Source organism: Microbacterium sp. 67-17 (genome assembly GCF_001898325.1).
GTDB classification, from domain to species: Bacteria; Actinomycetota; Actinomycetes; order Actinomycetales; family Microbacteriaceae; genus Microbacterium; species Microbacterium schleiferi.
On record NZ_MKTR01000006.1, the window covers coordinates 128646 to 184105 of the forward strand.

General features: G+C 67.0%; 58 protein-coding genes (2 of these 58 cut by a window edge). 34 read left to right on the forward strand and 24 right to left on the reverse strand.

All coding sequences use genetic code 11. The features are described 5' to 3' along the window. Both BGO47_RS02480 and BGO47_RS02485 read left to right on the forward strand, forming a co-directional pair. Nucleotides 1-515: the 3' portion of an acyl-CoA desaturase gene (locus tag BGO47_RS02480; protein WP_331791148.1), read on the forward strand. The gene continues 580 nt to the left of window position 1, outside the view; the window shows 515 of its 1095 coding nt (coding positions 581-1095); its start codon lies beyond the left edge, outside the window; it ends in the stop codon at nucleotides 513-515. A gap of 257 nt (nucleotides 516-772) precedes the next feature. Next, a complete protein-coding gene (locus BGO47_RS02485) occupies nucleotides 773-2251 on the forward strand; it encodes a DEAD/DEAH box helicase (RefSeq protein ID WP_292708218.1) in 1479 nt (492 codons plus the stop codon). A gap of 123 nt (nucleotides 2252-2374) precedes the next feature. On the opposite strand, the gene BGO47_RS02490 is transcribed toward BGO47_RS02485, so the two are convergent. Next, entirely contained in the window at nucleotides 2375-3322 is a 948-nt protein-coding gene (locus BGO47_RS02490; protein ID WP_292708220.1) for an aldo/keto reductase, read from the reverse strand. Between the two features lie 132 nt (nucleotides 3323-3454). Here BGO47_RS02490 and BGO47_RS02495 point away from each other — a divergent pair, with 132 nt between their 5' ends. Continuing rightward, a complete protein-coding gene (locus BGO47_RS02495) occupies nucleotides 3455-5098 on the forward strand; it encodes a carbohydrate-binding protein (protein WP_292708222.1) in 1644 nt (547 codons plus the stop codon). Between the two features lie 74 nt (nucleotides 5099-5172). Beyond that, on the forward strand, nucleotides 5173-6852 hold the full coding sequence (gene pgi / locus BGO47_RS02500) for a glucose-6-phosphate isomerase (RefSeq protein WP_292708223.1): 1680 nt from the start codon (nucleotides 5173-5175) through the stop codon (nucleotides 6850-6852). A 38-nt stretch (nucleotides 6853-6890) separates the two neighbouring features. Here the strand turns inward: pgi and BGO47_RS02505 are convergent, their stop codons facing one another. Further along, entirely contained in the window at nucleotides 6891-8141 is a 1251-nt protein-coding gene (locus BGO47_RS02505) for a serine hydrolase domain-containing protein (protein ID WP_292708224.1), read from the reverse strand. Between the two features lie 67 nt (nucleotides 8142-8208). On the opposite strand from BGO47_RS02505, the gene BGO47_RS02510 reads away from it, so the two are divergent. Then, nucleotides 8209-8775 carry a ribonuclease H gene (locus tag BGO47_RS02510; protein WP_292708225.1) on the forward strand — a complete coding sequence of 189 codons (567 nt, stop codon included), beginning with the start codon at nucleotides 8209-8211 and terminating at the stop codon, nucleotides 8773-8775. 19 nt (nucleotides 8776-8794) lie between these two features. Here the strand turns inward: BGO47_RS02510 and BGO47_RS02515 are convergent, their stop codons facing one another. From BGO47_RS02515 to BGO47_RS02530, 4 genes are all read right to left on the reverse strand, one after another. Beyond that, a complete protein-coding gene (locus BGO47_RS02515) occupies nucleotides 8795-10168 on the reverse strand; it encodes an ATP-binding protein (RefSeq protein ID WP_292708227.1) in 1374 nt (457 codons plus the stop codon). 735 nt (nucleotides 10169-10903) lie between these two features. Further along, entirely contained in the window at nucleotides 10904-11899 is a 996-nt protein-coding gene (locus BGO47_RS02520) for an NAD-dependent epimerase/dehydratase family protein (RefSeq protein WP_292708229.1), read from the reverse strand. A gap of 65 nt (nucleotides 11900-11964) precedes the next feature. Next, complete coding sequence (locus BGO47_RS02525; RefSeq protein WP_292708356.1) at nucleotides 11965-13005, reverse strand: LLM class flavin-dependent oxidoreductase; 1041 nt, start codon at nucleotides 13003-13005, stop codon at nucleotides 11965-11967. A gap of 66 nt (nucleotides 13006-13071) precedes the next feature. Then, a complete protein-coding gene (locus BGO47_RS02530; protein ID WP_292708231.1) occupies nucleotides 13072-13611 on the reverse strand; it encodes a GNAT family N-acetyltransferase in 540 nt (179 codons plus the stop codon). A 68-nt stretch (nucleotides 13612-13679) separates the two neighbouring features. Here BGO47_RS02530 and BGO47_RS02535 point away from each other — a divergent pair, with 68 nt between their 5' ends. After that, on the forward strand, nucleotides 13680-14141 hold the full coding sequence (locus BGO47_RS02535; protein WP_292708233.1) for a DUF6790 family protein: 462 nt from the start codon (nucleotides 13680-13682) through the stop codon (nucleotides 14139-14141). A gap of 54 nt (nucleotides 14142-14195) precedes the next feature. On the opposite strand, the gene BGO47_RS02540 is transcribed toward BGO47_RS02535, so the two are convergent. Further along, nucleotides 14196-14633 carry a YdeI/OmpD-associated family protein gene (locus BGO47_RS02540; protein WP_292708235.1) on the reverse strand — a complete coding sequence of 146 codons (438 nt, stop codon included), beginning with the start codon at nucleotides 14631-14633 and terminating at the stop codon, nucleotides 14196-14198. A 131-nt stretch (nucleotides 14634-14764) separates the two neighbouring features. Between BGO47_RS02540 and BGO47_RS02545 the strand changes: the two genes are divergently transcribed. Both BGO47_RS02545 and BGO47_RS02550 read left to right on the forward strand, forming a co-directional pair. Beyond that, nucleotides 14765-14947 carry a hypothetical protein gene (locus BGO47_RS02545; protein ID WP_292708237.1) on the forward strand — a complete coding sequence of 61 codons (183 nt, stop codon included), beginning with the start codon at nucleotides 14765-14767 and terminating at the stop codon, nucleotides 14945-14947. A gap of 64 nt (nucleotides 14948-15011) precedes the next feature. Next, nucleotides 15012-16097 (forward strand): PQQ-dependent sugar dehydrogenase, encoded by a 1086-nt coding sequence (locus BGO47_RS02550; RefSeq protein ID WP_292708239.1) that lies wholly within the window; start codon nucleotides 15012-15014, stop codon nucleotides 16095-16097. A 15-nt stretch (nucleotides 16098-16112) separates the two neighbouring features. Here the strand turns inward: BGO47_RS02550 and BGO47_RS02555 are convergent, their stop codons facing one another. Continuing rightward, a complete protein-coding gene (locus BGO47_RS02555) occupies nucleotides 16113-17018 on the reverse strand; it encodes a helix-turn-helix domain-containing GNAT family N-acetyltransferase (RefSeq protein WP_292708241.1) in 906 nt (301 codons plus the stop codon). A 134-nt stretch (nucleotides 17019-17152) separates the two neighbouring features. Here BGO47_RS02555 and BGO47_RS02560 point away from each other — a divergent pair, with 134 nt between their 5' ends. Further along, entirely contained in the window at nucleotides 17153-17917 is a 765-nt protein-coding gene (locus BGO47_RS02560) for an NAD(P)H-binding protein (protein WP_292708243.1), read from the forward strand. After that, complete coding sequence (sigJ, locus tag BGO47_RS02565; protein ID WP_292708245.1) at nucleotides 17907-18803, forward strand: RNA polymerase sigma factor SigJ; 897 nt, start codon at nucleotides 17907-17909, stop codon at nucleotides 18801-18803. Before BGO47_RS02560 ends, sigJ begins: the two co-directional genes overlap by 11 nt. Here the strand turns inward: sigJ and BGO47_RS02570 are convergent. From BGO47_RS02570 to BGO47_RS02580, 3 genes are all read right to left on the reverse strand, one after another. Then, nucleotides 18760-19455, reverse strand: coding sequence for a YoaK family protein (locus BGO47_RS02570; RefSeq protein WP_292708247.1), 696 nt, complete (start codon nucleotides 19453-19455; stop codon nucleotides 18760-18762). The two genes, sigJ and BGO47_RS02570, sit on opposite strands and share 44 nt — an antisense overlap. 83 nt (nucleotides 19456-19538) lie before the next feature. Next, nucleotides 19539-20537 carry a HEAT repeat domain-containing protein gene (locus BGO47_RS02575; RefSeq protein WP_292708249.1) on the reverse strand — a complete coding sequence of 333 codons (999 nt, stop codon included), beginning with the start codon at nucleotides 20535-20537 and terminating at the stop codon, nucleotides 19539-19541. Then, nucleotides 20534-21226 (reverse strand): HEAT repeat domain-containing protein, encoded by a 693-nt coding sequence (locus tag BGO47_RS02580; protein ID WP_292708251.1) that lies wholly within the window; start codon nucleotides 21224-21226, stop codon nucleotides 20534-20536. The genes BGO47_RS02575 and BGO47_RS02580 overlap by 4 nt, the downstream gene beginning before the upstream one ends. A 106-nt stretch (nucleotides 21227-21332) precedes the next feature. Here BGO47_RS02580 and BGO47_RS02585 point away from each other — a divergent pair, with 106 nt between their 5' ends. Continuing rightward, nucleotides 21333-21743, forward strand: coding sequence for a TIGR02611 family protein (locus BGO47_RS02585; RefSeq protein ID WP_292708253.1), 411 nt, complete (start codon nucleotides 21333-21335; stop codon nucleotides 21741-21743). Here BGO47_RS02585 and BGO47_RS02590 read toward each other — a convergent pair. Then, nucleotides 21661-22206: an HNH endonuclease signature motif containing protein gene (locus tag BGO47_RS02590; RefSeq protein WP_366246867.1), complete on the reverse strand. Its 546-nt coding sequence runs from the start codon at nucleotides 22204-22206 to the stop codon at nucleotides 21661-21663. The genes BGO47_RS02585 and BGO47_RS02590 overlap by 83 nt on opposite strands. Beyond that, nucleotides 22109-22561 carry a hypothetical protein gene (locus BGO47_RS02595; RefSeq protein WP_292708257.1) on the reverse strand — a complete coding sequence of 151 codons (453 nt, stop codon included), beginning with the start codon at nucleotides 22559-22561 and terminating at the stop codon, nucleotides 22109-22111. Before BGO47_RS02595 ends, BGO47_RS02590 begins: the two co-directional genes overlap by 98 nt. 224 nt (nucleotides 22562-22785) lie before the next feature. Between BGO47_RS02595 and BGO47_RS02600 the strand changes: the two genes are divergently transcribed. From BGO47_RS02600 to BGO47_RS02610, 3 genes are all read left to right on the forward strand, one after another. Then, entirely contained in the window at nucleotides 22786-24780 is a 1995-nt protein-coding gene (locus BGO47_RS02600; RefSeq protein WP_292708259.1) for an NHL repeat-containing protein, read from the forward strand. Nucleotides 24781-25065: 285 nt separating this feature from the next. Next, nucleotides 25066-26634, forward strand: coding sequence for an MFS transporter (locus tag BGO47_RS02605; RefSeq protein ID WP_292708358.1), 1569 nt, complete (start codon nucleotides 25066-25068; stop codon nucleotides 26632-26634). Next, nucleotides 26631-27248 (forward strand): GyrI-like domain-containing protein, encoded by a 618-nt coding sequence (locus tag BGO47_RS02610; protein WP_292708261.1) that lies wholly within the window; start codon nucleotides 26631-26633, stop codon nucleotides 27246-27248. The genes BGO47_RS02605 and BGO47_RS02610 overlap by 4 nt, the downstream gene beginning before the upstream one ends. Nucleotides 27249-27289: 41 nt before the next feature. On the opposite strand, the gene BGO47_RS02615 is transcribed toward BGO47_RS02610, so the two are convergent. Beyond that, nucleotides 27290-28165: an SDR family oxidoreductase gene (locus BGO47_RS02615; RefSeq protein WP_292708263.1), complete on the reverse strand. Its 876-nt coding sequence runs from the start codon at nucleotides 28163-28165 to the stop codon at nucleotides 27290-27292. A gap of 108 nt (nucleotides 28166-28273) precedes the next feature. Here BGO47_RS02615 and BGO47_RS02620 point away from each other — a divergent pair, with 108 nt between their 5' ends. Beyond that, complete coding sequence (locus BGO47_RS02620) at nucleotides 28274-28648, forward strand: helix-turn-helix domain-containing protein (RefSeq protein WP_292708265.1); 375 nt, start codon at nucleotides 28274-28276, stop codon at nucleotides 28646-28648. Here BGO47_RS02620 and BGO47_RS02625 read toward each other — a convergent pair. After that, on the reverse strand, nucleotides 28645-29322 hold the full coding sequence (locus BGO47_RS02625) for a DUF4386 domain-containing protein (RefSeq protein ID WP_292708267.1): 678 nt from the start codon (nucleotides 29320-29322) through the stop codon (nucleotides 28645-28647). The two genes, BGO47_RS02620 and BGO47_RS02625, sit on opposite strands and share 4 nt — an antisense overlap. A gap of 136 nt (nucleotides 29323-29458) precedes the next feature. Here BGO47_RS02625 and BGO47_RS02630 point away from each other — a divergent pair, with 136 nt between their 5' ends. The 9 genes from BGO47_RS02630 to BGO47_RS02670 all read left to right on the forward strand — a co-directional run bounded on the left by BGO47_RS02630 (nucleotide 29459) and on the right by BGO47_RS02670 (nucleotide 39986). Further along, nucleotides 29459-30205, forward strand: a complete 747-nt coding sequence (locus BGO47_RS02630; RefSeq protein ID WP_292708269.1) for a TetR/AcrR family transcriptional regulator C-terminal domain-containing protein — start codon at nucleotides 29459-29461, stop codon at nucleotides 30203-30205. Nucleotides 30206-30384: 179 nt separating this feature from the next. Then, nucleotides 30385-31593, forward strand: a complete 1209-nt coding sequence (locus BGO47_RS02635) for an ROK family transcriptional regulator (protein WP_292708271.1) — start codon at nucleotides 30385-30387, stop codon at nucleotides 31591-31593. Beyond that, nucleotides 31590-32555 (forward strand): sugar ABC transporter permease, encoded by a 966-nt coding sequence (locus tag BGO47_RS02640; protein ID WP_292708273.1) that lies wholly within the window; start codon nucleotides 31590-31592, stop codon nucleotides 32553-32555. Before BGO47_RS02635 ends, BGO47_RS02640 begins: the two co-directional genes overlap by 4 nt. After that, entirely contained in the window at nucleotides 32548-33363 is an 816-nt protein-coding gene (locus BGO47_RS02645) for a carbohydrate ABC transporter permease (RefSeq protein ID WP_292708274.1), read from the forward strand. Before BGO47_RS02640 ends, BGO47_RS02645 begins: the two co-directional genes overlap by 8 nt. 50 nt (nucleotides 33364-33413) lie before the next feature. Continuing rightward, on the forward strand, nucleotides 33414-34661 hold the full coding sequence (locus BGO47_RS02650; RefSeq protein WP_292708275.1) for a sugar ABC transporter substrate-binding protein: 1248 nt from the start codon (nucleotides 33414-33416) through the stop codon (nucleotides 34659-34661). 96 nt (nucleotides 34662-34757) lie between these two features. After that, nucleotides 34758-35927 carry a glycoside hydrolase family 15 protein gene (locus BGO47_RS02655; protein WP_292708277.1) on the forward strand — a complete coding sequence of 390 codons (1170 nt, stop codon included), beginning with the start codon at nucleotides 34758-34760 and terminating at the stop codon, nucleotides 35925-35927. Next, nucleotides 35924-38164 carry a TIM-barrel domain-containing protein gene (locus BGO47_RS02660; RefSeq protein ID WP_292708279.1) on the forward strand — a complete coding sequence of 747 codons (2241 nt, stop codon included), beginning with the start codon at nucleotides 35924-35926 and terminating at the stop codon, nucleotides 38162-38164. The genes BGO47_RS02655 and BGO47_RS02660 overlap by 4 nt, the downstream gene beginning before the upstream one ends. Further along, on the forward strand, nucleotides 38161-38973 hold the full coding sequence (locus tag BGO47_RS02665; protein ID WP_292708281.1) for a hypothetical protein: 813 nt from the start codon (nucleotides 38161-38163) through the stop codon (nucleotides 38971-38973). Before BGO47_RS02660 ends, BGO47_RS02665 begins: the two co-directional genes overlap by 4 nt. A 227-nt stretch (nucleotides 38974-39200) precedes the next feature. Next, complete coding sequence (locus tag BGO47_RS02670) at nucleotides 39201-39986, forward strand: CoA pyrophosphatase (RefSeq protein ID WP_292708283.1); 786 nt, start codon at nucleotides 39201-39203, stop codon at nucleotides 39984-39986. Nucleotides 39987-40011: 25 nt separating this feature from the next. Here the strand turns inward: BGO47_RS02670 and BGO47_RS02675 are convergent, their stop codons facing one another. After that, entirely contained in the window at nucleotides 40012-41166 is a 1155-nt protein-coding gene (locus tag BGO47_RS02675) for an SLC13 family permease (protein WP_292708285.1), read from the reverse strand. Between the two features lie 45 nt (nucleotides 41167-41211). Between BGO47_RS02675 and BGO47_RS02680 the strand changes: the two genes are divergently transcribed. Together BGO47_RS02680 and BGO47_RS02685 are read left to right on the forward strand one after the other, a co-directional pair. Further along, entirely contained in the window at nucleotides 41212-41352 is a 141-nt protein-coding gene (locus BGO47_RS02680; RefSeq protein ID WP_292708287.1) for a hypothetical protein, read from the forward strand. A 105-nt stretch (nucleotides 41353-41457) separates the two neighbouring features. After that, nucleotides 41458-41943 (forward strand): hypothetical protein, encoded by a 486-nt coding sequence (locus BGO47_RS02685; protein ID WP_292708289.1) that lies wholly within the window; start codon nucleotides 41458-41460, stop codon nucleotides 41941-41943. Between the two features lie 194 nt (nucleotides 41944-42137). Here the strand turns inward: BGO47_RS02685 and BGO47_RS02690 are convergent, their stop codons facing one another. Further along, complete coding sequence (locus tag BGO47_RS02690) at nucleotides 42138-43676, reverse strand: SGNH/GDSL hydrolase family protein (RefSeq protein WP_292708291.1); 1539 nt, start codon at nucleotides 43674-43676, stop codon at nucleotides 42138-42140. 77 nt (nucleotides 43677-43753) lie between these two features. Here BGO47_RS02690 and BGO47_RS02695 point away from each other — a divergent pair, with 77 nt between their 5' ends. Continuing rightward, complete coding sequence (locus BGO47_RS02695; protein WP_292708293.1) at nucleotides 43754-46426, forward strand: LuxR family transcriptional regulator; 2673 nt, start codon at nucleotides 43754-43756, stop codon at nucleotides 46424-46426. Between the two features lie 100 nt (nucleotides 46427-46526). Here the strand turns inward: BGO47_RS02695 and BGO47_RS02700 are convergent, their stop codons facing one another. Together BGO47_RS02700 and BGO47_RS02705 are read right to left on the reverse strand one after the other, a co-directional pair. Next, the gene (locus BGO47_RS02700; RefSeq protein ID WP_292708296.1) at nucleotides 46527-47060 is read right to left on the reverse strand and encodes a hypothetical protein; all 534 of its coding nucleotides are present in this window, start codon (nucleotides 47058-47060) and stop codon (nucleotides 46527-46529) included. Further along, nucleotides 47057-47524, reverse strand: coding sequence for a hypothetical protein (locus tag BGO47_RS02705; protein ID WP_292708298.1), 468 nt, complete (start codon nucleotides 47522-47524; stop codon nucleotides 47057-47059). The genes BGO47_RS02700 and BGO47_RS02705 overlap by 4 nt, the downstream gene beginning before the upstream one ends. A 181-nt stretch (nucleotides 47525-47705) precedes the next feature. Between BGO47_RS02705 and BGO47_RS02710 the strand changes: the two genes are divergently transcribed. The 5 genes from BGO47_RS02710 to BGO47_RS02730 are packed head-to-tail and all read left to right on the forward strand — an operon-like array spanning nucleotide 47706 to nucleotide 51151. After that, entirely contained in the window at nucleotides 47706-48644 is a 939-nt protein-coding gene (locus BGO47_RS02710) for a hypothetical protein (protein WP_292708300.1), read from the forward strand. A gap of 50 nt (nucleotides 48645-48694) precedes the next feature. Continuing rightward, the gene (locus BGO47_RS02715) at nucleotides 48695-49057 is read left to right on the forward strand and encodes a metalloregulator ArsR/SmtB family transcription factor (protein WP_292708302.1); all 363 of its coding nucleotides are present in this window, start codon (nucleotides 48695-48697) and stop codon (nucleotides 49055-49057) included. After that, a complete protein-coding gene (locus BGO47_RS02720; protein WP_292708304.1) occupies nucleotides 49050-49532 on the forward strand; it encodes an SRPBCC family protein in 483 nt (160 codons plus the stop codon). Before BGO47_RS02715 ends, BGO47_RS02720 begins: the two co-directional genes overlap by 8 nt. Nucleotides 49533-49568: 36 nt before the next feature. After that, on the forward strand, nucleotides 49569-50303 hold the full coding sequence (locus BGO47_RS02725; protein ID WP_292708306.1) for an aminoglycoside 3'-phosphotransferase: 735 nt from the start codon (nucleotides 49569-49571) through the stop codon (nucleotides 50301-50303). Nucleotides 50304-50359: 56 nt separating this feature from the next. Further along, on the forward strand, nucleotides 50360-51151 hold the full coding sequence (locus tag BGO47_RS02730) for a hypothetical protein (protein ID WP_292708308.1): 792 nt from the start codon (nucleotides 50360-50362) through the stop codon (nucleotides 51149-51151). A gap of 27 nt (nucleotides 51152-51178) precedes the next feature. Here BGO47_RS02730 and BGO47_RS02735 read toward each other — a convergent pair whose 3' ends face one another. Further along, nucleotides 51179-51850: a Type 1 glutamine amidotransferase-like domain-containing protein gene (locus BGO47_RS02735; RefSeq protein ID WP_292708310.1), complete on the reverse strand. Its 672-nt coding sequence runs from the start codon at nucleotides 51848-51850 to the stop codon at nucleotides 51179-51181. Between the two features lie 124 nt (nucleotides 51851-51974). Between BGO47_RS02735 and BGO47_RS02740 the strand changes: the two genes are divergently transcribed. Beyond that, nucleotides 51975-52625, forward strand: coding sequence for a DUF6226 family protein (locus BGO47_RS02740; protein WP_292708312.1), 651 nt, complete (start codon nucleotides 51975-51977; stop codon nucleotides 52623-52625). 49 nt (nucleotides 52626-52674) lie between these two features. Here BGO47_RS02740 and BGO47_RS02745 read toward each other — a convergent pair whose 3' ends face one another. The 3 genes from BGO47_RS02745 to BGO47_RS02755 form a co-directional block, all read right to left on the reverse strand. Beyond that, a complete protein-coding gene (locus BGO47_RS02745; RefSeq protein WP_292708314.1) occupies nucleotides 52675-53100 on the reverse strand; it encodes a type II toxin-antitoxin system VapC family toxin in 426 nt (141 codons plus the stop codon). Between the two features lie 13 nt (nucleotides 53101-53113). Further along, complete coding sequence (locus BGO47_RS02750) at nucleotides 53114-53377, reverse strand: type II toxin-antitoxin system prevent-host-death family antitoxin (RefSeq protein ID WP_292708316.1); 264 nt, start codon at nucleotides 53375-53377, stop codon at nucleotides 53114-53116. A gap of 76 nt (nucleotides 53378-53453) precedes the next feature. Next, complete coding sequence (locus BGO47_RS02755; protein ID WP_292708318.1) at nucleotides 53454-53663, reverse strand: BRCT domain-containing protein; 210 nt, start codon at nucleotides 53661-53663, stop codon at nucleotides 53454-53456. Nucleotides 53664-53680: 17 nt separating this feature from the next. Here BGO47_RS02755 and BGO47_RS02760 point away from each other — a divergent pair, with 17 nt between their 5' ends. Beyond that, on the forward strand, nucleotides 53681-54442 hold the full coding sequence (locus BGO47_RS02760) for a DUF2071 domain-containing protein (protein ID WP_292708319.1): 762 nt from the start codon (nucleotides 53681-53683) through the stop codon (nucleotides 54440-54442). A 717-nt stretch (nucleotides 54443-55159) separates the two neighbouring features. On the opposite strand, the gene BGO47_RS02765 is transcribed toward BGO47_RS02760, so the two are convergent. After that, nucleotides 55160-55460, reverse strand: partial view of an HNH endonuclease signature motif containing protein gene (locus tag BGO47_RS02765; RefSeq protein WP_292708321.1) — the end only. It continues 1286 nt past the right edge of the window; 301 of the gene's 1587 nt are visible here — the last part of the coding sequence; its start codon lies off the right edge, out of view — the gene reads right to left on this strand; it ends in the stop codon at nucleotides 55160-55162.

Here is a 55460-nt window from a genome sequence, read left to right on the forward strand (position 1 = left end):
TGCTCTCGCGAGGGCCCGTCAAGGGCCGATGGACGGAGCTCGGCATCCTGACCCTGCGTTTTGGCATCGTGCTGGTGCCGATCTTCCTGTTGCTGCCGCTGGGCATGGCCTTCGCGTTCTTCGGAGTCATGGTTGCCGTGTTCGGGGTGTACATGGGGGCGTCGTTCGCGCCGAACCACAAAGGGATGCCGATCATCGCGCCCGACGCGAAGCTCGACTTCTTCTCGAAGCAGGTCCGTACCTCGCGGAACGTCGCCGGCGGTTGGTGGGCGACCTGGCTCATGGGGGGCCTGAACTACCAGGTCGAGCACCACCTGTTCCCGAGCATGTCGCGCCTGCACCTGGCGCGGGCCCGTGAGATCGTGCGCGACTACTGCGCCACCCACGACGTTCCCTACACCGAGACCTCGCTCTGGCGCTCGTACGCGATCGTCATCGACTACCTCAACAGGGTCGGGCTGGCCGCCCGCGACCCGTTCGACTGCCCCATGGTTTCGGAGTACCGTCGGGCCTGAGCCTCCCCGACCCTCGGCGCGCGATCACCGTCCGGACGGAGCTCCCAGGTATCACTGGTAGTGTCTTTCACGGCGGACATCGTTCTCGATCTCTGCCGGCGTCGTCGATACGCATCCCGGCCTGACGGTCCGGCTCTCTTCTCGAACGGCGAACCGATGCGCGAACCCGCGCCGTCGCCAATCCTCCGCTCACCACAGCCCTTCGCCGCTTCACGCGGCTTGTGCAGCTGTGCGCGGACAATCACGAAAGCATCCCCATGACTACTTTCCTTGACCTTGGCGTGCCCGCAGTGCTCGCCGAGGTGCTCAGCTCCTCGGGCAAGACCGAGGCATTTCCGATCCAGCGCGACACGCTGCCCGACTCCCTTGCCGGGCGCGACGTGCTCGGCCGCGGCCGCACCGGCAGCGGCAAGACGATCGCGTTCGCGCTGCCGCTGGTCGCGCGTATCGCGGCATCCTCAACCCCGCTGACCTCCGGTCGCCCGCGCGGCCTGGTCTTGGCGCCCACCCGGGAGCTTGCGACGCAGATCGCCGCGACGATCGAGCCGCTCGCAAACGCCGTCGGCCTGCGGGTCACGACGATCTTCGGTGGCGTCAGCCAGCGTCCGCAGGAGCAGGCGTTGCGCGCCGGCGTCGACATTGTCGTGGCCTGCCCCGGTCGCCTCGAAGACCTCATGAAGCAGCAGGTCGTCCGTCTCGACCGCGTCGAGGTGAGCGTGCTCGACGAGGCCGACCACATGGCCGACCTTGGCTTCCTCCCGGGCGTCACACGCATCCTCGCTGCAACGCCGGCCGATGGTCAGCGCCTCCTGTTCAGTGCCACTCTCGACGGCGGCATCGATGTGCTCGCTCGCCGGTTCCTGTCATCGCCCGTCAGCCACGAGGTCGACGAGTCCAGTGTTCCCGCCGGGGAGATGACTCACCGCGTGTTCTTGATCCCGGGCACCGAGGAGAAGACCGCGCTCGTTCGCGAGCTCGCTTCGGGCCAGGGGCGCCGCATCCTCTTCACCCGCACCAAGCACCAGGCCAAGAAGCTTGCCAAGCAGCTCACTGCTGCAGGCATCCCCGCTGTCGACCTGCACGGAAACCTCTCTCAGAACGCCCGGGACCGGAACCTTGCCGCGTTCTCGGCCGCACCCGAGGACGGCGGCGTGCGGGTGCTGGTCGCGACGGATGTCGCAGCCCGTGGCGTACATGTCGACCAGGTCGAGCTCGTCGTGCACGTGGATCCTCCCGTCGAGCACAAGGCTTACCTGCACCGGTCGGGGCGTACCGCACGTGCCGGTGCCGAGGGAACAGTTGTCACGGTGGGCCTCGAGGCGCAGCGCCGCGAGATCGCCCAGCTTCTCAAGAAGGCAGGCATCCAGGTCGAGGCGGAGTCTGTGAAGTCATCGTCGGCAGCCGTCGATGAGCTGGTCGGACCGCGCGCCGCGCACCGGATGCTGCCCGTCACCGCGCCGGCGTCATCGCCCCGCACCGCCCGTTCAAGCGGGTCGGGTAGCGGAGGCCAGCGGTCCGGCAGTGGACAGCGCAGCGGCTCGGGTCGCGGTACCCAGCAGGGACGCGCAGCGAAGCCCGGGCACACGGCCAAGCCCGCCCACGCTCACAACCCGCGTCACGCCGCCGACCAGGGGTCCGCGCCGGAGCGCAACCCGCAGCGCGCCGAGGGTGCGCCCGCCCGACGTCGCCGCGGTTCACGCGGGCGCGGCGCGGGTCAGCGCCCCGCCGCCCAGTAAGGAACCAGGTCTCACACGAGGGGTCGCAACACGCCGCACGCGCACAGCGCGACACGGCGTGTTGCGACCCCTCGTGCTTGGTGCTCAGGCGCAGAGGCGACCTGAGACCGTTGAGAGCTCGGCTCAGATATCGGTGGGGGTCCACTCCGAGACGACGCTGAGCTCGTCGAGCTCGTCGTCGGTGAGCTGCAGCGTCGCGCTGGCGAGGAGGTCGGCTACCTGCTCGACGCGCGAGGCGCTCGCGATCGGGGCGACAACGTGCGGCTGTTCGCGCAGCCACGCCAGCGACACCGCCGCCATCGTGCTCGCGTGGGCCGCGGCGATCCGCTCCAAGACGTGCAGGACCTGCAGCCCCTGTGGCGTCGCGTACTTCGCGGCTCCCTTGGCGCGAGGTGACGCGCCGTCCTCGGCATCCGGTGACCGGTACTTGCCCGTGAGGAAACCGCTGGCGAGGGCGTAGTACGGCAGGATGCCGAGCTCGAACTCGTCGGCGATCGGAGCCAGCTCGCTCTCGACCTCGAAGCGGTGCACGAGGTTGTAGTGAGGCTGCAGAGCGACGGGCCGAGCAACGCCGAGGTCGGCTGCGGTCAGCATCCATTCGCGGATGCGTTCGGGCGTGAAGTTCGACAGCCCGATCGTGCGAACAAGGCCGTCATCGACGAGCTTGCCGAAGGCGGCTACAGCTTCGGCGAGTGGAACCTCGGGATCGTCGTAGTGCGCGTAGTACAGGTCGATGGTGTCGATGCCGAGGCGCTCCAGCGACGCCTCGGCGGCACCGCGGATGTTCTTCAGGCCCGGGAAGTCGGGGTGGCGGCTGACCTTGGTTGCGATGGTCAGCTGTGCGGATGGACGGGCGGCGAGCCAGGCGCCGATGATCCGTTCGCTGTCGCCGCCGGTGTTGCCCGGAACCCACGCGCTGTATCCATCGGCGGTATCGACGAAGTCGCCGCCTCCGTCGGTGAAGGCGTCGAGGATCGCGAAGCTCTCATCGCGGTCCGCTGTCCAGCCGAAAACGTTGCCACCGAGGCAGAGGGGGAAGACGTCGAGGTCGCTGGTTCCGATGCGGGTCATGGGTCCATCCTCGCACCGCTACAACGTGAGGAGATTCTCATCGTGTCGTCGATGTCTACCCCGATGCGCCGTCGATAGCGTGTGGCTCGCGACATTCATCTCTGCATCAGCGTCCGCACCCGAGAGGACCCCATGATCGTTCGATTCGCCCGCCCGGGACTTGCGATTCTCGCCGCCGCGGGGATGGTGCTGGGGGTCTGGCTGGCACTCGTCCCGGCGACACGATCGGATGCCGTCTCCTGCGCTCCCACGTGGTCGTCGAGGGCCACGTACGTCGGGGGTGACACGGCCAGCAAGAACGGCATCCAGTACCGCGCGAACTGGTGGACGCGAGGGGATGACCCGGTCACCCACAACGGCGTCACGGGAACAGGCCAGCCGTGGACCTCCCTGGGCGCGTGCGGTGCCGTGCCACCCGCACCGACGGTAACCCCCACACCGACGGTAACCCCCACACCGACGGTAACCCCCACACCGACGGTAACCCCCGCTCCGACGACCCCATCCCCGAGCCCGACGCCGACAGCTTCCTGCACAGTTGCAACCTGGAGCGCAGGGACGATCTACGTCGCAGGAAACACGGCAACGCGCAGCGGCATCCTTTATCGAGCGAATTGGTGGACGCGCGGTGATGACCCGACTACGCACAACGGCGTCACCGGGACGGGCCAGCCGTGGACGTCGCTCGGTTCGTGCGGTGCGACGCCCACCCCCACTCCGACCGCTACGCCAACGCTGACTCCGACACCCACGCCCACGCCGACGCGCACCGCTACGCCCTCACCAACGCCGACGCCGAGCCCTTCGGGAACCCCGGGACTCCCGCCGGAGTTCGTCTTCAGCCCGTACAAGGACGTCACCGTCGGCATGAACTGGAATACCTACGCGATGGGAACCGCCGTCGGCGGCTCATCCCGGCCGCTCGTGGGTGCCGGCGGGCTGCTCGGCAGCAGCACCACAGATCTGGATGCCGTCACCTTGGCTTTCGCGACCGGAACATGCGGGAGCGAGAACTGGGGTGGTGTCGCTGCCCAGGCTTTCGCCGACGCCAACATTCCCGCGCTTGAGGTGGCAGGCGTCGACTACATCGTTTCCACGGGAGGGGCGGCGGGAGCCTTCCACTGCTCCTCGGCTGCGGGAATGACCACGTTCATCGAGAGGTACGCGTCAGATCACTTGATCGGCATCGACTTCGATATCGAATCCGGGCAGTCTGCGGCCGACATCCGTGATCTTGTTGCGTCTGCTGTCGGCGTCCAGCAGGCCTACCCGGACCTGCGGTTCTCGTTCACCCTCGCAACTCTCGCCGCCAGCGACGGCAGTTACGGCGGCCTCAACGCGACCGGCGACACGACAGTGCGCGCGATTCTGGCATCGGGACTGCGCAACTACACCGTCAACCTCATGGTGATGGATTACGGCGCCGCGGGTTCGGGCGTGTGCGTTGTCCGCGGCGGACTATGTGACATGGGAGCCTCGGCGATCCAGGCGACAAAGAATCTCCAACACACCTATGCGATCCCGGCGAACAGGATCGAGCTGACCCCGATGATCGGGATGAACGACGTGCGCGATGAGATCTTCACCCTCGCGGATGTTCAGACCGTCGCCGCTTACGCGAAGACCTCAGGGCTCGCCGGCATCCACTTCTGGTCCCTCGATCGAGACGTGCCCTGTTCGCCGCCGACCCCGTGGGTCTCGATCACCTGCAACTCGGTGACCAGCGGCACCGCCTCGCTGTCGTACACGAACGGCTTCCTTGACGCGCTCGGGTAATGGATGCGCGGCGCGGGGCTAACTCACGGCTGCCGCTCCTGACGTGGGTGCTGCGGTTCGGTAGCGTGTGACGAGTGAACGCACCCGTCGATCCGACAACCACGCCTGCCTGGTCCGCCCTCACCGACGCCGCATCCGGGTTCGCCCCGGATCTGCGTGCCTGGTTCGCCGCCGACCCCGGCCGGGTCGAGCGGATGAGTCATCCGCTTGCCGACCTGCACGTCGACCTGTCGAAGAACCTCGTCACCGATGAGATCCTCGCCTCGCTCGTGCAGCTGGCTGAGCAGACCGGGGTGCAGGAGCGTTTCGCGCAGATGCTCGCTGGCGTGCACCTGAATACCTCCGAGGACCGCGCGGTGCTGCACACGGCGCTGCGTCGCCCGGCAGGGGAGAGCCCCGCGCTCGTCGTCGACGGCCAGGATGTCGACACCGATGTGCACGCGGTGCTTGATGCGATGGATGCCTTCGCCAACCGGGTGCGGTCGGGGGAGTGGCTCGGCGTGACCGGCAAGAAGGTCACGCACGTCGTCAACATCGGCATCGGCGGGTCGGACCTCGGCCCCGTCATGGTCTACGAGGCCCTGCGGCCCTATGCGAACGCCGGGATCGAGGCGCGGTTCGTCTCGAACATCGACCCGACCGACATGGCGCAGAAGACCGCGGACCTCGACCCCGAGACGACGCTGTTTATCGTCGCCTCGAAGACCTTTACGACGCTCGAGACCCTCACCAATGCCCGGCTTGCGCGAGACTGGCTGTGGGCTGGGCTCACGGCATCCGGTGCCATCGACGGGACGGAAGCCGCCAAGACTGGTGCCGTCGCTCACCACTTTGCGGCTGTCTCGACCGCGCTCGACAAGGTCGCCGCGTTCGGCATCGACACCGACAACGCATTCGGCTTCTGGGACTGGGTGGGCGGCCGCTATTCGGTCGATTCGGCGATCGGGCTCTCGCTCACCATTGCGCTCGGTCCGGATGCCTTCCGTGACCTGCTCGCCGGATTCCACGCCGTCGATGTGCACGTTGCGACGACCCCGCTCGAGCGGAATGTGCCGGTGCTCATGGGCCTGCTCAACGTCTGGTACACGAACTTCCTCGGCGCACAGACCCACGCGGTGCTGCCGTACGCGCAGCAGCTGCACCGGTTCCCGGCATATCTGCAGCAGCTCACGATGGAATCCAATGGCAAGCGCGTCCGCTGGGACGGTTCGCCGGTTGTGACCGACACCGGTGAAGTGTTCTGGGGTGAGCCCGGCACGAACGGGCAGCACGCGTTCTATCAGCTCATCCATCAGGGCACCCGGTTGATCCCTGCCGATTTCATCGCCTTCGTCAACCCCGCCTACCCGCTCGAGGATGGCGGCCGTGACGTGCACGGACTGTTCCTGGCGAACTTCCTCGCCCAGACCAAGGCGCTGGCGTTTGGCAAGACCGCCGAGGAGGTCGAGGCCGAAGGGTCAACCGGGGCGCTCGTGGCCGCGCGCACCTTCCCGGGCAACCGCCCCACCACGTCGATCTTCGCGCCCGCACTCACTCCGTCGGCGCTCGGTCAGCTCATCGCGCTGTACGAGCACATCGTGTTCACGCAGGGGACGATCTGGGGCATCAACTCCTTCGACCAGTGGGGAGTCGAGCTCGGCAAGCAGTTGGCTTTGCAGATCGCTCCGGCTATCGAGGGTGACGCTGCCGCTGTCGCGGCGCAGGATGCTTCCACCCAGGCTCTGCTGGAGTACTACCGCACTCACCGCCGCTAAGACGGTGCGGGGCATCCTTCCGTAGGGGAGGCTGCCCCTCAGTGGTGGGTGGAGTGGTGGGTGGGCGGGGCCTGCTCGGCGGCGAGCACGCCACCCAGCTCGCGGAAGAGGCTGTCGGCCAGGTTCGGGTAGAGACCTTCGGCGTCGAAAGCCTCGGGCAAGAACGTGACGGCCACCGAGATCGAGAGGTCCTCGTCGGCGAGGTACGCGGCCACCGCGGCATACCCGCTGAAGAGCGGGTTTTGCAGGATCCAGTCCCCAGAGGTGACCAGACCGATGCCGTAGGTGTACGGCTCGATCTGGGTGAAGCAGGACGGGCACCCGTCGACCGGTGAGCCAAATCCGCGCAGCTCCGTGGAGGTCATGGCGTCATGGGCTTCGGGGGAGAGGAGCTCACCGGTGCCGATGGCACGGATCGTGGTGTCGAGGTCGTCGATCGTCGAGGTCTGGACGGCGCCGTGGGGGAGCGTCCACGACGGGTTCCAGTAGGTGCTCTCTTCGGTGAAGACCCGACCATCGGTGATGTCGAAGAACGGGCGCCGCTCCGAGGTGAAGGCGTGCAGGGCGGGCTCGGGAATCTCGCCGGTGAGGCTCGCGTGAGTGCCGGTCAGGCCCAGCGGATCAAGGATGCGCTGCTGGATGAGCTGATCCAGGGGCGTGCCGGTCGCAGCTTCCAGCGCCTTGCCGAGGATGACGTACCCGGTGTGGGAGTACCCCCAGTTCGTGCCGGGCTCAAACCACAGGGGCTGATCGGCGCCAAAGGCGATGAGCTCGTCGGCGGTCCACATGCGGTACGGGTCGCTGTAGCTGCCCTCGACGAACGCGGGATTGGGGACGAAGTCCTGGATGCCGGAGGTCATCTGCGCTAGCTGCAGCAGGGTCACCTCGTCGGCATGCGGGATCTCGGGCTCCCACACCGAGAGGCGATCATCAAGATGGAGCACTCCTTCATCGGCAAGCTGGAGAAGCACCATCGCGACGTAGCTGATCGCTACGGCGCCGTTGCGGAAGTGCATCTCGGGTGTTGCGGGTACCCCGGTGATCGACTCCCCGAATGCTTCACGAAAGATCGTCTGTCCGTCGCGGCTGACTTTGACGATCGCGGCCCGGACTGGCTGCGTGGCGATGAAGTTCTGCACCGTCGTCTCGATCAGGGCGGCCTCGGTGCTCGTGGCAGTTGCTGAGGCATCCGGAGTCGCTGAGGCATCCGGAGTCGGCGCGGTGCATCCGGTGAGCGCGGCGACGACGAGCGCGGCACTGACAGCGGCGACGAGGGGTGAAAAGCGCATGAGCGACAGTGTGTCAGATCTGTCCCGCGTGCTCTGCTGGGCGCTGCTGGCTGGAAGACTAGAAGGCGTGCCAGATCCGATCTCCCCGCATCCGACCGACCGGTACATCGTCGCCACCGACGGTGCCTGCAAGGGAAACCCGGGGCCGACCGGATGGGCGTGGGTCGGGGAGGACGGCAATTGGGCGGCGGGGTCGCTGCCGGAGGGCACCAACAACATCGGCGAGTTGCTGGGGTTGCTCTATGCGATCACTGATCATGCCGATGTGACCGAACTCGTCATCCAGGCCGACTCGAAGTATGCGATCGACACGTACTCGTCGTGGATGGACGGCCACCGCCGTCGTGGATGGGTGACCAGTGCGAAAAAGCCGGTGGCCAATCGAGACATCCTCGAGCGTCTCATCGCCGCCCGCGACGCCCGCCGCGCGGCGGGAATGCCGGATGTCGTGCTCGAACATGTGCGCGGGCACAGCGGTCATCGCCTCAACAGTTGGGCCGACGAGCGTGCCGTGCGCGCGTCCGAGCATGCGGCGAAAGGCGAGGCTCTCGTGTGGACGTCACTGCGGGGGCTTGACCCGCTCGACGTTTCGACCGACCCGCCTCGGTCGGCTGCCGACCGGAACCGGCGCTGAGCGCAATATCGGGGGCGTCCTAGACCATGCTCGATTCGGTGCGTGCCGTCGGAAGGATGAGCGTCACGATCACGCCCTGCCGCTCGGGAGATGAGATCTCGACCCGGCCGTTGTTCGCTTCGATCAACTCGCGGGCGATCGCGAGTCCGAGTCCGACGCCGGGCGTCTGCGCCACCTCGGCATCTGGTGTGCGATAGAACCTGTCGAACACGAAGGGAAGCTCGTCTGGCGCAATGCCGGGGCCGGTGTCGCTGACCGCGATCCGCACGGCAGCTATGTCTTGCCCATCCGAGTTTGTGAGAGCATCGTCGACTGTTTCGGCGTGTATCCGCACCGTGCTTGCCTGCGGTGCGAACTTCAGCGCATTCGAGATGAGGCTTCCCAGTGCGCGCACGAGTTCGTGATGCACACCGCAAACCGTCCCCTCGGTCCCACCGACGACGAGCTCGGTTCGTCGTTCGGCTGCGGTGTCGCGGAACGGCGTGAGCGCCTCCTCGATGAGAGCCGCCACCGGGATCGAGACGTGCAAGCTTGGTGCGCTCGCGTGATCCTTTGCTCGTGCCAGGAAGAGCAGATCGTCGGTGAGGTCCGCCAGCCGGGCGGTGTTTCGTCGTGCGACCGACACCCACTCCCGTGACGGCCCGGTCAGCTCCTCTGCATCGTCGAGCAACTCGAGGTATCCACTCACGTTCGCGATCGGTGTGCGCAGCTCGTGGCTCGCTGTCGCGATGAAGTCGACCTGCCTGCGTTCGAGTTCGAGTCGTGCCGCCAGCGTCCTTGCCCGCTCGGTCTCGGCCGCCAAGCGGTCCTGCGTCGTACGCACGCTATCGGTGATGTCAACGAGTTGCACAGAGATCCGCGGTGTGGCGCCGCTGGTCTCGGAGGCGTCGATGTTCAGGATGCGCTCGTTGGCCTCGAGCGTGACGAGGCGCTGGAGCTCCAGGCTCTGCTGCGCGGCATCCCGGAGCGGACCGGGACGCCAGCGCCTGTGTGCGTCGAGATCCTCGCTGAGGATGCGGCGGGCGGCCGTGTTTACGAGGAGCACCGCCCATCCATCGCCGCGGCACTCGGCGACGAGGAGTCCGACACGAGAATCGACGATCCCATTGGTGACGAGGTCAGCCACGTTCCGGGCGGACAGGGTGGCTGCGCGCAGTTCGTAACTGGCCGCAGTGAGGAACAGGTTCGTGCTCGCGGCCATGAACAGGAAGAGCGTGACCAGGAGCGCCGCTGTGGTGGGAGTGAGAGCGTCGTCGTTGAACGGACCGAACCCGGCCACGGTGGTGCCGAGGATGACCGTGTTCGCGATCAGCGACTCCGTGTGCGCCGCGCGAATGGGAAAGCGAAACGCCGCCCACGCGAGGATCCCGATGGGAAGGAACGTGAGGGGCATGGTGGCGCCGGCGACGATGAGGAAAGTGAGGATGCCGCCGAGGGGGGATGATGACCTGGAGGGTGATCTCGACCCACCGAATGGGTTGTCCGAGGTGGGGCGGAAGGACGGCGAACGGAGCGATCATCAGGATCGCCGCAGCGTGCGAGGCAGCGACGTGCGCGGCAGTCTGAAGAGGGCTCGCCGCAGTACCGGCGACGATGACGCCGATCAGAAGACCGAAGACGCTGGATGCGGCGATCGTCGACAGGGCGAACCGCCAGGCAGCGCTCACCGATCGAATCCGAAAGCCCCGGGGGTGGCGCCACAAGAGAATGGTCGCGAAGATGCCCACTTCCACCGCATTGGCGACGCCGAAGGCGCCCGCGATCGGGACATCCCGCCCACCCAGAATGTTCGCCGCCATGGTGACGACGGCCACCATGACCAGAACCGCCCACCATCGAGATCGCGGAACCATCAGGATGAACAGTGCCGAGACTCCAGCGGCGGGCCACCAGGCGGCGACGGAGCCACCGGGCGGTGTCATGTTCACGCTGATCAGCGAGAGTGCGAAGATCGCTGCGGCGGCCAGGAGCCAGGCCCACCATGACGGTCGCGTGAATGCCGCGGCATCCGTCACGGCTCGCCGATCATCCCCCGCCGCCATGCAGAGAATCTACCGTCGCGACACGTCGTGTGGTCGGGATCTCTCGGAATTACGGCAGTTGTCGTAGGCCTGCCCGGGGAGGGGCCTCAGGGTTCCGGTTCGCTCGTTCTCCTTCGTCTGCCCGCAATGTCGCGAACAACATAGCCCTCGTCGGTTCGAGTGAGTCCCGCCCGTCGCGGACGATGGATGCCGCGCGCTCGCTCGTCTTCGAGAGTCCGGGCTATCGTCACGGCGAGTGAGCGGGTAGCGCCGCCCGAGGCGAGAAAGGCGTCGGCGCGACGCCGGGCGAATCCGGTGTAGTCGGCTGGAAGCCAGAGGGGGAGCGACCGGGGGCCGGCCCAGTAGGCGACGTCGTGAGCGAGAAGCTCGTCATCCGTTGCCGCGATCACTTCTCCGCGGAAGCCGGTAGCGCGCCGCGTCTGCTCGAGGACGTCGGTGAACGCATGCGGCGGCCCGACGGCGTTGGCTACGCCGGTTGCACCGTCGACGCCGACGAGAAGGAGCCAGGCCGCGAGGTCGTCGACGTCGATGACCTGCACGTGGCGTCCAGCGGCCGTTGGGACGAGTGCGGGACCCGGCTGCAGGAAGCGCGCCATCCAATACCCGAACCGGTCCGAGGGGTCGCCCGGGCCCACGATCAATCCTGGTCGTGCGACGAACAGCCGGTCACCGACCGCGGCGGTCGCGGCGCGTTCCGCAGCGACCTTTGCATCCGGATACTGCGAGAGGTCCTGTGGCTCCACGAGATCCGCGGACTCTCCGGCATCCGGCTCGTCATTTCGCTCATAGACCGAGACGCTGGATACCAGCGTCCAATGGGCGGCGTTGTGCGAGAGCGCTCGGAGCGCGCCGGTCACGAGGTCGGGCGCGTACGAGAGCTCGATCACCTCGTCCCACGGACCGGACACCTCGTCGTAGGCGGAGGGCAGGGTGCGGTCGGCGCGGATGAGTCGCACGCCTGGGGGAGCTGATCCCGCGCTCCCTCGGGCCAGGCACACGACCTCGGCACCGCGCTCGCGCCATGCTCGGGCAACGCGCCCTCCCAACCAGGCGGTTCCGCCCAGCACCAGCACCCGCGTCACGCGTTCAGCCAACCAGACGCCCGCCTATCGGCGCTTCCCGGTTCGCTGCGGGCTGACGATCAGCGCTAGGCCGTCACCGCGTCCCGGGTCGACTTCCAGCCCAGCGCGGGTGCGACGTGCTTCGCGAACGCCTCCACGATTCGCAGGTTGAAGGCCACACCCAACTGGCTGGGGATCGTGAGCATCAGCGTGTCAGCCGACTGCACGGCGGCATCCGCCAGCAGCTGCTCGACGAGGGCATCAGGGGCTCCCGCATAGGTCTTCCCGAAGGTCGAACGCATGCCGTCGATGTAGCCGACGCCGTCGCCGTCCTGGCGGCCACCGAAGTACATCTCATCTTCGGCGGTCGTGATCGGGAAGATGCTGCGACTGACCGACACTCGCGGTTCGCCCGCGTGACCGGCCGCACGCCATGCCGCGCGGAACGCGTCGATCTGCTGGGCCTGAAGCTCATCGAAGGGCAGGCCGCGATCCTCGGTCAAGAGGGTCGACGACATCAGGTTGACGCCCATCCGTCCCGCCCACTCGGCGGAGTCGCGGTTTCCGGCACCCCACCAGATGCGCGAGCGAAGCCCGGGGGAGTGCGGTTCGATGCGCTGCAGCCCAGAACCGCCGCCGAAGGGGCTCATCGCGTCGCGCTCGGCCAGGCCCTCTCCTTCGACTGCGCGAAGGAACAGGTCGAAGTGTTCGCGGGCGATGTCGGCGCCGCGCGGGTCGGTCGAGCCGGTGTAGCCGAACGCCTCATAGCCGCGAACGACGGTCTCGGGTGAACCACGGCTGACGCCGAGGGCGAGTCGTCCCTCGCTGATGAGATCGACGGATGCCGCTTCCTCAGCAAGGTACAGAGGGTTTTCATAGCGCATGTCGATGACGCCGGTGCCGACCTCGATGCGCTGGGTCTTGGCTGCGATAGCGGCAAGTAGCGGCATGGGAGAGGACTGCTGCCTCGCGAAGTGGTGCACCCGGAAGTAGGCGCCGTTCACGCCAAGGTCATCCATGCCCTGCGCCAGATCGATCGCCTGGAGCATGGAGTCCTGCGCCGTCAGGATGTGTCCGCCGCCGAGGGGACCGTAGTGGCCGAACGATAGGGTTCCGAATCGCTGCATATCTGATTCAACCTCCAAGGGGGTCAATCTATTCCGGTGAATGGATGCTGGGGTAGTAGGCGGCGATCACACCGGCCGGGCGAGAACGAAGTCGTGCTCGAGGCGCTCGCCGACGCGGAAGCGTTTCTCGCCGACGGCGGTGAATCCGTGTTTCGCATAGAACCGCTGCGCGCGGACGTTCTGTTGATTCACGCCGAGCCACACATGACGGATGCCACTCGCACGTGCCTCGTCGATCGTGCGCTCGAGAAGGCGTGCGGCGACCCCCGATCCGTGAGAGGAAGGGAGGGCGTAGCACTTCGACAGTTCGGCAACCGGGCGCGTACGGTCGTCACCGAGCGCGACGTGGACGTCGGTGTCCGTCGGTTCGCCGAGCACGAGCATCGTGTAGCCGACGAGCCTGCCCTCGATCTCATCGACGAGCACGACGCGGTCGGGGTCGACGAGGTAGCCGAGGAAGGATGCCTCGCTCAGGTGTGCATCGATGAACGCGCTCTGGTCGAGAGCCGTCGACTCCGGCGGGCACGCCAAGGGGAACGTCTCCGCGGCGAGCTCATGCAGCGCTGCGGCATCTTCCGGGGCGGCACGACGGATCACGGCATCCATTCTGCCGTTCGCGCCGCTAGCTTTGGCATGAGAGCCGCATCGTCGCGGCCCGATCTGGGAGTGTGCCCGTGTACGCATTCATCGTCCTGCTGCAAACGCTGATCTTGCCTGTCGTCTCAGGTGGGATCCAGCTCCTGGTGTCAGGAGGACACCCCCTCCTCGTCTTCGGTCTGTGGTGGGGGTTCTGGGGCGTTGGTATCCGTCTGACACTGGCCGGCCTCAGTCAGGTGATGAAACCCGACCGCACGCGCAAGATCCTGGGAGTCGATTCGACGGATGCCAACCAGGTCGTCCAGGAGCTCGGCTATGCCAACCTCGGGATGGGGGTGACAGCACTCGCGATTCCTTTCCTGCCGGCGTGGGGTGTGCTCTTGGCGGTACCAGGAGCGATCTTCCTGCTGCTTGCCGGCCTGCGGCACGTGTCCAAACCGGGCAAGAACACCGCCGAGCAGGTGGCCACGTGGACCGACCTGCTCGTCTTCCTGGGTGTGACCGCGGGCGTGGTGGGGCTCGCGATCGTCGGGTGGTGACCGGGCCTGTGTGCGCAGGAGAGCGGGGAGTTCGTTGGCGCACCGCGACGCGGTTCAGCCCTGAAGCTGTTCCACGACCTTCGTAATCCGACGCGCGCGGGTGTCGGCGGCATTCGCTTCCTCGACGGATCGGGCATGCTCTTTGCGGCGCGACGGCGCCAGGGCGTCGAAAGCTGCGCGCACGCCGGCGGCATCCAGAGCAAGCGTGAGGTCCTCGGGTACCTCGATCTCGCGAGGAGCGGTGTCGAGTTCGACGGTGACCCGGTGTTGTTCCCCGCCCGAGACTCCGGCAGCAGACCAGGTTGCCGCGTTGACCGGGATGAGCGAGAGCCCGCGCATGACCCCGACCGTCGTGCGGTACTCGTAGCCGTTGAGTATGACGCGAACGGGCGGGCGCTTGCCGCCGCCGATCTCGGCGATCTGCTCGTCAGAGAGCGGGATGCCGACATTGTTGCCGCCGGTGCGAAGCAGTTCCACTGTGAACGTCGGCATGAACTCTCCTTGCTGGATCGACGTGTGGGACTCGACCCCTCGGCACGAGGATCCCAGAACATCGCATCGAACGGAACGGGCGATCCTGGACGGATCGCCCGCAGTGGGCGGGTCGTCCGTAGGCTGGAGGCATGAACAAAGGCACTCTCTGGACGATCCTCGGAGTCATCGCGGCGATCGTGATCGCGTGGATTCTCGTGGAACTCCTTTGGGGCGTTGCGCTGCTCATCGTGAAACTTGTGGTCGTGGCGGTCGTCGCCCTCTTCGTTTTCTTCCTGCTGCGCGCAGTCTTCTCGCGGTCCTCGTCTGAATGAACACGCGCACGGTTCGGGGCACAGCTGGCGCAGCGCTCCTCGCTGCGGCGCTGACCCTGACCGCGTGCGTGGAATCGGCATCCGAGCGCGTGCAGACCCCGAGCGCGGAGGCGACGACGCCGGCGGCAACACCACTCCGAGTACGTCATCGATTCCCGCGATGTGGCGCTCGGCCGGTGCGCCGACCGCCGTGGCGGCGAACCTGAGCGTGCCGTGGTCGGTCGTGCCCTTCGCCGATGGGACGCGCATCGTCAGCACGCGCGGCGGCGAGATCGTCGAGATCGACGCGAGCGGTTCGGTACGTACGATCGGCGGGATCTCCGGCGTGAGCGCCACCGGTGAGGGTGGCCTTCTCGGGCTCGCTCTGCTCGAGAAGGATGCCGAAGCGTGGCTTTACGCCTATCTCACGAGCTGGGACGGGAACCGCGTCATCCGGATGCCGCTTCTGGGCGCTCCTGGTGAACGTGGTCTCGGCGGTGAGCAGATCATCCTCGAGGGCATCCCGAAGGCGAACACGCACAACGGCGGACGTATCGCTTTTGGTCCGGACGGGTACCTGTACGTCGCGACAGGGGATGCCGGAAACCGGGATGCATCGCAAGATCCCGGTTCGCTCGCGGGCAAGATCCTGCGGATCGACGCTGAGGGCTCACCGGCGCCGGGTAACCCGTTCGGCACTGCCGTCTACTCCCTCGGGCACCGCAACGTGCAGGGCTTGGCGTGGACCGACGATGGCGCTCTGTGGGCCACCGAGTTCGGTCAAGACCAGGTGGATGAGATCAACCGCATCGTGCCGGGCGGTAACTACGGCTGGCCGATCCACGAGGGGGCCGCGGGGGATCCCGCATACATCGATCCGATCGTCACCTGGCCGACCGATCAGGCAAGCCCCAGCGGTCTGGCGGCTGTCGGGAACACCCTGTTTGTCGCGGCGCTGCGCGGTGAGCGGGTGTGGATGCTCGATGTCGGCCCCGAGGGGATGATCGGCGATCCGCAACCCCTGTGGATCGGGGAGTTCGGTCGCATCCGTGACGCTGCGGTCGACGACGACGAACTGCTGTTGCTGACCAGCAACACCGACGGGCGCGGCACGCCAGCGGGTGACGATGACCGGCTGCTTTCGGTTCCGCTCGTCGAGGCGGCACCGTAGGTCGAGAAGAGCGCCTTAGCTGGCGAGGCGCTTCTCGAACCAGTGATGCGCGTAGGGCTCGTCGTTGAATGCGGGAATCTCGACATAGCCCGCTGACCGGTATAGCCGAATGGCCTCGGTGAGTGTGCGGTTGGTATCGAGCCGCACCACCGTTGAGCCGGCATCCCTCGCGGCATCCTCGATGGCGGTGAGCAGGCGCCTGCCCAGGCCCATGCCGCGTGTCTCGGGGGCTACCCAGAGGCGTTTGATCTCTCCGACGCCGTCGGGGTGAAGCTTGACGCCCACGCATCCGACGACGGTGCCCTTGAGTGTTGCGATCAGAAAGCGGCCCGCCGGGGGGCGGAGCGCGTCTGCGGGGGCGGGGCGGGTCGTGGCGGGATCGAATCCCAGCTCGAAGCGCTCCGCGAGCACGGCGTAGTACTGCGTGATCGCTTCGCGGGCTGCGGGTTCGTCGGGGTCGGTGGGTGAGATCTCAATTGCTGAAGCGGTCAGAAGTTTGCGCGTTGTTGCAGCGGCCGAGAGCAACTCTTCGCGTTGACTCGGCGTGAGCGGCTCGAGGATCGCGTCGGCAAGATCATCAGACAGGCGATCCAGGATGTCGACCTCAGCGCGTCCGGCATCCGTGATCTCTGCTCGACGCACGCGGCTGTCATCGCCGGATGCGACCGTCACGATGAGTCCCTCGTGCTCGAGAGCGCGGAGCATGCGGCTGAGATAGCCCGAGTCAAGACCCAGACCAGTTCGCAGATCCCGTACCTCCGCCCCGTCGGTGCCGATCTCCCAGAGCAGCCGGTCCAGGGCCAGTGACCGGCCCCGGTCGAGGTACTGGTCTTCGAGAACCCCGATCCGCTCGGTGACCCTTCTGTTGAAAGCGCGCAGCTCCGCGCGCGCGTGAACGGGGTCGGGCGGGCTCGAACTCATATCTCTGACTATAGTCAGACAATCCTCCGGATTCGAGATCTGGATCGGGAGCGACCTCACACTCTGGGGAGCCACGTCGTCCTGAATGATGAGAGCGTGCGTCCTGGTCGTGACGACGCGGACGAGGAGGAATCATGCGCATCGCCGTTGCAGGTGGAACCGGAACGGTGGGTCACCACATCGTCGAGCAAGCGACGAGAGCCGGGCACGAGGTCGTCGTGCTCTCGCGCTCGAACGGCGTCGATCTGGTGGCAGGCGACGGCGTGCGAGCCGCTATCGAAGGAGCGGATGCTGTCATCGACGTCGCATCGATCCAGACGCTGTCGGCCCGAGCATCTCGCGAGTTCTTCGGGGCGGTGACTGAGAACCTGCTCGCGGCTGCCCGCGGCGCCGACGTTCACCACGTCGCGCTGTCGATCGTGGGTGCGGCGCAGGCTCCCCACGGCTACTACGCGGGCAAGTTCCTGCAGGAGCAGCGGGTGGCGGCATCCGCCGGGCACTGGTCGATTCTGCGGGCGACGCAGTTCCATGAGTTCGCCGTCCAGGTGCTCGCGCAGGCGAAGGTCCTCGGCGCGCACCTCGTGCCGCGGATGCGGTCACAACCCGTGGCCGCGTCCGAGGTTGCCGCTGCGCTGATTCAGATCGTCGAAAGCGGCGCACACGGCAACGCGCCCGACCTCGCGGGCCCGCGCGAAGAACGGATGGCAGACCTCGCCCGGAGCTATCTGCGTCGGACGGGATCCACCGCGCGGGTGCTCGAGGTGCGGCTCCCCGGTGCGCTGGGTGCCGAGATTGCGAATGGCGGACTGCTGCCTGGGCCGGGCGCCCGCCTCGGGTCGCAGACGTTCGATGACTGGCTTGCTCAGCGCGGTGGCTCCGGGAGAACCGATGACCGATGAGACTCTCGACGACGAGGCGATCGCCGAACGTCGGCACCTCGTATCGCTCGCGTTCCGGATGCTGGGCACCGTCGCCGAGGCCGAGGATGCCGTGCAAGAGACATATGTGCGCTGGTATCGCCTCAGCGACCAGGAGCGGGCGTCGATCGTGTCACCGCGCGCCTGGCTCACTCGGGCGGCGAGCAGAATCTGTCTGGACATGCTCGGGAGCGCGCGGGCGCGGCGCGAGAGCTACGTCGGGGAGTGGCTCCCGGAGCCGGTGCCGGTCTCGGCGTTCGCTGCTCCGCAGGAATCCGATGGCCTAGACCCGCTTGACCGCGTGAGTCTCGACGACTCGGTCTCCAGTGCGCTGCTGACGGTGCTGGAGTCGATGACACCGGCGGAGCGTGTCGTGTTTGTGCTGCACGAGGTCTTCGCGGTGCCCTTCCGCGAGGTCGCTGAGGTGGTCGGGCGAACGGATGCCGCGTGTCGCCAGCTCGCGGCATCCGCTCGCCGTCGGGTACAGAGCGCCGGGGCGCGTCGCGTCTCACGGGAGGAACACGACAGGGTGGTCTGGGCTTTCGCGGCGGCCGCCCAGTCGGGTCGCCTCGATGAGCTGGTGGCCGTGCTCGACCCGGAGGTCGTGCTGCGCTCGGACGGCGGCGGTCATGTCAGCGCTGCCCGCAGGCCGGTCGTGGGCGCCGACCGCGTTGCTCGCTTCCTCCTGGGTACCGCGAGCAAGCGCCCCGAGGTTCAGCTGCGACCTCAGCAGACGCCCGACGGACTCGGCTTCGTCATGTGGTTGGATGCGCGGATCATCGGGGTCGTGACGCTCGAGGTGGGCGAGGGGAGTGTGCGCGAGGTCAGGCTGGTCTTGAACCCCGAGAAGCTCTCACTGTGGAACTGACAGCGGCGACGACTCCCGCGAACAATGCGCCGTACCAGAGCGCTGCCGTTCCGGTCACTGCATAGACGGCCGCGCCGCAGACCGCGCCCACTGCGATGGCGAGCCAGAGTGCAAGGTAGCGCAGCCATCCGGTGCGGTCGCCGCCGCGCAGTGCACCGACGATTCCTTCGCCGATCTTCACGAGCGCGCCGGTCATATAGGTGATGCCGAAAGAAGGCCCGCCGCTGCCACTGAAGACGGTGTTCACGGCTCCCATCGCGAGCGAGAGGCAGAGCGCGGTGGGCGTGACGGCCAGCAGCGCCGCGCCAGTCACCGCGTTGGCGTCGATCGGGGGAGCGGATGCCACAGCCGCACCGACCGCGACCAGCACTGCCACGCCGAGCAGAACAATCCATCCCCGGTCGCGCCGCGGTGTTCGGACCACCGTCCCGGCCATGACCCCGACGACGAAGGCGACGATCACGGCGAAACCGAAACCTGCGGCCGCAAGATCGCCCCCGGCAAGCTCGACGCCGGACTGGGTCGTGTTGCCGCTCATGAACGACACGAAATAGCCGCCCAGATAGATGAACGCGACGCCGTCGATGTAACCCGCCAGCACCGCGAGGAGTACGGCGATCGCGAGCCGAGAACGGGGGAGTGAATCGACCACGGGCGGGCGGCATCCTTTCCCGCGGCGATCCTCGCGCGGTCTCAGCGCCCACAGTAGCGCTGCGCGCCATTTCGGCTGCGCGGTCAGTGGCTGCGCATGCCGGTCAGGTACTGGGCGGTCATCTGAACGCGACGGTCAGGATCGTGGATCAGGCGCTCGAGAATGCCGGTCGCCTCGTCGCTCTCGATCTCGCCGAGAGCCTGGGTCAGCCGAAGTCGGGCATCGGCGTCGGCGCGGGGCGTCAGCGCGGCATCCAGTCTCCGCTCGATCTCGCCCGGATGGGAGCGTGCGATGTGCCCGAGCGATTCGGCTGCCTCGACATCGCTCGTGCCCCGCACAATCATCGCGATGAGTTCGTCTGCCGCCTCCGGCGCGCCGCGTGGGCCGAGGCTCAGCGCAGCAGCGCTGCGGATGACCGGATCGGCGTGGGCGAGAGCGTCGAGCAGGACAGAAACGACATCCGTCCGCGCTGGCGACGCGATCTTCGCGAGCGTCGTGATCGCTCGCTGTCGGACCGCGCCATCGGGTGAATCGAACGCGCTGCGCAGCGTTGCGACGACGGTCTCGTCGGCCGTTCGCGCGAGCGCCCACTGCAGCGCCCCGGCGACGTTCGGGTCATTCTCGGCGAGCACCGCGTCGGTGAGTGCCGCTGCCATCGGCTGCGTGGGGTGTGCGAGCGCTGCGCGTTGTCGGTGAGAGGCATCGTCTGATCCCAGCCGCTGCAGCAGCGCGACCGTGTGCAGGACGTCGCTCCAGTCCTCGGGTTGTTGCTCCCGCAGCCGACGGAGTCGCCCGAGCAGTTCTTGCTCCCGGGTGATCGTCTCAACGGTTCTCGCGATGACGCGATCCAGGATGTCGGACGGCGCCGCATCGGCATCGGCCAGAGCGTGCCCGACCTCACGGAGCGGCAGTCCGAGCGAGCGCAGAGCCTCGACCTGCAGCAAGCGACGCAGATCGTCATCGCCGTAGTCTCGGTACCCCGCGCTGGTGCGCTCGCTCGGTTGCACCAGGCCGATGCGGTCGTAGTGCCGCAGCATCCGTGCGCTCACCCCCGACAGTCGGGAGAGCTCGCCGATTCTCATTCGACCGTTCCCGCCGCCGAGCCGCCGGCGACCGTTGGCGCGTTGCGCAGCGAAACGACACGCTTCGCCGCGAACACGGCTGCTTCGAAGCCCTCGTCCGGGTCGGCGAGCAGCCGCTGGGTCGCGAGGGCATGCATCCGGGCTGCCTCGCTGGGCTTACCCGCAAGGATCCGATCGACCGCGGCCGATCCCGCGTCGCCCAGGGCCACGATGGCGCGGCTGAGACTGCGCTGCACCTCCATGTCGCCTCGACCGAGCTGACCGGTGAGCGCGTCGGCGAGCTCGGGCTCGAGTCCGGCCGGGACGAGGACGGCCGCCGCGCGCCAGGCTGACCGCGCGACCTCGTCATCTGGGTCGCCGAGCACCTCCGGTGTGATCGCCTGCCATCCGTCTGCCGCGCCCACCTTCGACAGGGTGTGCAGCGCCTGACTGCGAGCCTGAGGGTTCGCGCTGCGCGCCTCGACGAGAAGCCGCGGCACCGTCTGCGCACGGTCGTGACGCGTGATCGCCCAGGTCAGGGTGTCGCGCACACTGAAGTCGGGCTCGATCGCGCACCGACCGATCAGAAGTTCGACGAAGCCCGGGTCGGGATGTGTGCCAGCCGTCAGCGCCGCCTGCATCCGCGTCGGCGCTGACGTATTCCGCAACAGCAGGTCCAGGTGGTCAATGCTCGGGGATTGCGTGCTCATAAGACACCTCCTGCACCCATCCAAAAGCTTGTCACAGTGACAAGGTCAAGCGCTGCAGTGGCTGGTTTCCCAGCGATCTTGCCGCCGCGCGTGTTAGCGTCCGGGCATGTCCTCGACAGGCCCCGAGGCTGTGTCTCCCAGCTCCCACTCCGCACCGTCCGGCTCGCTCGAGCGCGAGATCCGTGCCGAGATCGCTGACGCCGAGCGCGCGGACCGCCCGATCAGGCGGATGCTGCGCCGGGCGCGCGGCTGGGTCGCGCGGCATCCGCGTATCGAGATCGCCTACCGTGTCGGCGTCGCTCTCGTCGGGGCAGTCATGACCCTCGGCGGCCTCGTCCTGGTTCCGCTGCCGGGGCCGGGATGGCTGATCGTGTTTCTTGGGCTCGCGGTGCTCGGCACCGAGTTCCATTGGGCACGCCGACTGTCTGGCTGGGTCAAGCGGATGCTGGACCGGTTCTGGCAGTGGTGGCGTCAGCGTCGCGCGGCTCGTGCCGCCCGCGAAGCTCGCGCAGAATGAGAGCCCAGGCTAGAAGGAACGCCGGTTCGTCGAGCCGTCGTCGTCGCATCCAGCTCGTGACCTCTTCGTTGCACTTGCTTGCGTTGCAGCTGCCGCAGGCCGGAACCACGTTGTCGATGGTGTAGCGGCCGCCGCGCGAAATCGGCAGCACACACTCCTTCTGCAGGGCGAGACCAGCGCGTCCGCAGTAGGCGCAGCGTCCCCACGCATCGCGGATGAGTACCCATTCGGCTTCGGTGAGGTCGCTTCCCGATGCGGCGACACGCCTGGCGCGGCGGCGTGCAACGCGGGCACGACGGGTGCGTGGGGCGGCCATGGCATTGACCGTAGTGCCCTTCTCCCGCGGCGGCGCGGCGAAACGCGCGTCAGCCAGCGGCGCGGTGAACGAGATCGCGCAGGGTGGCTTCCACCTCGTCGGTGACTGCGACAACGGCGAACGCCGTCGCCCACATCGCGCCGTCATCGAGCAGAGCGTCCTCGTTGAACCCGATGCTGCCGTATCGCGTGTCGAATTTCGATGCGGGCTGGTAGAACACGACGACCTTGCCGTCGCGCGCATACGAGGGGAACCCGTACCAGGTTTTCGGGTCAAGGTGGGGCGCCTCATCCTGAACGATCCGGTGGAGCAGTTCGGCGACGGCCTTGTCGGTTCCGGTGAGTGCGGCGATGGCATCGATGCACGCCTGCGCTTCCTTCTTCTTCTTTGCCGAGCCCGTTCCGCCCGCCGCTTGCTCGCGCAGCTCCGCGGCGCGCTGCTTCATCGCCTCGCGTTCGGCGTCGCTGAAGCTCTCCGATGAGGTGTCACGCTTGTCGGCCATCGTGGTTCCTTTCTGGTGCCGGTGACACCGAACATACGGGGATCATGCAGTCGCGCGCTTCTTGATTCCTGCTCGATACGCAGGCACGCACACGGTGGTGGACACAGAAAGCACAGGGGATTTCGTGACCGAATCTCGACCCGGCTGGCGCCGACGCCGAAGGCGGGCGCTGCTAATCTGCCGCGTGGGATCGACCCGATGATGGGGCCCAGACACCTGACGGAGTGACTCTTATGCGGAACGTCGTGCGCCACGTCCAGCCCCACCCGACCGCATCGACCGATAGCGAGGGCGCCCACACTGCGGGTCGGCGCGTTATCGGCGCGGTCGCAGTCGTGATGGCATCCGTGCTCGCTCTGGCCGGCTGCTGGGCGCCCGCAGATCCCGATGGTGAGGGCTCGGCGGTGAGTGGTTCGGTCGTCCCCGTCGTCGACGGTGCGGCCGTCTCTGGGTGGGACGTGTCGGCCTGGTCAGCCGGTGCTGAGGGCGAGCCGGCGTCGCAGATCGGTTCTGCGTCATCCGACCGCGATGGTGACTTCGTCGTCGACCTCGGTTCTGTCTCGCGGGACGACGAACTCGTCTACGTCCTCGCTACAGCTCCCGGCGGAGATGACGCAACGATGTCCGCGACTTTTGCCGCCATCGTCCCCGCGGATGCCACGGGGGTTGTCCTCAATGAACGAACGACCATTGCAGCCGGTTATGCGCTCGCCCAGTTCACCGGGCGGAACGGGGTCGAGGGGTCTGCGCCGGGTCTACCCAACGCTGCAGCGATGTACGCGAATCTCGTGGATGCCGAAACCGGCGACTATGGCGCCGTGCTGACGTCAGCGCCCAATGGCACGCAGACCGAGGCGCTTCCGACATTCACCTCGCTCACCAACATCCTCAGTGCTTGCGTCCTCGACACCGACGCGTGCCGCGCCCTGGCCGACGCAGCGAGCGCCCGCTCGGACGAGCGGCCCGTTGACACGTTCCGCGCGTTCGCGCAGATCGCCCGCGACCCGAGTGCTGCGGCCTCGGCGCTCTACGACCTGTCGCTGAGCGTTGCCGGGGATCGCCCCGGCCTGATGGCGGCCCCGGCGGCCTGGACTCTCGCACTTCGTTTCGATGGCGACGGCCAGACTCTCGACGGCCCCGGCAACTTCGCGATCGACCCCGACGGCAACATCTGGGTCAACAACAATTATGAGTACGGTGCCGACCCGCAGGACCCGACCTGTGGCAGCGATCTGCTGATGAAGTTCGCACCCAACGGCGAGATGGTCGGAAAGTATACGGGGGGTGGCCTGAGCGGTTCGGGATTCGGCATCGCGTTCGATCCGTCCGGGCAGCTGTGGGTGAGCAACTTCGGCTTCGCCGGTGAAGGATGCACCGAGCAGCCCACGCACAACAGTGTGTCGCTCTTCTCGATCGAGGGGGAGCCGCTCTCGCCGGCGGGCACCGGATTCACCGCCGGTGAGCTCGCGTGGCCGCAGGGCATGGACATCACGGCCGCGGGCGATGTCTGGAACGCGAACTGCCAGACCGGCACTGTCACCGTGTATCCCGGCGGCGACCCCGAGAAGGCGATGACGCTGGATGCCGGCCTTGACCAGGCGTTCGGTGTCGTCGACACGGGCACGCACGTTGTCGTAAGCGGTATCGCGAGCAGCTCTGTGGCGGTCTTCAACTACGACGGGACGCTCGTGGGTGGCGCTCCGCTCTCGGGCGACGAGTTTGTGCTGCCGATGGGAGTCGCAGCCGACCCGCACGGCAACGTCTGGGTCGCCAACTCCGGCTCCACGACCCTCCCGTGCCCGACCCGGCCGATCTCGTCGGGACCGGCGGGTTCGATCGCGCTGATCGACGGCGACGGCCAGACGGTGTCAGGCCCCTTCGCCGGCGGAGGGATCACCCGGCCGTGGGGTATCACGACCGACGGCAACGGCAACGTCTTCGTCGCGAACTTCTCCGACCAGCGAGTGTCGGCGTTCTGCGGCACCTCGACCGAGACCTGCCCGGGTGATCTGTCGACGGGGGACCCGATCTCACCGGATGCGGGCTACGCATTCGACGGACTGGTCCGCAACACCGGGCTGATCGTCGATCCGTCGGGGAATCTCTGGATCGCCAACAACTGGGAGACGGTGCCGCTGCAGACGAACCCCGGTGGCCACCAGATCGTCGCCTTCGTCGGTCTTGCCGCGCCGGTGGAGGTTCCACCCTTCACCAGCTGACCTGTCCTTCTTCTCGCCTTGCGCGGGGCATCCGGCGGGTGTTACATTTCTCGACCCACAACGACGTGCCCAGGGGTAACCGTCAGGTCCCCGGATCAACGGCACGACCCGAAACCGCTGTATCTCGGTAGGTCGGAAGAAGTGCCCAGCGATCGCCGGGCGCGCGTTGTCGGGGTGCGCCCGCTGTGCCAGGCTCGGATCGTGAGCACCAACGCCGACCTTCGCGTGACACCACCTACCCGCCGCGAATGGCTCGCCCTCGCGGTGCTATCCACGGGGCTCGGCATGATCGTGCTCGACGGCACGATCGTCGGCGTCGCGCTCCCGGTGATCATTGCCGATATCGGCCTCGATCTCACCGATGCGCAGTGGGTCAACAGCCTTTACGCAGTGCTGCTGGCCGCGCTCCTGCTCTCGACGGGCAAGCTCGCCGACAGATGGGGACGCAAGCTCCTGTTCCAGGTGGGTCTTGTCGTCTTCGTCGGCGGCAGCATCCTGGCCGCGATGGCGGATGCCGCGGGTCCGCTGATCGCGGCGCGTGCCGTGCAGGCGATCGGCGCGGCGCTGATCATGCCTTCGACGCTTTCGACCGTGAACGCGGTGTTCCGCGGCAAGTACCGAGGCGCGGCGTTCGGCGTGTGGGGCGCAGTGATCTCGGGGGCTGCAGCTGTCGGACCGCTCGCGGGCGGCGCCCTGACCCAGTGGGCCTCGTGGCACTGGATCTTCCTCGTGAACATCCCCCTCGGGGCTGCGGTGTTCATCGCGGGCCTGCTCACGGTGCCCGAGACCAAGGGGGCCAAGGGGCGACCGGGAGCGGATGTCGACGGTGCACTGCTGAGCGCCATCGGCTTCGGGGCGCTGGTGTTCGCTGTCATCGAGGGCCCGCAGCTCGGCTGGTGGGCACCGACCGGTGAGTTCTCGATCTTCGGATGGCAGTGGCCGGCTGACGCTCCGGTCTCGGTTGTCCCGATCGCCTTCGCGATCGCGATCGTGGCGCTCGTGCTGTTCGTGCTGTGGGAGCGTCACCGCGAAAAGGTGCGCCGATCGGCGATCCTTGACCTCAACCTCTTCCGCCTGCCCACCTTCACCTGGGGGAACGTGACGGCAGCAATGGTCGCCGTGGGGGAGTTCGCGATCATCTTCGTGCTGCCGCTGTACCTCGTCAACGCGCTCGGCCTCGATGTCATGGGCGCGGGCCTGGTCCTGGCCGCGATGGCCCTGGGCGCGTTCTTCTCGGGTGCGTCGGCCCGGCACCTCGCCGCACGTTTCGGCTCGCCCGGAACGGTGCTGATCGGCCTCGCGCTCGAGGTCGCCGGCGTTGCTGTGCTCGCGCTTCTGATCACCGGTGACAGCTCCGGGTGGATTGTCGCGATCCCGCTGGTCGTCTATGGCCTAGGTCTGGGACTGGCATCCGCTCAGTTGACCGGCACGGTGTTGCAGGATGTGCCGGTCGATGTTTCCGGTCAGGGATCTGCCACCCAGAGCACCGTGCGGCAGGTGGGGTCGGCTCTCGGAACTGCTTTCGCGGGAGCTGCGCTGGCGGTCGCCCTCGCGCTCACGCTCCCGGCTGCCCTGACGGATGCCGGCATCACCGGATCCACCGCCACCCAGCTCGCTGACACCACACGGCAGTCCGCCGGAACGACGATCAGTCAGTTGCGCGCCGAGGGGGCTAGTAGCCCGCTGGGCGAGCAGACCACGGCAGCGGTGACGGCGCTGTCGAACGGCTTCGCGGATGCCACCCGCTGGTCGCTGCTGGTGGCGACGGTGTTCCTGCTGCTCGGGTTCGTCGGAGCCCTGGTGGTCCGCCGTGCTGCGGCGCGGTCGGCCGCGGGCGTGGGGGAGCGCGCGTGAAGTACGACCTCAAGAAGGATCGGAAAGACCTCTACGCGCCCACGACTCATGACTTCACGCGCGTGACGGTTCCGCCGATGACCTATCTCGCGATCGACGGTCACGGCGACCCCAACACGGCACCGGCGTACACGGATGCCGTCAGTGCCCTCTACGCGTCGGGGTATGCCATCAAGTTCGCCTTCCGGGGCCGCTCGGGTGACGACTTTGTCGTCGGGCCGCTCGAAGGGCTGTGGTCCAGCAATGACCCGTCGAGCTTCACCGCCCGCCGCAAGGACGCCTGGGATTGGACGATGCTGATTCCGCTGCCGCCGGCGGTGACGGATGCCGACATCCGTGCCGGACTCGAGACGGCAGCACGCAAGAAGCCTGAGCTTCCGATCGGCCTGGTGAGTGCGGTCACGATCGACGAGGGGGTGTCGCTTCAGATCCTGCACGTGGGGTCATACGACGCGGAAGCCCCGACGCTGCATCGCCTGCACGCCGAGCTCATGCCGGCGCAGGGTCTGACATTCAATGGTCCGCACCACGAGATCTACCTCAGCGATCCGCGTCGCGTGGCCCCCGAGAAGCTGAAGACGATCCTTCGTCAACCGGTGCGAGAGATCGAGTGAGGACGCAGGTCCGGCAGGAGAGCTGCCGGACCCGCGAGCCCTCATGCGGCGGGCTGCGCCTCGGCGACCGCCGCGCGAAGGCCCTCGATGAGCGGCGTCGTCGGCCGACCGATGAGTCGCGCGAGCGTTCCATCGGTATCGGCGAGAACCCCGTCGGCGATCGCGAGGTCGATTCCCACGACAAACTGCGCGACGTCGGTGGGGAGGCCGAACTGCTCGAGCTGTGCCTGCTTGTCGGCGGCAGACAGCGAAACGTACGCCACATCCCGGTCCAGAACCTCGCTGGCCGCGGCGGCGAGCTCGTCGTAGGTCCATGCCACGTCGCCCGCGAGCTCATAGACCCGACCAACGTGCCCGTCCTCGGTCAGAGCGACGGCCGCAGCCTCGGCGTAGTCGCGGCGGCTCGCGCTAGCGACGCGCCCCTCGCCGGCCGCTGCGGCCATGACGCCGGATTCGGCCGCTCCGAGAACGTCCTGCGTGTAGTTCTCGTGGTACCAGTTGTTGCGCAGGATGACGGCGGGAAGGCCCGCGGCAGCAATCGCCTCCTCCGTCGCGCGGTGTTCGGCGGCGAGCGCGTAGTCGGCGGAGGTCGCCTTGGGTGCGCTGGTGTACACGAACTTCTCGACGCCCGCCTTCTGCGCTGCCTCGATGACGTTGAGGTGACCCGCGAACCGGGATCCGACCTCGGAACCCGAGATCAGCAGGACACGGTCAACACCCTGGAGGGCTGCATCGATGGTGGCGGGCTCTGCGTAGTTCAGGTGTGCGATGTGAACACCGAGGTCGACGAGGGGGGCTGCCTTGTCGGGCGTGCGCACGCCGGCGACGATGTCGGATGCCACAACGCCGCGCTCAAGGAGTGCGTTGACGACGTGGCCGCCGAGATGTCCGGAGGCGCCCGTAACGAGAATGGCCATGGTGAATCCTTTCGATCGTGACGCCGCATCGGCGCTCCTGAGCCGAAACCGGGACCCGCGATCGCACATTCCTTGCGTACGGTACCCACTTTTTCGTAAGGTACCCACGTGTCAGTAAGTCTTGCGGAAATTCGGGATGTTCGGGAGCGGGCTTTCTCTGCGGCCTGCCCCACACGGGTCGTGCTCGACCACGTGATGTCGAAGTGGGGAGTCCTGGTGTTGCTCACGCTTGGCGACGGCACAGCCCGGTGGGGAGAGCTGCGCCGCAGCATCGACGGCATCAGCGAGAAGATGCTTGCGACGACGCTCAAGACCCTCGAGGGTGACGGTCTTGTGCAACGTACGTCGTACCCCGAGGTTCCTCCACGAGTCGAGTACTCGCTCACAGAGCTCGGGTGCGACCTGATGCTGCGCCTCGGTCCGCTCATGGACTGGGTCGCCGAGCACGCTGGTGCCATGGTCGACCGGGAGCAGTCGTCCTAGCCCAGCTGCGCACGCTCGACGCTCGGGCGGAACCCGACGAAGAGCAGATAGCCCGCGAACCACAGCTCGAAGGCGAAGATCGGCGCCGCGGCGAGGCCCGCAAGCACGTTCGTCTGATCCATGAAACCGAACAGTTGTGCAAGGTCGGAAACCAAGACGAGGGTTGCTCCGACGGCGCCGAGAACCGGAATCCCGCGCACGACGGCGCGTGAGCGCCACAGGAGCCACGACAGCACGAGGGTGTTCACGCCGATGACGAGGCCCTGTCCGACCAGGAACGATGCGGCGTGCATCCCCACCAGGCTCGCGACGATCGTCGGGTCGGGAGAGGTTGCGATCGCGATGTCGGCGCCCGGAATCGCTCCGGAGAGCACGGAGACGAGCGCGAGTATCGGCAGGATGCCGGCGCCGATGATCGCGCCTTCGAGCGTGCGCAGGCCGGCGAAGGTGTAGGCAGCTGCCGGCCCAGACGGGCGGAGGGCGGCCAGGAGCACGGTGCCATTGGCAACACACGCGATCGCAAGGATGAGCTCGAGCGCGATCCCCGTGCGAAGCAGTCCCACGGATGACTCGGCGATGCCCCCGGCGTAGGCGAATGCTGCGGCGACCGAGGTGACATGGGTGACGAGGTAGAGGGAGCCGGCCCAGAGGGCGAGGGCGCGGATTCGGGGCATTGCTGTCTCATTTCGGGGTTGGTCGGCGGGTTGGTATACGACGTATACACGACTATCGACGACTGTAGGTGTACGTTGTATACGTGTCAAGTTCCCGAAGAGAACGCGGCGTTGTCGTGCGGACAGCGGGTGCATCATGACGGCAGCGAGTTCGCGTGGTGTGCTCACGACGCCGAGCGTGACAGCGGCTGCTGTCGAGCTCGCAGATGAGGTGGGGCTCGAGGCGATGACGATGCGGCGCCTTGCGCAGGCGCTCGGGGTGACACCGATGGCGCTCTACAAGCACGTCGACAATCGCGAGAAGCTGATCGACCTCATGGTCGATCAGCTCGTCCTCGAAATGGCGCCTGAGCTCGGAGAGCATGACCCGGCTTCTGCTGCGCCTGGCGCGAACGACCCCGATGTGAGCGCCGATTGGCGTGACGCGCTGCGTGAGCAGATCCTTGCCGCGCGAGCGACGATGATGTCGCACCCGTGGTCGGTCGAGGCGATTCAGACACGCACCCTCGCGACCCCGATCGTGCTCGCGTACATGGACCGGCTCATGGGGATCATGTTCCGCGGGGGCCTGTCGGCGGATCTCGTTCATCACGCCATGCACACGCTCAGCACCCGCATGTGGGGGTTCACGCAAGACGTGCTCCCGACGCCCTCGGCATCCGATGCTGCGGCCGAATCGGGGGGAACGCTCCTGTCTGAGGAAGCAGCGTTGGTGTCGTTTGCGGCATCGTTTCCCAACATCGTGCGCATGGCGATGACGGCACCGGGCGCTGCAGGGCAGTGCGATGCGGATGCCGAATTCGGCTTCGCCCTGGACATCCTGATCGACGCGTTCGAACAGCGCCGACTCTCCGGGTGGAGCTCGATCAGCGTGCATTCCTGAGAGGTGCGTTCGGGCCCTCGGAGGCAGGAGGGTGGCTCGGTCGTCGCCCGAGACGTCGATCCTCGCGCGCCGTTGCGCGGCGGCTGTGTGACCAGTTGACAGTCGAGTGTGCTTACTTCTATGGTTAATTCACGACTTAACAAAGTTGTGACGGAACTGGGTAATCACAAGGGAGTGACGTGGCGAAGGTCAATCGATCCACGGCGGATGTCAACCGGACGGCGATCCTTGCGCATCTCGGCGGCCAGGGCCCCGCATCCCGTGCCGAGCTTGCCCGGGCACTCGACGTGTCTCCGGCCCTTGTCACCCAGCTCACGCGAGACCTCCTGACCGAGGGCCTGGTCGAAGAGCTGGAAGTCGCTAGTAGCGGTGGACGCCCCGCACGTCGACTCGGCATCGTGGCCCGTGGGCTGACGGCGCTCGGCGTCAAGGTCGCGCCAGACCACGTCGCGATCGTCGAGGTGGGCATCGATGGTGTCGTCGCTCGCTCTGAAACTGCCGAATTCGATGCGGTGTCTCCGGTAGCGACATCCACGCTCATCGACCTGATCCGTGCCTTCATCGCGAAGGGCAGCGCCGCCTCGATCCTCGGCGTCGGCGTGGGTCTGCCTGGAACGGTTGCAGAGCAGGGAGTCGGCATTGTCGACTCGACCCAGTTGGGATGGCACCAGGTGCCCCTCGGAGACCTGTTGCGGCGGGGTTTGGACCTGCCCGTGGTCGTCGAGAACAACGTCAACGCCCTGTGTGTGGCTGAGCACCTCTTCGGCCAAGGTCGCGGATCAGACAACGTGCTCGTCGTCACCGTCGGAAACGGTGTCGGTGCGGGAATCATCGCCGACGGCGCCATCGTGCGCGGCAGAGCAGGCGGCGCGGGCGATCTCGGTCACATGCCCGTTCGCGAGGACGGCCCGCTCTGTCAGTGCGGAAATCGCGGATGCCTCGAGGCGATCGTCGGTCAGGGCGCACTGGTCAATGACGCTCGTTCGATCCGGCTACTGGGGGCGCACGAGGGAATCGATGAGCTGCGCGCGCTTGCCGATTCCGGCAATGCTGACGCCCGAGAGATCTTCGCGCACGCGGGTCACACCTTCGGCCGCGCTCTGGCCGGTGCGGTGAACCTCTTTGATCCGGATGTGGTCGTGCTGTCCGGTGAGGGAGTTGAGGCGTGGCACTACTGGTCGGATTCGTTCGAGAAGGCGCTGCGCGGAGCGCTCGTTCCAGGCAAGCGCGGCACTCCTGTCGCCGTGGAGCGGTGGCTGGATGACCGGTGGGCACAGGGTGCTGCCGCGCTCGTCCTCGCGACGCCGTTTGACGCGCACGGCGTCTCGGGTGAGCAGGGCCGTCTCGTTCGCGAACGTTTCGTCACGTCCCTCGAGGTGAATCGGTGACGACTGTTCCGTTGCGCTCGGCATCGACCGATGCCGCAGACGCTCTGCGCGTGCGGGGTGGTGGGACGCAGAGGCGAACCCCACCGCGGGGGAAGCGGGCGAAGTACACCCTGACGGTGCTCGTATTCCTGCTGCCGAGCCTCATCCCGCTGCTGGCTTTCGTCTTCGGCCCCATGATCTCCGCCGGGTGGACAAGTCTTCACTCCTGGAACCTCATCGGTCCGATGGAGTGGGTAGGCCTCGACAACTATGCCGACCTGCTCACCGACCCCGCCACCGGCGCAGCGTTCTTGCACACCCTCTACTACATCGTCGGTTACCTGCCGCTGGTCTACGTCGGCGGCCTTGCCCTCGCGCTCGCTCTCAACAGCAAGCTCAAGGGTCGCTCTCTGCTGCGCGGTGTGTACTTTCTGCCGGTCATCACCAGCTGGGTCGTGGTCGCGCTCGTGTGGCGGTGGCTGCTGAACCCCAGCACGGGTGTGGTCAATACCGTGCTTGCCTGGTTCGGCATCGACGGGCCCGGATGGTGGGCAGACCCCGCCTGGGCGATGCCCTCGATCATCCTCGCGTCGGCGTGGAAGGATCTCGGGTTCGTCATGGTGATCCTGCTGGCGGGACTTCAATCGATCAACGCCGACCTCTACGAGGCTGCCGAGCTCGATGGAGCGAACTGGTGGCAGCGACTGGTTCACGTGACGATGCCGATGCTCTCGCCATCCACCTTCTTCGTCATCGTGCTCTCGCTGATCAACGGCTTTCAGGTTTTCGATCAGGTCTATGTCATGACCGCTGGCGGCCCCAACAATGCCACACAAGTCGTCGTGCTCGAAGTGTACGACCTGACATTCCGCTACGGACAGGCGGGGATGGCATCCGCGCTTTCGTGGCTTCTGTTCATCGTGATCCTCGTGGTCACCCTCATCCAGTTCTACGGACAGCGGAAGTGGGTGAACTATGACTAAGGCGATTCGCACGACGTCTGTTTACGTGCTGCTCATCGCGGGTGGGCTGGTCATGCTCTTCCCGTTCCTGTGGACAGTCGTGACCTCGATCACTCCTGGTGCGAGCCTCACGGTGACTCCGCAGCTCATCCCCGAGAACCCGTCGTTCGAGCCCTACTTCCAGCTGTTCAGCTCCGTTCCGTTCGCCCGCGTGATCGTCAACTCGATCCTCATCGCGGTCGTGAGCACGCTCCTGCAGCTGGTGACCAGTTCCATGGCGGCGTACGTGTTCGCCCGGATGCCGTTCCCCGGCCGAAACCTCGTCTTCTTGCTGTACCTGGCGACCATGATGATCCCGTTCCAGGTGCTCATCGTGCCGCTGTTCGCGGAGATGCGCACGCTTGGACTGATCAACACGTATCTCGGGGCGATCCTCCCGACGATCGCGTCAGCCTTCGGGGTGTTCCTCTTGCGCCAGGCGATGAGCACGGTGCCCTACGACCTCGACCAGGCTGCGACCCTCGACGGTGCTGGCCACTTCCGCATCTTCTTCCAGATCATGCTGCCCCTCATCCGACCGGCCCTCGCGACCCTCGCGGTGTTCGCTTTCCTGAACACCTGGAACAGCTTCCTGTGGCCGCTCATCATCCTGCGCGACCCCCTGCTGCAGACCCTGCCCGTCGCGCTGTCCAGCCTCCAGGGTCAGTACTCCACGCAGTGGGACGTGCTCATGGCGGGATCCGTCATCAGCATCATCCCGATGTTCGCTCTCTACGTCTTCGCCCAGAAATACATCGTTCAGGGCGTTGCCGGGACCGGCCTGAAATAGGCCACCCGAACCCCTCACCACCCATCCGAATCGAAGGAGATCCCGATCACATGAAAAAGACACTCGTAGCGACGACGGCGATGGCAGCCGTCGGTGCACTCGCGCTGGCAGGATGCTCGGCATCCGGCGACGGCGGAACCGACAGCGGTCCCGTCACCATCACCTACTCGAACTTCATCTCCAACGGCGGGAACGAAGAGAACCTTCAGACGATCGTCGACGCGTTCGAGGCCGAGAACCCCGACATCACCGTCGAGGTCACGACTGCTCCGTATTCGGACTACTTCACGCAGCTGCAGACTGACCTTGCTGCTGGTACGCAGGCCGACGTGTTCGACGTCGATGCAGGGAGCTTCCCGAACATCCAGGCCAGCGGGGCGCTGGCAGAACTGACGGATGTCGACGCATCGGCATACCGGACCTCTGTGCTCGAGACCTACGCCGTTGATGGGGCGCAGTACGGGCTTCCCACGTCGTTCTCGGATGTCGTGCTGTTCTACAACAAGGATCTGTTCGACGCTGCGGGCCTCGAGTATCCCACTGCCGACTGGACCTGGGACGACGAGATGGCCGCGGCCGAGGCCCTCACCGACACCGCCGCCGGTGTCTGGGGTGACTACCAGCCGATCAGCTACTACGAGTACTACAAGACCGTGCAGCAGGCCGGTGGTGACTTCCTCAACGCCGACAACAGCGCTGCCGCGTTCGACTCGGAGGCTGGTCTGCGCGCGGCGAACTGGCTCGCCGGGAAGTCCGGAACGGTGATGCCGACCGCTGAGGACGGAGCCGGCACCCCCGACTTCGACTCCAACCTGTTCAAGGACGGCAAGCTGGCCATGTGGCACACCGGGATCTGGATGATCAGCCTCGTCGGTGACCTTCCCTTCGCTTGGGACATCGCCGTCGAGCCGGGTGACGTGCAGAAGGCCAGCGCGGTGTTCTCGAACGCCGCTGTGGTCTCGGCGAACTCGGAGCACAAGGAGGCCGCTCAGAAGTGGGCGGAATTCCTCACCTCGTCGCAGACGATGGTCGATGTTCGCCTGAGCAGCGGGTGGGAACTGCCCGCAATCAGCGATGACGCCCTCCTGGCGCCGTACCTCGAGCTCACCCCGCCCGAGAACCGTGCAGCGGTCTTCGAGGCGCTCGAGAACATCGCAGTGGCACCGCAGCTCGGTACGAATGCGACCGAGATCCAGGATGACGTCACCAACACCCTCGGCGAGATCGCCGCTGGACGCGCGTCGGCCGACGATGCCATTCCTGCGCTTGCCGATCAGGTGACCGGCCTCCTCGAGTAGCAGCCACACCACGCGGTGCCGCGCCTGGTTGCCTTGACCAGGTGCGGCACCCGTGTCCGGCGCACGACCTGCCCCGTTCACAGATAGAAGGATCCCGTGGCCAATACGCCAAGCCGTCCCGACTCGTTCGCTGCTCTTGCTGAGCACAGCATCCGCCTCATCACGAGCCTGCAGACCCCCGAAGGGGCGTATCCTGCGAGCCCCACGTTTTCGGCGTATGTCGGATACAGCTGGCTGCGCGATGGTTCCTTCATCGCCGATGCCGCATCGGTGTCGGGAGCGGCGCAGTCGGCAACAGCATTCTTCGAATGGTGTGCGAGCACGCTCGAGAGGCGCCGCCACGCGATTCAGGGGATCGTCGCGCAGGCTGCCGAGGGCCGCCCTGTGCCCGCGACACACATGCTTCCGGCACGGTTCACGTTCAGCGGCGACGACGGTTCCGACGAGTGGTGGGACTTCCAGCTCGACGGCTATGGCACCTGGGTCTGGGCGCTGACGGCTCATCTTGCCCGCCACGGGCTGCCCGGCGACCGGTTCGTCGGCGCCGTTGAGCTCACTGTCGACTATCTCGTCGCCTCCTGGCAGCGGCCCTGTTACGACTGGTGGGAGGAGCACTCTCAGCACGTACACATTTCGACCCTCGCGTGCGTGCAGGCGGGATTGCGAGCAGCATCCGACGCCGATCTCATCTCGGGCGACCGCCGGGTTGCTGCTGACGCCGCGGCCCGCGCGATCGCGGAGTTCATAGCGGAGCGTGGAGTATCGGACGGCCACCTCGTGAAGTGGGTGGGATCGAGTGCCGTCGATGGCAGCCTCGCCGCGGCGCTCGCGCCCCTGGGCGTGATCGATGCGCGCTCGGCCGTGGGGCGGCGCACGATCGAGGTACTCGAATCTCATCTCACCGTCGATGGCGGAGTGCACCGCTACCTCGGCGACACCTTCTTCGGTGGCGGGCAATGGCCCCTGCTCAGCTGCTTCCTCGGTCTCGCCCATCTCGCCGCGGGCGATCGCGGCCGTGCGCTGGAGCTGCTCGCATGGGCCGCCCACACTGCGACCGCGGCTGGAGACCTGCCCGAGCAAGTGGGGGGTCACCTGATCGCTCCCGGAATGCGTCAGGAATGGATCGACCGCTGGGGCCCGGTTGCCACCCCCCTGCTGTGGAGCCATGCGATGTTCCTTCGACTGGGTATCGAACTCGGCGCCATTGACCCGACACCGCTCGCGCTCGTCGCACAGAACTCCAACGCTCAGGAAGGCTCACGATGATCCGTCACCGCCCGAAAGGCTCGGGGCACCCGTACGCTGTCGACACTGAGCAGCGGTCTCCGATCGTCCCGCTCGTGGGTTCGACAGCGACGCTCGGCGTCAGAACGGATGCCGCGGCCATGTCCGTCACCTGCGTTCTGGAGTGGCACGGCGACGATGGCACGGTCGAGACCGCCGAACTGCCGCTCGAGCGGGTCCAGCGAGCCTCGCGCGGACGTGTTGAAGATGGCGGTCATCTCGCCTCAGCTGCCGCACGCCTCGCGCGCTCGGCGGGTGGATGGCAGGTGACGACGCCCGCTCTGCGCAGTGGTGGGTCATACCGGTACCGCTTTTCAGCAATCCGGGAGAACGGAGCGAACGAGCAGACCCGGTGGTTCTCATTCCGCGCAGCGCAGTGGCAATCGCGTCCCGAGGCTGTGGCGGTCAACGGATTGTCAACAGTCGTTCCCGGAAGTATCGAGGTGCTCCACGACGGAGACCGGGCGTGGCGCGTGCGCTTCGCGTTGCCGTTGCGGGTGGGCGAGCGCGTCGTCGGCTTCGGGGAGCGATACGACGCTCTCGACCAGACCGGCACCCGGCTGGACTCTGTGGTCTTCGAGCAGTACAAGTCGCAGGGCGCCGAACGCAAGACGTACATGCCGATGCCTTTCGCGCATGTCGTCGGTGACTCGGGCTGGGGATTCCACGTCGACACGTCGCGGCGCGTGTGGTTCGACGTCGGCGCTTCCGCGGCTGACCGCATCCTTGTCGAGGCCGAGACAGGGCCCGACGGGACCGTGCCGCTTCGCCTGTTCGCCGGCACGCCCGTCGAGGTGCTGCACGGGTTCCTCGACGGTGTCGGACGAGCGACGGAGTTGCCGTCGTGGGTGTTCCGCCTGTGGGCCAGTGGCAACGAGTGGAACACGCAAGCCGAGGTCATGCGGCAGATGGATCTGCACCGCGAGCACGACATCCCGGTCGGATCGGTCGTGATCGAGGCGTGGAGCGATGAGTCGACGTTCACCGCGTTCCGCGATTCCCAATACGAACCCACCGCTGATGGTGCGCCTCACCGACTCTCGGATTTCACCTTCCCGGCTGAGGGGGCGTGGCCAGATCCGAAAGGCATGGTCGACGAACTTCACCGTCGCGACGTCACGGTTCACCTGTGGCAGATTCCGCTGATCAAGATGCGTCCGCATCCGGTCGGGCAGGCGGCAGCCGATGCCCGCGCCGCGATCGCAGAGAACGTGCTCATCCGGGAGCCTGACCCGCGTGGCGGACTGCGACCGTATCGCAACCGGGGATGGTGGTTCCCGCTCGGCCTCATGCCGGATCTCACCGACGAGCGGGCGGCGCGCTGGTGGACCGATAAGCGCCGTTACCTCGTCGAGGATGTCGGCATCGACGGGTTCAAGACCGACGGCGGCGAACACGCGTGGGGGAGTGAACTCGTTTACCTCGACGGGCGAACCGGCGACGAGAAGAACAACACCTTCCCGGTCGCTTACGCCGCGTCGTACGGCGAGTTGCTGAAGTCGGCAGGCAAAGCACCGGTGACGTTCAGCCGTGCGGGATTCTCGGGTTCGCAGGCGCACGGCGCGTTCTGGGCCGGCGACGAGAACAGCACCTGGGAGGCGTTCCGCTGGTCGATGAACGCTGGGCTGTCGGCAGCTGCCAGCGGCATCGTCTACTGGGGGTGGGATATCGCCGGGTTCTCGGGAGACGTGCCGGATGCCGAACTGTACCTCCGGGCGATGAGTGCGTCGGTCTTCGTGCCGATCATGCAGTACCACTCCGAGTTCAACCACCACCGGCTCCCGTCGCGCGACCGCACCCCCTGGAACGTCGCAGAGCGGTCCGGTGACGAACGGGTCATCCCGCTGACGCGGCGTTTCGTCAAGCTTCGCGAGGCCCTCGTTCCGTATCTCGCGGAGGCTGCTCGACAGACGATTGCGACGGACCGCCCACTCATGCGCCCGCTGTTCTTCGACTGGCCGACCGACGAGCGTGTGTGGAGCGGAACGCAATGGATGCTGGGCTCTGACCTCTTGGTCGCTCCCGTGCTTGAGCCGGGCGTCGAATCCTGGTCGGTGTACCTGCCCGAGGGTCGTTGGCGTGACGCCTGGACCGGTGCTGAGCACGCCGGCTCCCAGTCGATCATCGCGCGTGCTTCGATCGATCAGGTTCCCGTCTTCGTTCGCGCAGAATCCGAGGCTGCGGCAGATCTGATCGCGCTGTTCGGCGGCATCCGGTGACAAACGAAGCGTTCGAAGCATACGCAGCCAGGATCGCGTGCGTTGCACAGGCTCATCCGCAGATCCTCGGAGCGGCGCTCGTCGGCTCGGGAGCGGACCCGGACCGGGCCGATGAGTGGTCCGATCACGATGTCATTGTTGTCGCGCGCCCCGACGCCGTAGAGCCGCTGCGGAAATCCGCTGATTGGCTGCCCGATGCGAACGAGCTCGTGGCGCTCGAGCGCGAATGGCACGACGGCTTCGTCGGGATCTTCCGTGATGGGCGCGCCATCGAGTTCGCGGTCGTAGACCTCAACGCCCTCGCTGAGTTTCCCCTGCATGCGGCACGCATCCTGCACGACGAAGGGGGACTCAGCGCCGCGATCGAGCGGGCCGCTTCAGCAACTCCAGCGCGGCAGAGATCCCGTGCTGAGGTCGTTGCTGTGTCCTTCCTCTTCCACATTCTCATCGGCGTCGGGCGCGCGCGGCGTGGCGAGCTCGTCAGTGCGGGTGATGTGATCCGGTCCGAGGCAGTCGAGTCGTTTCTGGACCTCGTCTTCGCTGTTCGGTATCCGGATCGACCCAGTCCAGACCACTTCGACCCGCGCCGGCGATTTGAGCAGGTCGACCCCACGCTCGCCCGGGAACTTGCCACCGCAACGGCACAGAGCGTCGAGGATGCTGCGCGCTCGCTCCTGACGCTGGCCGAGCGCACGTTCTCGGGCTGGGCGTCATGGCCTCGCGTTGCCGCTGCTGTGGTGCGCTCGCGTTACGGATGGGACGAAACGGATCCGGTCACGCACCGCGAAGGTCTTGAGGCGGCGGTCTAGCGCCTCCACAGGAGCGTATTCCGATCGTCGCGGCACTGATGAGCGAAGCCGCGATGATCGCGCCACCTGCGCGGGTAGCCAACGCCGCGTCGGCGTCCCCGCGCGCCGCCTCGGTGGGGATGCTGACGCGACACCGCGCATCGGTGGTCCCTCCAGGCGGGCCGTGCCGTGCCCTGAAATGTGCCAGCCGTGGGCCGGTCAGGGGTCGGCGGTCGTAGCCTGGACGGATGACAGGCGACTCCCGTGACGCAGCGGGCCCGGTCACTGCCGCCTCGACGAAGACCGGTGCAGCGGCATCCGCTGACCTTCAGGGCGCCCGTCGGCAGCTGCTCGATCTCGTGTCGACAGATCCGACGGTCGCGCCCCGCGACAGCCTGGCGGCGCTCCTCGGCTTCCCGGATGACCCCGACGCGAGGCGGGCTGCGGTCCTCATCCTGTTCGGGGTGCTCGATGACGCGCCGAGCGCTCACCGCGCGAGCGCTGCGGCTGTATCCCGCGACCTCGACGTGCTTCTGCTGGCGCGGGCGACGACGCTGCGTTCGCACGCGGGACAGGTTGCCTTTCCCGGGGGCAGGCTCGAGCCCGCTGACTCCGGTCCCGTCGCCGCCGCACTGCGGGAGGCTCAGGAAGAGACCGGTGTCAACCCGGACGGCGTCGATGTTCTGGGCACCCTCGCAGAGGTCCCGCTGCCGTACTCGTCGCATCGCGTCACGCCGGTCCTCGCATGGTGGCGTGAGCCGTCGCCGGTGCGAGCTGTCGACGTAGGCGAGTCGTCGGCCGTCTTCCGGGCGCCCGTGGCCGACCTGCTCGACCCCGCCAATCGTGGATGCACCGTCATCGATCGCGGTCCACGCGCTCACCGCGCACCGGCGTTCCAGGTGCGCACCGACACGGGCGAGCACCTGGTCTGGGGCTTCACCGCGATGCTACTGGACGGCCTGTTCGATCGCCTTGGGTGGACCGAGCCGTGGGATCAGATGCGTGAGCTCGCGATCCCCAACCTCCTGCCGTAGACAGCGGCCGCCTGCGCCATCTGGATCAGCGGGCGAGCGGGATGACGGCCAGAAGTGAAACGACCGGCGCGGCGACCAGGCCCATGAGGACGAATCGGGTCCAGCTGACCTCGACGCCGTCGGCGCGCAACCGCTGATGCCACAGCAGGGTCGCGAGCGAGGCCCATGGCGTGATGAGTGATCCGGCGTTCACCCCGATCAGCAAAGCCGCGAGGCGCTCCGGTGAGGCTGCTATCGGCTCGACGAGCAGGTAGGCTGGCAGGTTGTTGATGAGGTTGGCCGAGACGAGGCCCGTCCCGGTGAGGCGCCACAGCGACAGCAGGTCCGTGCCGGAGCCTGCGATCGAGCTGATCAGGGCGCCTGAGCCGAGCGTCTCGAGAATGCCGACGGCGAAGAAGAGCCCTGCCGCGAAGATCACGAGCGAGACGGGGACCAGTCGCCATGCCAGGGCTCGTGGATGCCGCCAGACGAAGACGCCGAGCAGAACGAGCGCCGCTGCGGATGCGGGGATCCAGGGAGGCATCCCCGATACGAGAAGTGGCAACAGCACCACCACGACGACCGCTGCGATGCGAAGCAGGACCGGATCGGCTGTCTCCGGTGCTGCTACTGACGGATATGTTCCGCGCAGACGGCGATGGAAGAACAGCACCAGAAGGCCGACCGTTGCCATGATAGCGATCCCGGCCGACGGGCCGAGGAGGGCGATGAACTCCCACGGGCCCACGTGCAAGAGATCGGCGGCGAGCAGGTTGGTGAGGTTCGAGACCGGCAGCACGAGTGATGCCGTGTTCGCGAGCCAGACGGTTGCGAACACGAACGGGAGCGGGTCGAGGCGCCGCGCCCGCACGACGGCGACGATCACCGGAGTCAGAAGCACCGCGGTGGTGTCGAGGGACAGGAAGGCGGTGGCCGCGACAGCGAGAACGACCACCAGCGCCCAAAGTGCGACGGTTCGTCCTTTCCCCAGGCGCGAGAGTCGGTGTGCTGCGGCGTCGAAGACCCCGGCCGCTGCTGCGAGTTCGGCGACGATCGTCACGGCAACGATGAACAGAAGGATCGGCCACACCCGATCCGCGACGACCATCGCGTCATCGGGGCGGGCAAGCCCTGTCGCGATCGCAGTGGCTGCGGCCAGAAGGAGTGCGACGCCGATGATCGCCAGTTTCACGGCATCCATCCTCTCCTGTTCGACCGTTGTCTCAGCGGCGGAAGGTGATCGACGATGAGAGCCTCAGAGGCGCACACCCGATCTCGCGTTGTCCTGGTCTTGGCCGTGCTTCTTGCCGCAGTGACCGTGTTCGACATCCTCTTGCATGTCGTGATCGATCAGGTCGAGCTGATCGCCGCCTCCGTCTTCTCCTGATCGTGGGCAACCACGGTACCTAGCCGTGAGTAGTTCTTACTCATTGCTCAGGGCGGGGCATGACTCGATGCTGAGTGGGTCCCTGCCCGATCTAAGGAGATCTCCATGTTCCGCCGCAGCCGCACAATCGCTGCTTCAGCAACCATCGTGACACTCTTCGCAGCTTCGCTTGCGCTCTCGTCGTGTGCGAACCCCGTCGAGCAGTTCATCGAAGACCAAACGGGCGTCTCGATCGATAGCGACGGCGATGGCAACGTCACCGTGGAAAGCGAAGACGGCGAGATGACGATCACGGCGGGAACCGAAGTTCCCGACGACTTCCCCGGTGAGGTTCCGCTGCCCGCGACGGGCACGCTCGAGTCGTCGCTGGCGATGTCGGGCACCTGGAACCTCACCTATAGCGGTGTCGATGAGTCGACGCTGGACAGCGTCGTCGGCGCCTTGGAGGGGGCGGGGTTCACCCGAACGTACGACATGACAGCTGGCGACTACGCGCAATCGACGTGGGATAACGGAGCGTGGACGGTGAGTCTCGTCTGGGATCGGTCTTCTGACGGCGCGCTGAACGTCAGCGTCGTCGCGACCCCGTAAGGCGCACGTGGGGGCGTGCTGCTCGGGCGGTTCGGGGGAGGGCGGTGGCGCTGGGGAGCCGGGGTCGGGTTCCGGATCCTCAGCGTCCCACTGGTCCGGTGATACCTGCCCCGTCGGCCGGTGGGTCGTGGACTACGGGTCGTAGGCCTCGGCCCTCGGTGGAATGACGCGAACCGAGATCCCGGATGCCGAACTCAGCGCCTCGCGGTCGCGGACTGGCTCGTGCCCGTCTGGCGGCGGCGCAACACGAGCACGGCGCCACCGGCGAGGAGCGTTGTCCCGAGGAGCGCGATGAGGCCTACCAACTGCAGGGCGCTGGCATCCATCCCGCCTTCGGCGAGGACTGACGCACCGCCGCCGCTCGATGACCCGGATGCCGTGACCGTGATCGGCGTCGAGAACTCGCGATCGGAGGAGAGGCCTCGGGCCACAAGAGTGTGAGAGCCGGGGACCGTGCCCGTCGGGATCGTCAGCGTCGTAGAGAAAGTGCCCGTCGCGCTGGCGGGGATCGACGCGAGAACGACCGGGGTTGAGTGCAGCTCGATCTGAACTGTCTCGTTCGGCCCGAAGCCGCCGCCCGAGAGCACGACCTGCCCGCCTTGCGTGACGTCGCTGGCGCTTGCAGTTATTCCGCGGGTTGCGGCCCAGCCCCCGATCGACTCCTGCACGATGTTCGCGATCTCGAGCACCCCGCCCTCGTCCGGGTGCAGTGCGCCGATCTTCACGCAGATGTCGGTGTTGCCGTCTGCGGGCAGGTAGTCCGGATCACACGTCGAACCGCTGTTGAGGTAGAGCGTGATGCCGTTGATCCACGGATCGGGCGTACACAGAGTATTGCCGGCCGTCTGGTCCCACGTGGGAATGAAAGTGAAGTTCGCGGCTGTCGCCGCAGCTTCGATCGTGTCGTCGAGCTGCTGCTCGATGTCGTGCAGGAACTGCAGGTCGACACCGTTGTAGGGCACCGAGTTCGCGGTCAGCGGATCGGTGAAACAGGCGTCAGTCGCATTATTGGGAGCTACCTGCGGGTAGCCGACCACGAAGACCTGCGCGTTGGGTGCGACTGCGCGGATCGCAGCGAATGTCGTCGCGAGACGCGGGGCCACCGAGTCGGTGATGCGTCCGAACAGGTACGCGGACGGGTAGTTCACCGGGTCGTCGAAGTAATCCTTGCAGTTGTCGAACGCGCCGACCTTGTCGGCGAGGTAAAGCGGGTCGGAGTCGACGGAGAGGCGCATACACGCTGTCGCGATCGACGAAAAGCCGAGGTCGTTGCCGCCGATCCCGACGGTGACCACATCGGTGTCGGCGCTGAGCCCGGCGGACTGCAGCTGCGGCGCGGTCATACCCGACAGGGTCACCTGCAGCGTGGAGACGTCGGGAAGGGTCGGCAGGATGACGTTCGGATCGGTTGGCGAAACCGTAGCCGACCCGTAGCCGATGTTTGCCGTGATCGCCCCGGAGCACGTCTGATCGTTGATCGTCAGGCCGAAGTACGCGGCCAGGATGTGGGGGTAGTTGCCGTCTGCCTGGTAGCACCCGTTGGGGTCACCGGCGAACGGACTCGTGTTGCTGAAGGGGTTGAGCCCGTAGCCCGCTTGATACGAATCGCCGAGTGACACGTAGTCGAGTCCATCGAGCGGGCCTGAGCCCCCATTGGCGATCGCGGGTGCTCCCGTCACGAGCATCAAAACGAGACCGGTCGTCGCAGCAACAGCCGCCATCAGCTTTCGCACGGGATCACAGTAGCGGCACCGACGAAGCGCGCGCATCATCGCGCCGATGCCAGTAGCCGATGCCACTATTGGTTGTCATGAGCAGTGCGACGCCGCATCCGGGTTCTTGGCCCGTGGTGGGCCGAGACACGGATGCCGAGAGCTTGGTCTCAGCGCTCGGGAAGCTGCCCGTTCGCGCTCAGATCCTGACGGGACCCCCGGGCATCGGTAAGACTGCGCTCGCGGGTCTTGTGGCAGAACGGATGCCGGAGCGCGCTGCGGTATCGATCATCGGGCTCTCTGAGCTCGCGGCAGTACCGCTTGCCGCGTTCTCGCCGGCGCTTACGGTACTGGGGCTGCCCGTCGACCCTGCCGAGGCTGTGCCCGCGCTGATCTCACGTATCGGACGAAACCCGGGCGATTTCATCTTCGTTGTGGATGATGCGCCGCGTCTGGATGATGTTTCGGCCGCCGTCGTCTATCAGCTCGTCCGCGGATTCGGTGTGCCGATGATCGCAACGGCACGGCTGGGCGAGACCCTTCCGGCGCCCCTGGCCAAGTTGCTTCTCGAGGGTTTCGCCGAGGAACGACGGGTCAGGGGGTTGGCCGTCGACGACGTTCAGGAGCTTCTTCACCATCGGTTCGGCGCGGTCGGGCGTCGTGCCGATGCCTCGCGCCTGGCGGGACGGACCGACGGAAATCCGCTCTACCTGCGGATGCTCGTGGAGGCTGCCCACCGTGAGGGCGCCGTGCGGGTCTCGGACGGCGTCGTCGAGATCGAGGACGGTGCAACGCCACCTGACCTCCTGCAGACCGTCGACGCCGCGATCGCTGCTCTCAACGAGGACGACCGCGCCGCGCTCAGATTCGCCGCGGTGACGCAGCCGCTTGATCTCGACAGCCTGGATCGGTCCTCTCCGTGGCCGCGACGAATGTTCGATGCTCTGCTGGCGCGCGGTCTTCTGGTGAGAGACGCCGGAACGCGGTCGGTGCGCGTGGCTCACCCACTGCTGTCGGAAGGGCTCGACCTTCTCGGCGACGACGCGGCCCCCGCGCGGACCTACGCGATCGCGCACCTTCGCTCGCTGGCCGATCCCACGAGCCGATTCAAGGCCATCGTGTTGCAGTCTGAAAGCGCCGCCGTGGATGCCGTCGATCTCGTGTGGGCAGCAGATCATGCGTTTCGATCGGCTGACTTCGAACATGCCGCCGCGTTCGCGCAGCGGGCTACTGGCGCGGCATCCGTCCCAGCACAGCGTTTCCGTGCGTATCTCGTTCTGGCGTGCGCGAGATCGAGCCTGGGCGATCTGGATGCCGCAGACGCTGCCTTCGATGCGGCGATCGCTCTCACCGAGACGGGCTCGATGCGGGCCGGTTCATCGACGAGTGGTTCGGGTGAGGTTGCGGAAGCTTCAGAGGATGAGATCCCCTGGCGCGACCGCGCCTTGCTCGCCAGCCGACGTGGCGAGCATCTCGCCTTCCGTCGGTTCGACGTTGCCGCTGCCATCCAGGCCGCCGAAGACCTGCAGGCGTCGGCACCGCCGACCGTCGGAGCCACTTTGGAGCCGGAACTGCGGTTGTGGCGGGGACTGGTCGGGCAGATGCATGAGCGAACAAGCGAGACCGAAGCCGATGAGTCTCCTGAAATGCTCGTTCGTGGCGCTGTCGCATCGATCATGACCGAGTCGATGAACGGGCGCACCGCGGCCGCCGTCGAGGCCGCCTCACTTCTGTCAGACGCGCAGGCGAGGTTCGGGGTACTGGACCCGTTCGCTGCGGCCATGATCGGATTCGAGACCTACTTCGGGTTCCTCTCGCGCGGAGAGCATGAGCGCGCCGTCGAGTTCGCTGAACAGCGACGCGCGACAGCCGGCGAGGGTGCCGGCATCTGGACGAGCACGGTCGCCGAACACCGCAGCTACAACGGTCGTCTCAGCGAGGCTCGCCGGCTCTCAGCTCTTGCCGTCGATCAGCTCCGCTGGCGGGACCCCTTTGCGATCATGCCGCTAGCTCTGGCCATCCGCGCTGACCTGACGGCGAAGTCGGGGGATCTCGTCGGCGCACGAGATCTGCTCGACGCGATGGATCCCGCCCAGCGGTCGGAGCCGAAGGCGTTACTGATGGCTGCGGAGTGCGAAGCCTGGCTTGCCCACGCGGCAGGCGACTCGGCTCGCGCGGCTGCGCTGATTGAGGCAGCAGCCGAGCAAGCGATGGGGGTGGGCTTCCAGCTCGTCGCCGCGATTTCACTCGGTGTCTGCATCCGTGTTGGGAAGGTCGACCGAGCCGCAGCGATGCTCGAGGCGATCTGCGAACAGGTGCCTGCCGAGATGCGCCTGTTCACGGCGCTGCGCGATGTCGCCGTTGCGCTGCGTGATCGCACACCGGGGCGCATGCCCACCGCAGCATCGGCTCTCGTCGCGGGCGGGATGGCGCCGACGGCCCTCGACGCGATCGAGCTGGCTCGCCGGATGCGGCAGGACGCCGAAACCCGGCACCGCCTCGATCGCGTTGCCCTGATGGCAGCCGACGGGGTGGATGCGCCGCTGTTGCAGCGCCGCGATAGCCCCGTGATCTCGCAGCGAGAGCGCGAGGTGGCGATAGCCGCCGCGAGTCGTGCCCGCAGCCGCGAGATCGCCGAACGCTTCGGTGTCTCATCACGGACGATCGACAACCAACTGCAGTCGGTGTACCGGAAGCTCGGTGTCTCATCACGCGACGAATTGCGTGCCGCGCTTCATGAGACGGGCCTCTTGGCTCGGAGCGCCGATTAGTCGTCATCTCGCACGTCGAGTATGTCGGGGCGGGGGACTCCCCATGGCTCGCAGGCGCTTCCCGATCGCTGCCTGCTCCCCGCCCCGACCGTTCGGGTCGCTACGGCTTGGCGAGCGTGACCGTGTAGGTCACCTCGAGTTCTGCCGCATCGCCGAACGCTTTGAGGTCGACGTCTCCCGCTACTCCGCCGATGTCGGCGATGTAGTGCAGCGTCTCGGTGAGGAAGTCGTCGTTTCCGCTGCGCTGGTCGCTGGTGTTGGTCCACCCAGGATCCGCCGAGAGTCCATCGACGGTTCGCCAGAACGGGTCGGGCGTGCGGCACTCAAACTCCCACACCCACTGGGTGTCGAACTCTGTCTCGTTGACTGAGTAGTCCAGCTGCTCCTCACACCCGTAGAGGGCGACCTCGGGCATTCCCTCGGGCACGGGGATGGGCTCGCCCTCGACGGCGGCGCCACCGGTCGCGGCGGGCTCAGTCGTGGCATCGGTGTCGGCGGATTCCTCTGCGGCAACGTCGAGAGCGACATCCGTGGGGGTGGGGGCGGCATCTGGTGCCGCGCAACCGACCAGGAGCAGAGCCGGAATGACAGCGAGCGCGGCGAACGCGGCACGCGGGTGACGGCGCGGCGTCATCGGGATGTCACCCCGTAGATGAGAGCTTTGCTTCCGCCTTCGGCGCCATCCCAGATCACGGTGGCAACCCACGTGTCGTTCTGGTAGGAGGCGATGCGCCCGTCGGCGGTCGTGCCGTCGGTGACCAGTTCGTACCCCGAGCCGGCGAGAGTGGCGATGATCTGCTCGACAGAGTCCGCCTCGACCCCTTCGTAGGTGAGGTTCCACGATCCAGGAGCCGTGACGACGCTCACGAGCTGGCCAGTTGGTTGAGGCAGCTCGGCGGGGAAATCGGCGGGAACCTCCGTCGTCGTGCCGACCTCGATGGTTCCTTCGTCGGTTTCGATCGAGGCGCCGTTCTCGTCGACGGAGATGCCGGTGGCGTCTTCGACGATGTCGGTGACCGAAGGCATGCAGCCGCTGAGAAGCAGCACCGTACCCACTGCGAGGGCCGGAACGAGAAGGGTTGCGCGGGGGTGGGGCATGGATGTCTCCAGGGGAGCGGACAGGGACATTCACATGGTCGCGTGCGCCCTCGACGGCGGCAATGAGTATGAACTACCTATCGCCGCCCCATCCTGTCTGCCGTCGTCACCCGACAGTTCCCTAGGATGGGCTCGGGCGGCCTGGGTACTTCTGACGAAACCAGCAAGGGGGCGGTGCGGCATGGCGTGGATCGGCGGCCTCCTCGTGATCAGCATCGCGGTCGCGGGCGCCATCATCGCCTTCGCGCTTCCCATCATCGGTTCGCCCGGACGAGGGCAGCTGTTCGTGCGGTTCTGCATCATTGCGGGCATCGCCGCCGTGGGCTCGACCTTGATGTACGCGATCTACGAAACGACAGCCACCGTTCTGGCGCTCGCGGTCGGTGACACGTTCATGGTGCTCGGTCCGGGCGGGATTCTGTTGGCGCTTCGTGCGCTGTCGGGTCGGCTGCGCAGTGCCACGATCGTGGTGTCCTGTGCCGTGTTGGCTGTGGCGGCGACCACGGCGCTCATCGGACTCCCCGTCTCGGCGCTCGTGAAGGTCTCTGCACTCCTGCTGCTGTGCGTGCTCACGGCGTGTGAGACCCGCGTCGCGCCGATCGTCGGCGAGGCCGGCGCGCTGACGCTTCTACTGGTGAACGCGGGGTACGCCGCCTTCTCGTTCGGACGCATCGCCGTTGCTCTCACGCTGGGGATGGATTCGCCTCTCTACCGGGCGGCGTTCTCGATTTATCCGACGACAGCTGTCGGAATCGTGGCTGTCGCTGGAACCGGAGTCGCGGTCGTACGGATGGCAGTGGCGCGAAGCGTGGGCGGGCGGATGTCGCCAGACGGGCCCGAGTCCGGATACAGCGTGGACGGCTGGTCGGTGGGTCTGCCCGCGGTCGATGATCTGCGCGCCGCGTTCGGGAGCTCCACGGTGTCTCGACTTCGGGCCGACCTTCGCGAGGCATGCGAGGTGATCAGCGCTGACGGTGCGCCCGAGGCGACGGTGCTCGCCAGAAGGCGGTCGCATCAGGTCTTCAGCCAGGCGCTGTCTGCAGAACTCGAGTCACGCGGGTGGTCCGAGAGCGAGATCGCGATGGTGGTCATCGTCCCGGACGAGCGGACGGATGGCTGAGGTCCCGTTCGGTATCGCTTAACTTGCCTATATAGGCATATGATTGAGATATGGCCCGAGCCGCAACCACCTCCGACGCGTTCAACGCGATTGCCGAACCGCGGCGGCGCGACATCCTGATGCTGCTGCGCGACGGAGAGCGAGCGGTAGCCGAGCTGGCCGACAACCTCGAGATGACGCAGCCCCAGACTTCCAAGCACCTGCGCGTGCTGCGAGAGGTGGGACTCGTCCGGGTTCGTGGTGCCGGCAAGCAGCGGTTGTACGGACTGGATGCCGAGGGCCTGCGGCCCATTCACGAGTGGACGGGAGGCTTCGAGCAGTTCTGGAACGGCAGCTTCGACCGACTGGATGCCTACGTGCAGCGGCTGGCGCAGCATCCGTCAACGACAGACAGAGGAGACACGGATGACTGACCAGCACATACCCGCCACGGGGTCCGAGCCCGAGGCAGACCGAACCGTCGTGGTCGAACGGCTCGTCAGCGCGCCTCGCGAGGTCGTGTTCGAGGCTTTCACGAGCGTCGATCATCTCTCGGCGTGGTGGGGGCCCGACGGCTTCACGACATCGACGCGAGAGTTCGAGTTCCGCGAGGGCGGGGAGTGGATCTTCACGATGCACGGACCCGATGGCACTGACTATGCGGAGTGGATCCGGTGGCGTGAGATCGTTGCACCCGAGCGCATTGTGCTGCTGCACGGGGAGTATGCGGGCGATCCGAATGCGTTCGACTCGGTGTTCACCTTCGACGAGGTGGGAGCGCAGACTCGGATCACGCTGTCGACCGTGTTCCCCACGAAGCAGCTGCGCGACACGGCAGTCGAGGAGTATCACGCGATCGAAGGCGGTGCGCAGACCCTCGGGCACCTGGCGACCTACGTCGAAGCCTGACTCCCTCCGCGGTCGGTCCACCCGTACCGTGGTCGTGTGAGCATTCCCGCGCCCGACATCTCGGTCCCGCCGCGGGTGCGGGAGTTGGCGCGGGGTGCAGTCTTGACTCCGGCCTGGATCAACGACCTCGGCGGCCTGACGTTCCGGGCGACGGATGCCGGCGGCATCCGCTTCATCAAATACGAGCCGCACAACCCCGAGTGGTCAGCCGAGGCCGAAGCCGAACGGTTGCGGTGGTCGACGCGCTTCACGCCGGTGCCGCGGGTCATCGAGTGCGGACGCGACGAAAACCACGCGTGGCTGGTGACCGAGGGGTTGGCGGGCGAGAGCGCGGTATCGCCGCGGTGGCGCTCCGAGCCTGCGACGGCGGTTCGGGCGATCGGCGAGGGGCTGCGGGCGCTGCACGACGCCTTGCCTGTCGACGAGTGCCCGTTTCGGTGGGACGTTCCCACGCGCCTGGCGAACGCGGCGGCTCGCGGCATCCGTGTGCCTGCCGCCCTGCACGAGCCGCCGCCGGCCGACCGGCTCGTCGTGTGTCACGGCGACGCGTGCGCGCCGAACACGCTCATCTCGGATGCCGGCACCTGGTCAGGTCACGTCGACCTCGGCTCGCTCGGCATTGGTGATCGGTGGGGCGACCTCGCCTCGGCCGCGCTGAGCACCCAGTGGAACTATGGCCCCGGGTGGGAGGACGCGCTCGTGGCCGCCTACGGCATCGACCCCGATCCGGAGCGGATGCAGTACTACCAGGCCCTGTGGAACGCGACCTGAGCCGCGGCCCGGCTCGTCGTGCGCAAGATGTCGCATGTCGAAGGGATGCTGGGCACGTGAGCTCTGACCCATCCGCCGTCGAACGCCTGCCTCCGCCGCCGGATCGCGCCCCCGACCTCGACGAGCGTTTCACTGGTGCGCTCTCAGCTGAGCGATGGGTGGCGCACTACCTGCCGCACTGGACGACTCCCGAGCGCTCGAAGGCGCGCTACCGAATCACGCCCGAAGGGCTCGAGCTGCGCATTGACGAGGATCAACTCGACTGGCGACCCGAGGATGCCCCGCTGCGAGTGTCGAACCTGCAAACCGGCACCTTCTCGGGGCCGTTGGGGTCGGCATCCGGAACCCACCGCCACCGCGACGACGTGCGCGTGCGCACCCAGACGCCGCTGCGGCTGCTGTTCGCTCCCTCGAGCGGACGCGTCGACCTCACCGTCTCGGCCACGCGCGATGACGGATGCATGCTCGCGGCCTGGCTCGTGGGAACCGAGCATCTTTCGCCACAGGATTCCGGAGAGATCTGCGTCTTCGAGATCGATGCAGATGCCGTGGCTGGGAGCACGGTCGCGCGGACTGGTGTCAAGGCGCATCATGATCCGCGGATGCACACCGATATGGCTGACGTGACGTTGCCGTTCGATGCGAGCCGGCCCCATACGTGGACGGTGACCTGGGGGAGCGGTGCGACCGTCATCGGGTGCGAGGGGCGCGTCGTGCGTCGGATCGGGCAGGCTCCCGACTATCCGCTGTTCCTGATGATCGACCTGTTCGAGATCGGACCGCCCCGAGGCGCCTATCCGAAGGCAGCGATGATCCACCGCGTGCAGGGGTGGAGCTTCGACGAGTAGTCGCGGTATCCGACGCGGGGCAGTCCTTCAGTCGCTGAGCCGATGCCAGACGCCTTCGGAGACGACCTCGACCCGGGCGCCGTCAACGACGATCGCCGTGTCGTCATCCATGACATACGCGGGGACATCGATCTTGGATGCCCACTTCTCGGCGACCTCCATCGCGGTGCCGGGCCGATCGCCGACGGCCAGGTGTGGGCAGATCGCGAAGTCGACGACGCCGAGCCCGCGGTCGCCGAGGGGTGATTGCCAGCCGACGAACTCCTGTCCGATCCGCGGCGCCATGACCATGCTGCCGGCGCTCATGCCGACCCACACGGTGTCGTCGAGGTCGTCGAGCAGGTCCAGCATCCGTGACTCGCGCAACCAGTGGTGCAGGTAGATCGCATCGCCGCCCGAGACGAGCAGCGCATCGGCATCGCGCACCTGCGGCATCCAGCGCTCGTCGGGGACGCTCGGCAGCGCCGTCAGTTCGAGGAGCCCGACGGACTTCCAGCCGAGCGACACCATCGGGTTGCCGGGTTCTCGGCCTGCGGCGAACTCCCATGCCTTCACGCCCGGCCCGAGCCACGGATGCCCGTACATTGCGGTCGGAATGCACAGTGCAGTCGACTCCTCGATGGGTTTGCTGAGCAGATCGACGAGTGCCCTCCGGATGCTGGGATTGGTCACTCCGCCGGAGGTCAACAGCAGTCGCATCGTGTCTCCTTGTCGGCGCGGGCGCCTCCCCAGGAGGCCAGATCCCCACGCGGATGTCAAGCGCTGGCGGAGCCGTTCAGGACCGCGTCGAGCTCCGCTTCGATATCGCGGGAAGAATGGCGGCGTGAGCTCCTACCATCGTCCACCGATCGAGACGCCGGTGTTCCGCGACGCCGCGGGACAAATCATCGAGTACGGACGCCGCTGGGAAGACTCACCGCCTACCGAGACCTATTCGGTCGACACGCATCCCGAGCGGTTCGCTCCGCTCCACACCGTCGCCGATGCGCTCGTGGCGCATGTCGCTGAGACCTACGACGTCCGGATCACCGAGGGGCCGGATGCCGCGGCCGACCTCCTTCGCCAGAGCAGGCCCTTCGCGCGGGCGGTGCGCATCGAGCCGATCGACCCGCGATGCGCCGCGATCACGCTCGTCTACACCGACTATCCAGGCATCGTCATGCATGCGGGATTGCTGCACGACTTCCACTTTCCGATCTGCGGGTGTGACGCGTGCGACTCGACCGGGGAGGCGGAGGTCGACGAGTTCGAACGGCATGTGTTTGCCGTCGTCGGTGGCAGGTACAGCGAGAGCGTCGACGAAGGCCCTGATCCGTGGGTTGGGTACTCGCTTGAGTATCCGAATGGGTCGACGTCGGGGCGAGGGCCCATCGGCGAGGACCTGCCCGTCGCCCGCGTCGAGGCGGCACGCCCCATCCTTCGAGCCCTCTCCGGCGGCTGGGCTCCGTGGCCTCGCGTCGCGGTTGAGTCCTGAATGGGATGCCGCCCGCTCACGGCCATGACGCATGACCGGCGCGGGAACGTCATCCGTGACTGTCGACGGTGGCGATGCCGAGTTCGCTCCAGGCGTGCAACAACGCTTCGTCGCCGGAAACGGCAACGAAGTCATCGGATGCCGTTGCTACCGCACTTGCCGCATGAACGGCGTCGTATCCGCGCAGTGCCTGAGTGCGAGCGATCTTTGCGGCTTCGCGGATGATGAGCGGCGCAACGGCGATGCGCGCCACGCCGGCCCAGAGGGACTCGAACGCCGCGAGCGCGCGCTCGTGCGAGGCATCCGTCAGTCGATCGAGCCGGCGTGCCTGGGCGAGCGCCGCGTGCGCCTCGACGTATGCGAGGTCACTGGTGACGATGACAGCTGCGGCATCCCACACGTCGCGACAGCGCGCTGTCGCCGGTTCGTGGATGACGAGGGGGATCAGTGCGGAGGTGTCGAAGTACGCGAGCATCGCTGTGCGGTGCTCAGCGGCGCTGGTCGGCCACGAGATCGCTCACGGTGCCGGATGCTTCGACCGGCTCGAGGAGTTCAGCACGCCCCGAGCGGGGGAGCGTTGCCAGCCCCGCCCGGACGAGGGCTTCGAGCCCGGACTCGACGCCGATGGGCACGATCATCGCGACGGGGCGCCCATGGTCGGTGACCGTCAGTTCCGTTCCGGCACGCACGTCGGCCAGGTGCCGACTGAGTCCGTCGCGCAGCTCCCGGATGCCGATTGTGGCGCGTTTCATGAGCATAGTGTAGCCACAATGCCCAGACCTGAGGTCGGAAGCATGCGCCGCAAGATCACCACCGGCTGATGCGCGCTCACCCGAGGTTCGCGAGCAGCCACTCCTCGCCGACGATCGGGATGCCGTAGTCCCGAGCCTTCCGCGCCTTGCCCGAGAGCGAGTCGGGGTCGGCGGCGACGACGAGTCGCACCTTCTTGGTCACGCCCGGTTTCGGGGCGACTGCGACTGCCCGGGCGGCTGAGGGGCGCCCGGCTGGCTCGACACCCGGCCCCGTGGCCTCTGGCACAACGGAAGAATAGGGTCATGGTCTCGTCGAGCCACCCTCCGCCGCTGCCGGGTCGGCCGGTCATCGCCCAGCGCTGGTCGCGGGCAGTCTTCCTGCATTGGCGGGTGGATGCCGCGCGCCTGGAGCCGCTGCTGCCGCCGGGGGTGCGCCCGGATGTGTTCGACGGCTCGGGCTGGGTGGGTTTGGTTCCCTTTGTCCTCTCGCAGTTTCGGTTCTTGCCTGCCCCGCCGGTGCCCTTTCTCGGAACCTTCAACGAGATCAACGTTCGCACCTACGGCATCGATGACGAGGGCCGGCGCGGCGTGGTGTTCCTGACGCTCGAGGCTGAGCATCTCATTCCCGTGCTGACGGCGCGCGCGCTGTTCGGTCTGCCGTATCGGTGGGCGAGCATCGGTCACCGCCTGGATGCCGAGGATGCCGAGGATGCCGCGACCATCGAGTACCGCTCCCGGCGCCGTCGAGTGGACGGTGCAGCGCGCGGCCCCGGCACGCGACTGCGCGTTCGCGTTGGCGAGGAGGTCGTGGATGACGAACTGTCGCGCTTCCTCACGGCGCGGTGGGGCTTTCACGAGCGTCACCTCGGCCGCACGATCTGGGCCGCCAATGCGCACGAGCCGTGGCCATTGCGGCGGGCGGAGTTGATCGGCATCCGTGACGGGCTTCTCGCTGATCGGGGATTCGCGGATCTCGCAGGGCGACGACCGGATTCGGTGCTGGCGATGCCGATGGACCACCCCGGCTTCGTCACGCAGTTCGCTGCTCCCGTACGCGTGCACTGAGACACGCCTCGAAGAACCCTCGACCCTGTCTCGATATCCCTCGGCGCCTGTCCACGCGACGTGGTTATTCGACGAGCGCAGCACCTGATTACTCGGCGAGCACGGCGACTGCTTGCCAGCCGAGCGCAGCACGTGGTTACCGGCTGAGCACAGCGCCTGCTTATCGGAGGAGCGCAGCAGCTGGCTGCCCGGCGAGCACAGCAGTTGGCTACCGGCCGAGCGCTGCACCGGGTTACTCGGCGAGTGCAGCACCGGGTTGCTCGGCGAGTGCAGCACCGGGTTACTCGGCCGAGCGCTGCACCGGGTTACTCGGCAAGTGCAGCACCGGGTTACTCGGCCGAGCGCTGCACCGGGTTACTCGGCGAGTGCAGCGCCTGCTTATCGGAGGAGCGCAGCAGCTGGCTGCCCGGCGAGCACAGCAGTTGGCTACCGGCCGAGCGCTCTACCGGGTTACTCGGCGAGTGCAGCGCCTGCTTATCGGAGGAGCGCAGCAGCTGGCTGCCCGGCGAGCACAGCAGTTGGCTACCGGCCGAGCGCTGTACCGGGTTACTCGGCGAGTGCAGCACCGGGTTGCTCGGCCGAGCGCTGCAGCGGGTTACTCGGCGAGTGCAGCACCGGGTTGCTCGGCCGAGCGCTGCAGCGGGTTACTCGGCGAGTGCAGCACCGGGTTGCTCGGCCGAGCGCTGCACCTGCTTACCGGCCGAGCGCTGCACGTGGCTACCCGACGATCGCGCCATCGGACTGCCCAGCGTACGTCGCGGCTTCACCTTCCCTGGGTCTTCCCTCGCGCCAGGGTGGTCTGTCGGGCGGGGGCGGGGGATCCCACGCCCACGCCCACGGCGCCTTCGTCCGCAAAACCCTCGGGGTCGCCGGTTCGCCGCCGAGACCCACGTGCCCGAACGGTGGTACGAGAATGAACGCGCCGTGACCGTCGCGGATGATCTTCCATCCGTTGTTGTGGAGCTGCATGTGATGGAACCGGCAGAGCAGTACCCCGCGGTCGATGTCGGTTCGGCCA

Bases quoted from the DNA above. Each gene is read 5' to 3' on its own strand.
- BGO47_RS02530 (WP_292708231.1), bottom strand. From the start codon at position 13,611: ATGGATGCCGTGATCCGTCGTGCCGCCCCGGAAGATGCCGCAGCGCTG.
- BGO47_RS02700 (WP_292708296.1), bottom strand. From the start codon at position 47,060: ATGACGCCGCGCCGTCACCCGCGTGCCGCGTTCGCCGCGCTCGCTGTC.
- BGO47_RS02650 (WP_292708275.1), top strand. From the start codon at position 33,414: ATGAAAAAGACACTCGTAGCGACGACGGCGATGGCAGCCGTCGGTGCA.
- BGO47_RS02715 (WP_292708302.1), top strand. From the start codon at position 48,695: ATGGCCCGAGCCGCAACCACCTCCGACGCGTTCAACGCGATTGCCGAA.
- BGO47_RS02560 (WP_292708243.1), top strand. From the start codon at position 17,153: ATGCGCATCGCCGTTGCAGGTGGAACCGGAACGGTGGGTCACCACATC.
- BGO47_RS02555 (WP_292708241.1), bottom strand. From the start codon at position 17,018: ATGAGTTCGAGCCCGCCCGACCCCGTTCACGCGCGCGCGGAGCTGCGC.
- BGO47_RS02580 (WP_292708251.1), bottom strand. From the start codon at position 21,226: ATGAGCACGCAATCCCCGAGCATTGACCACCTGGACCTGCTGTTGCGG.
- sigJ (WP_292708245.1), top strand. From the start codon at position 17,907: ATGACCGATGAGACTCTCGACGACGAGGCGATCGCCGAACGTCGGCAC.
- BGO47_RS02695 (WP_292708293.1), top strand. From the start codon at position 43,754: ATGAGCAGTGCGACGCCGCATCCGGGTTCTTGGCCCGTGGTGGGCCGA.
- BGO47_RS02585 (WP_292708253.1), top strand. From the start codon at position 21,333: ATGTCCTCGACAGGCCCCGAGGCTGTGTCTCCCAGCTCCCACTCCGCA.
- BGO47_RS02605 (WP_292708358.1), top strand. From the start codon at position 25,066: ATGATCGTGCTCGACGGCACGATCGTCGGCGTCGCGCTCCCGGTGATC.
- BGO47_RS02630 (WP_292708269.1), top strand. From the start codon at position 29,459: ATGACGGCAGCGAGTTCGCGTGGTGTGCTCACGACGCCGAGCGTGACA.
- BGO47_RS02625 (WP_292708267.1), bottom strand. From the start codon at position 29,322: ATGCCCCGAATCCGCGCCCTCGCCCTCTGGGCCGGCTCCCTCTACCTC.
- BGO47_RS02720 (WP_292708304.1), top strand. From the start codon at position 49,050: ATGACTGACCAGCACATACCCGCCACGGGGTCCGAGCCCGAGGCAGAC.
- BGO47_RS02760 (WP_292708319.1), top strand. From the start codon at position 53,681: ATGGTCTCGTCGAGCCACCCTCCGCCGCTGCCGGGTCGGCCGGTCATC.
- BGO47_RS02540 (WP_292708235.1), bottom strand. From the start codon at position 14,633: ATGCCGACGTTCACAGTGGAACTGCTTCGCACCGGCGGCAACAATGTC.
- BGO47_RS02515 (WP_292708227.1), bottom strand. From the start codon at position 10,168: ATGCCCCTCACGTTCCTTCCCATCGGGATCCTCGCGTGGGCGGCGTTT.
- BGO47_RS02485 (WP_292708218.1), top strand. From the start codon at position 773: ATGACTACTTTCCTTGACCTTGGCGTGCCCGCAGTGCTCGCCGAGGTG.
- BGO47_RS02745 (WP_292708314.1), bottom strand. From the start codon at position 53,100: ATGCTCGCGTACTTCGACACCTCCGCACTGATCCCCCTCGTCATCCAC.
- BGO47_RS02680 (WP_292708287.1), top strand. From the start codon at position 41,212: ATGAGAGCCTCAGAGGCGCACACCCGATCTCGCGTTGTCCTGGTCTTG.
- BGO47_RS02595 (WP_292708257.1), bottom strand. From the start codon at position 22,561: ATGGCCGACAAGCGTGACACCTCATCGGAGAGCTTCAGCGACGCCGAA.
- BGO47_RS02750 (WP_292708316.1), bottom strand. From the start codon at position 53,377: ATGAAACGCGCCACAATCGGCATCCGGGAGCTGCGCGACGGACTCAGT.
- BGO47_RS02685 (WP_292708289.1), top strand. From the start codon at position 41,458: ATGTTCCGCCGCAGCCGCACAATCGCTGCTTCAGCAACCATCGTGACA.
- BGO47_RS02670 (WP_292708283.1), top strand. From the start codon at position 39,201: ATGACAGGCGACTCCCGTGACGCAGCGGGCCCGGTCACTGCCGCCTCG.
- BGO47_RS02675 (WP_292708285.1), bottom strand. From the start codon at position 41,166: ATGGATGCCGTGAAACTGGCGATCATCGGCGTCGCACTCCTTCTGGCC.
- BGO47_RS02615 (WP_292708263.1), bottom strand. From the start codon at position 28,165: ATGGCCATTCTCGTTACGGGCGCCTCCGGACATCTCGGCGGCCACGTC.
- BGO47_RS02705 (WP_292708298.1), bottom strand. From the start codon at position 47,524: ATGCCCCACCCCCGCGCAACCCTTCTCGTTCCGGCCCTCGCAGTGGGT.
- BGO47_RS02710 (WP_292708300.1), top strand. From the start codon at position 47,706: ATGGCGTGGATCGGCGGCCTCCTCGTGATCAGCATCGCGGTCGCGGGC.
- BGO47_RS02660 (WP_292708279.1), top strand. From the start codon at position 35,924: ATGATCCGTCACCGCCCGAAAGGCTCGGGGCACCCGTACGCTGTCGAC.
- BGO47_RS02490 (WP_292708220.1), bottom strand. From the start codon at position 3,322: ATGACCCGCATCGGAACCAGCGACCTCGACGTCTTCCCCCTCTGCCTC.
- BGO47_RS02575 (WP_292708249.1), bottom strand. From the start codon at position 20,537: ATGAGAATCGGCGAGCTCTCCCGACTGTCGGGGGTGAGCGCACGGATG.
- BGO47_RS02545 (WP_292708237.1), top strand. From the start codon at position 14,765: ATGAACAAAGGCACTCTCTGGACGATCCTCGGAGTCATCGCGGCGATC.
- BGO47_RS02495 (WP_292708222.1), top strand. From the start codon at position 3,455: ATGATCGTTCGATTCGCCCGCCCGGGACTTGCGATTCTCGCCGCCGCG.
- BGO47_RS02735 (WP_292708310.1), bottom strand. From the start codon at position 51,850: ATGCGACTGCTGTTGACCTCCGGCGGAGTGACCAATCCCAGCATCCGG.
- BGO47_RS02525 (WP_292708356.1), bottom strand. From the start codon at position 13,005: ATGCAGCGATTCGGAACCCTATCGTTCGGCCACTACGGTCCCCTCGGC.
- BGO47_RS02645 (WP_292708274.1), top strand. From the start codon at position 32,548: ATGACTAAGGCGATTCGCACGACGTCTGTTTACGTGCTGCTCATCGCG.
- BGO47_RS02505 (WP_292708224.1), bottom strand. From the start codon at position 8,141: ATGCGCTTTTCACCCCTCGTCGCCGCTGTCAGTGCCGCGCTCGTCGTC.
- BGO47_RS02590 (WP_366246867.1), bottom strand. From the start codon at position 22,206: ATGACGGCGCGATGTGGGCGACGGCGTTCGCCGTTGTCGCAGTCACCG.